Genomic DNA, 57671 nt, shown 5'->3' with positions numbered 1-57671 from the left:
TTTTGCCAGCATCATCAGTTTAGCAACACCCGGTGGGTGAACTTCAATACCGATAAAATCTTTCTCTGGAGCATTTTTTGCCATCTCGACAAGCGAAGCTCCCATACCAAAACCTACTTCAAGCACCACATCTGATTCACGACCAAATACGGTTGCGTAATCAATTCGCCCATCAGCAAGATCTAAACCGTAAACGGCCCAGTTCGCATCGTAGTTCTTTTGTTGACCTTCAGTCATGCGACCACCACGTACAACAAAGCTACGAATGGTGCGTTTCTTGATAGGTTCTTGAGTATTTGTTTCTTGCTCTTGCATGGTTAAATATCACTTAAGTGTGTTCTATTTTGATGAGCCTACACCGACCTAATTCGTTCGATTTAGGTCAATCATGTCTTTTGGGTAAGACTAGCGGGGCGTTATCCTACCGGAAAAAACATTTGATGTCCTGCTTTTGTCGGTTAGTTTATTAAGACCTAAAGTCCCATTGTCTATGACTTTTGGTGACTTGAACGCCAAAAGTTCAGCACCAAAAGCCCCCAAGCAATGAGGTAGCATAAACCGCCGAGAGGAGTCACTGCTCCTAACAATGTGTAACCCGTTAAAGCCATGACATATAGACTACCGGCAAATAAAATATTACCAATACAAAGAAGCAGTAGTATGCTTTTAGCTGAAGATAAATAAGCAGATAAGGCAACCACCACCAATCCAGCTAAAGCATGATACATAAGGTATTGGCTTGCAGTGTGCCACCAGCCTAACGCTTTCAAGTCTAGTATACTGGTCAAAGCATGAGCACCAAATGCACCAGCGGCAACCGATATAAAAGCTTGGGCAGCAAAAAAACCGCCCCATTTCAAAGGCAATCGTGCTGATACTTTTGTTGCATGGTCTTGTTTGGCCGGTTCTTTCTTAGCCAATTCTTGCTTTGAAAGAGATGAAGGCGACTCAACGTCGTTATAAGACATAGATTATTCCAATACGTTTAAATAACCATTACTACCAATGGCGTAATAACGATTACCTGAACCAAAAGCCAGAGCTAAAACACTAGCGCCACTCGGTCGACTCTTTGGAGTAAAAATCTCCCACTCTTTTTGGACAACTCCTGTACTGACTTGAACCAAAGACACTCGACTATTCACTTCACCAATAAGAATGGATCTGTCATCTTTTGAAAAAACCGCCTGACTGATGGTGACATTGCGGTACTTAAGAGCCCCGGTGTCGATTTTGGTAAGCTCTTTGCCTGTTTTAGTAGACCAAATTTTTGCATTTCCTAGTTGAGCAGCACCAAACGCATATTTACCATCGGCCGATAAAGCCACACTAGCAATGTCATTACTTAGAGGCCATTGATATTTCTTTTCACCGGTTTGCATATCCCACAAGGTGACATTAGAAGAATCATCACCTGTAATACCCAGCATTCCATCTGGCGTCACATCGACAGCACGAACTGTTGAACCTGTTCGTAACGTTTGCTTGATACCGCCACGCTTAATATCAAAAAAACGAGCAGTCTGGTCATTTAAGCCAACTAAAGCATAATCACCGTTCTGGGTAAGTTTTAGAGATTGAATGTCACCTGGCGTCGTCCAGAAACCATCAGATTTACCTGTTGCGGTATTCCATAGAACTAACGAACGAGCGCCGCCAGTTGCTGCAAATTGCCCGCTTGGGTCAATATCGACACCAAGCAAGGATGAATACTCACCTTTAGCATGATTCCAGTTAAAACGACGTTCATTGACGGCATTTACCCAAAAACTACCGCCATGCTGAATGGAACCAACTAAAGCAGTGGCGCCGTCATCACTGAGAACGGCAGAAAACAAACCCTGCACAGCATATTGAGCAGTTCGAACTGGCGCTTCTGCTGAGCAAGACAATAAAGCTGCGGAACAGAAAGCAATTAAACCAAGCTCAAACGCTTTTTTCACTGTGCGCTTCATGTAATTCCTTAATCAACTGATCTTCATATTGGAATCGTTCTGCCATTACGACAGCCAAAGCCTGCAATGAAAAAGGCAAGGCCTCAAGCTGAGCATTACAATGTTCTTTAGTGTCATATTTGTCGTTAAATTCAATAGCTACTTCCGTTGTGCTATCAATAAGAGGCAACAATTCGCGCAATAAAACAACAGCGCCATCGTCATGAAACTCTTTCGCTTCTAACGCTAACTGCTCATAGACAGTAAAGTGGCCAGCAGAGACATAATCCACCAGCTGCTCACAAAATGATTGGATTTTAGGAGTATCAGTCGGCGTAAATTCACCGCGCTCACGCAAATAAATCCCCATCTCCAGCAATTGTCGACGCTGCCCTAACCAACGATCAATAATGATGTGCACTCCGCCCCATCGCTCTTGGGCTGTTTTACAACCTTCTAACATATGCAGACTCCATCAGGCGTTAATTATTATTAGTAATCTTTGTCTCAAGCATATTCCGATACGTTACCCCCTGCAAGACGATAACTTAAGGGATTTGTAACCTTTTTAGAGAACTTTATATGATTACTGTGCCTGTCAAAACTTTGTTTAAACAGGCAAAAATGTCTCGTTTATACGGATATTTTTTTGTTAGCTCGCAATGCGATAACGATATTAATGATCGCCATACCAATAAAAGCAACCAATGTCCAACCAGGAATACTAATGCCAAACAAGGTCCAAACCACATCACCACATTCACCAGTTCCCATCACCATAGCTTGCATAATTTCTTGCCATGGAAAGACCTCAAACATATAACTTAATCCCGGCAAACAAGCTGGCAATTCGTCCATTGGTAAGCTTTGCAAATATAAATGACGGATTGCTAAAGCTGCACCGGCAAAAGATAAAACAACCACCAACCAAGAAAATACTTTCCGCGCTTTTTCACTCGCCGTTAAAGCAGATATCAAGGACACTACACCAACACAGAAAAACACAATACGCTGCAGCATGCATAAGGGACAGGGCTCTAACCCCATTTGATATTCCATATAAAAAGCCACAGCTAAAAGCGCAAAAGCTGCGAACGCAACCAAACCATGAAAGCGACGAGCAGATAAAAACGTGAACATAGATAAAGATTCCTAAACTTACTAAACGGACATTTTTAATTGAATAATGTAACTTACGACAACAGTAAAACAGTAAAGTGCGAAATTACTACTGACAGCAAGCTTTAATGACAGTTAGTATACTGTCTATTGGAATGAATACGAGAACCTAACATGTCATTGATGATGCCCTTATGCCATAAATTACGCCTATTTACTCTACTCTTACTATGCAGCCTTACAGGTATTACAGGTTATGCCGCAGACGAAGCAGCACCAGCTGCCGCTTATATAGAGCTGAAACCCACTTTTGTAGTCAATCACCTTGGCGACGATGCCCGACTCAAATATATAAAAACTAGTATTAGTATTCGTACTGACGAGACGAAGAAAGACTTAATTGAAGCTAATATGCCTTTAGTCAGAGATGCATTAGTGATGTTTCTTAGCTCTCGTACCACGGAGCAAGTTACTGGAGCAGTAGCACGTGAGAAAACACGTGAAGAAGCCGCCATTGCAGTAAACGGTGCTTTAAAAGTAGAAACTGGATTAGAACCGGTAAAAGATATTTTATTCGCTAGCTTTGTCACTCAATAAACGAATTTATACTCGTTTGACGATTAAGCTGACACAAAAAAATGCCCCTGGTTAAATAATTTAATCAGGGGCATTTTTTTGTGTCTGCTTGCTTAAAACAATATTTTCACGACTTCATGAAAAAGACTTTCTTAGAGTTCTTTAATATCATCAGGATCAACATATCCCGCCAGCTTATCCGTCGCTTCGTTATTGAAAAACTTATCCATCTGTTCCATCACATATTTGCGTGATTCAGGTTGCATCAAGTTAAGTTGTTTTTCATTGATCATCATTGTCTGAAGCTGCTGCCATTCTTGCCAAGCCTGCTTAGAAACGTTTTGTAGGATCTCTTGGCCTTTCGCTCCGGGCAATGGCGCGCGATCTAACGCTTCCATATCTTTCTTAAACTTTTTACAAAATACAGTATTCGCCATAAGAATCTCTCGCCATCATAAATGTATAGGGTGAATAATGGCGTTAACACTAGAGAATTCAAGGTCAAAACCTTTAATCAGCGTGTAAATTCAGCAACCTTATAAACTTCGAATTAGCCCAACAATGATAAACACAATAATCAATGAAAAAATCGAAGGTCGCCTGTAGATCAACCAAGCCAATCCAAATCCAGTAATGGCAACATCCATCCAACCAAGCAAACTCGATGTGCCAATCGGATAATATAAGGCAGCTAACAAAATCCCGACCACTGCTGCATTTAAGCTCGCCACAGCAGAACGAAACAGAACGTAATGAGACAAGCGTTGCCACGCAGCTTGCGCACTTAACATCAACAATAGACCAGACAGAAATACAGCTAAGGTAGCTACACCAGCCCATAACCAAATATTGTCACTTTTTGGAGTCACCGAAGCACCTAAAAAACTCGCCATGGTAAACATAGGGCCTGGAACCGCTTGAGCGGCAGCGTAACCTAAAAGCAAATTCGATTCACCAATCACTGCTAACGTAGGGTCTACATAAGATTCTGGAGTAAGTACAAACGCCGACAACATTGGCAGTACCACGTGCCCGCCGCCAAATACTAACGCTCCCGCTCGATAAAAGTTTGCGAACAAACCGCTTAATCCGCTATCTAGAAAAAAACTAACAACAAAGCCCACGACAGCAATGATAAAAAAGCACCATGCAAAACGCACTTTAGGCAAAGACTCAGAAGCGGTTGGAACAATAGAAGGCCTTGCTAACATGCCAAAAAACACAGCGATTAGCAGAACTGTCAAACTAGCAAAACCAGAAGGCGACAAGATAATAAACGCCGCACTGAATAACGCCAGCCCAGCCATCATTTTACTCTGACAAAAAGACCGCCACATACTGATACAAGCATCTGCGACCACGACAACCGCTAAAAGCTTTAAGGCATGAACTGAACCATCAAAAAAGACATTGCCCTGCCAGTGATTACCAAATCGAGCCAGTAACACCATGACAACAAAAGACGGCAAGGTGAAAGCAATAAATGCCGCCACCGCTCCAAGCAATCCCGCACGATGATAGCCTAAGGCAAAACCAACTTGACTAGAGCCTGGTCCCGGCACGATCTGACTAAGCGCTACCCATTGAGCATACTGGGTTTCACTCGCCCATTGTTTGCGTTTAATAAAGGTTTGGTTGAAGTAACCAAGGTGAGCAGCAGGCCCACCAAAACTGGTAAAACCTAATAACAAGAAAGAGACAAATACCTCTGCTACGCGTTTAAAATATGAGAGGTTTTTATCTACCATCATATGAATGATCTCAAGCTAGTTATTCAATTGTTCCAAAATACTTCTCACTGGCGCCGGCAACCCTTGCGCCATGGCATTTTGTTGGTTGAACCATTGGTATTTCTCACCTTCCATTACCAACTTCGTGTCGGCAATTTGAATGTGGCTTGGCGAAATATCCAAATGATAATGACTAAAAGTATGTCTAAAAGATGACAGAGGTGTTACAGCTTCGACTTGCGTAGCAAATCGCTGCTCAATATGCAGTACCACAGATTCATCGAAAGCAAGCTCTGGCAAACTCCAAAGCCCACCCCAAATTCCAGTAGAAGGACGCTTCTCTAGTAACCATTGCCCTTGTTGATTCATCAACACCAGCAACTGAATACTCTTCTCTGGCTTAGCGGCTTTTTTCGGTTTACGAATAGGAAATTGCGTTGGATCTTGGCTGAAACGAGCCTGGCAGTCGCCTTGTAGCGGACAAAGCAAACATTGCGGTTTAGAACGAGTACAAAGTGTCGCACCTAAATCCATCATAGCTTGTGTGTAATCGCCACAACGCTCGTTTGGCATATAACACTCAGCCAAGTCCCACATGGCATTTTCGGTTTTCTTATCGCCGGGCCAAGTTGGCACTGCATGGAAGCGCGCCAAAACACGCTTTACATTGCCGTCTAAAATCGCCGCTTGAACACCGCGGGAAATAGATAAAATCGCCGCTGCAGTAGAACGACCAATGCCCGGTAATTCACAAACACCTTCAACAGTCTGTGGGAACTCACTGTCGAATTCATCCACCAGCATTTTTGCTGCTTTATGCATATTGCGCGCCCGAGCGTAATAACCTAGACCACTCCAGTGCGCTAACACTTCGTCTTGCTCAGCCTCAGCTAACGCTTCAACAGTTGGGAAAGATGTCATAAATTTGTGGTAATAAGGAATGACAGTCGTCACTTGCGTTTGCTGCAACATGATTTCAGAAATCCATACACGATAAGGTGTTTTATTCTCTTGCCAAGGCAAGCTTTTACGCCCGTGCTCATCAAACCACGCTAGAACACGAGGCGCAAAATTTTCAACTGGTTGCATTTATTTCTCACGTTACATTTTTAATCAGTGCTTAAGTCCGTCAGTTATTAGAACAAACTCTTTAATTTATCTTTCAGCTTATCCTTAAGCCTTTCTTCTTCTGCTTTGCGTTTTTCTTCCAGCTCAGCTTTCAAGCGTGCTTTTTCAGCTTCAGCTTTAACCTTTAGTCGTGCTTTTTCAGCATCCACTTTAAGTTTCAGTTCATCTTCTGCCAAATCAGCAAATAACTTCCCGAAGCCCTTTATATCAGGACGACATAAACCGGCAGGATCATCACTAAATTGCCCCTTACAGACAATGGGAAATGCTAACTTAGTCACTTTCTCATTGACGTGACAGGCTTTATCTAATTCGCTACCCGCAATCCCCACATTGGCTTGATAATCTAAAGAGGAATTTGGCAGTGACACCACACCATCACCCGTCACTTGAATACCTGCAGAGCTTATTTTTAAACCTGGAGTTGATACTCTGCCATTAATGATATGAGCAGGAAATCGCATGGTTTCAAACGGGGTATCTTGGCCAAACTGCTGATCATTAATTTTATCCTTACGAATTGCCGCTATACCTTCACATACCGTTTTCGTTAGGTTGGTCCCAACTAAAGCGCCGTTTTTAATATCTATTAATAAGTCACCTTGCAGAGATGCCATTAGAGTATCAAGACTATTGCCCTTGGCACTAAGCTCACCATTTAAATAAGTAGCACCCGCAATTTTGTTCATGTCCATAAAATCGACAAGCAAAGGTTGAATTTGTACGCCATCAATAGTCGGTGAAATATTAAACACTGGCGTGATGCCTCGTACATCCAAACTAGCTTTTGATGACACACTACCTTTATATAATAAAGCACGAAGAGGAGAAACTTTTACCAAACCATGCGACTGAGTTGAATCCAGCTCGATTTTGTCGATTTTTAACTTTTTGACAGTAATGTTTTCGAACAGCACGCCAACATGACCATTTAAAGAACGAATCAAATCGATTGGTATCAGGTCACCAGATTCTGCTTTAGCGGCAATATCTACATTGGTTATTGCTTCAACCTTCCCGTCTTTGCCTTTTTCAATAGGCGTTGGCAAATAGCGATCTAGGTCTAAGTTTTTACCAGCAACACTAACATCCCAACGCAAAGGCGATAAATCAACCACGGCATTGGCTTCAATATTTGTGTCGTCCATCGCAATAGATATTGGCTGTGCTGTAATCGAATCTAAATTGCCTTCTAGGGTTATATTGGCACGCGCTTTAGTCAGCGCTTTATCATCAGACATTTCAGGCAAAGGTAAATTTAAACGCGTCATTAAATAGCGCGGATTAAACTCCCCTACCGTTAACACTGTTGAAAACTGAGGTTCGCTCAACACTTGATACGCTTGAATTTTAGCGTCAACATTTACACCTAACACACTTAATGCCAAGCCTTCTACCAAGACATTCTCTTGCGGTAAATCAAGATCGACATTGGTGGCACTAAGTTTGGCGCTGATTGGACTCGTTGGTAGCAAATCACTTTCAACTTCCCCAGATAACACCAAAGAGTCTAGCGACAAAGATTCGCGCTCAGGGAAAACCGCAAGATTAGCATTTAATGTCGCTTTCGCTTTGATTGGTGATTTACCTTGTAAATCACTTTGTGTCACGGCGATATCCATCAACATAGGCCAAGCTTTGTCCCATTGAACATCGTTTAACTGTACGTTTAGCGTCGCGTTAATAAGCTGCTTTGTTTGTTCATCACGGTATTGCACTTGCGCATTTTCAATACGTAGTTCATCTAACTGAATATCAGGAAATTTGATTTTTTCAACTGTGTTATCAGAAGAATTATTGGAAGCTGTGTTCGTTGAAGCAGAAGAACTTGCTGCAGGCGAGTTGTCCGGTAAATCTAGTTGCCAATTACCTTGGCCTTGAGCGTTTTTGTTCAAACTGGCTTTTAGATTAACCAAGTTCACTTTGTTCACCTGAATTTTTTGCTCAAACAAAGGCAGAATCGCCAAGCCAAATTCAGCACGATCAAATTGTAAAATTTCAGGATCAGAGCCTATGGAAACGCCAATATCTTCCAATCCAAGCCCCAGCCAAGGGAAAAACGACCAGCTAATATCACCATCCAGGCGTAAATTAACATTGGCTTTTTCTAACGCTACGCTTTTTAGCTCGTCTTTAAAATCATTTGGATTCACAAACAACATGACATACGCCAACAAAATGGCAACAACGGCTAATAAACCAGCCACCAACAGTGAAAGTCGCTTTATCCAAACCATGACAAACTCCTTAATAAATGTATTCCGACAAATGCGTTCAACCTAACCTGAAACCTAACTAAGAACGCATTCTGCATCGTATAGATGCAATATCATAGCATTCGAATTAGGAGTTTATCGACGCAATAGAGACAACTCATTAAAAAACACACAGACAAAGCATAGAAGCTAAAGAGCCCACGTTCTATAATAGGGAAATTATGTCATGCTCTTAATATACAAAAACGTGGCGACTATTCGTCACCATCACTGTGGAGAAACCAATCAATGTCCGATCGCATTGCCAGTGTCGAGCGTAATACGCTTGAAACTCAGATCAAGGTGTCGATTAACTTAGACGGTACCGGTAAATTCAACTGCGTCACAGGCGTCCCTTTCCTTGACCATATGCTTGAGCAAGTAGCACGTCATGGTCTGATTGACTTAGACATTCATGCAGTTGGCGACCTTCACATTGATGCTCACCACACAGTCGAAGATTTGGGCATCACTTTAGGACAAGCTTTTGACATTGCCGTTGGCGATAAAAAAGGCATCAAACGCTATGGCCACGCTTATGTACCATTAGATGAAGCCTTGTCTCGCGTAGTGATAGATTTCTCAGGCCGTCCAGGTCTAGAAATGCATGTACCTTTTACTCGTGGCTCTGTTGGCGGTTTTGATGTGGATTTGTTCTCAGAATTTTTCCACGGTTTTATCAACCATGCCAAAGTAACGCTTCACCTTGATAATCTTCGCGGTAAAAATACTCACCACCAAGCGGAAACCATCTTCAAAGCATTTGGACGTGCGCTACGCATGGCTCTAGAAGCTGACGAGCGCATGGCAGGGCAAATGCCTTCCACTAAAGGTTCTTTATAGGACTCTCTTAGTTTGAGCGGTAAGAGTATGAGCAATAAGAGTATGAGTGACATGAAAAAATCCACAGTCGCAGTGATCGACTACGGCATGGGCAACCTTCACTCGGTTGCCAAAGCCCTTGAACACGTCGCTGATGAAAATACCACGGTAATTGTAACCAGTGATCCTGCGGTTATTGATGCAGCAGATCGAGTGCTATTACCCGGCGTTGGTGCGATTCGTGATTGTATCGGTGAAATGAACAATGCAGGACTGGTTCCGAGCATTCGTAAAGCCATGGCGGAAAAGCCATTTCTCGCTATTTGTGTCGGCATTCAATCTTTGATGTCTCACAGCGAAGAAAACGGCGGTGTAGATTGTTTGAACCATTTCCAAGGCAACGCTTTGTTCTTTGGTGAAAAGCACACAGATCATGACGGTAGCAAACTTAAAGTGCCGCACATGGGCTGGAATCAGGTTAAACACACAATAAATCACCCTCTTTGGGCAGATATTCCTGACAACGCTCGCTTTTATTTTGTACACAGTTTTTATGTTGTACCTGAAAATAAAAGTGAAGTTGCTGGCACCTGTGATTACGGTTTGGAGTTCTGTGTTGCACTCGCTCGAGACAATGTTTTCGCCGTGCAATTTCACCCAGAAAAAAGCCATAAAGACGGTCTTCAGCTTTATAAAAACTTCCTTCACTGGGATGGCAAGCCATAACTACGAGCCATCGAGTTTGTTTGGATAGAAGCACATTAGATTCTAGGAGCGCCATTTTATGGGCTTAGCAAAACGTATTATTCCTTGCCTTGATGTGGACAATGGCCGCGTTGTAAAAGGCGTTCAGTTTGTCGATATTCGTGACGCTGGCGATCCTGTTGAAGTAGCAAAACGCTACAACGAGCAAGGCGCAGATGAGATTACTTTTCTAGACATCACAGCCAGTTCGGACGATCGTGAAACGACCGTTCATATGGTCGAAGCCATTGCCAGCCAAGTGTTTATTCCTCTGACTGTTGGCGGAGGCATTCGTACCTGCGAAGACATTCGCCGTATGTTAAACGCCGGTGCAGACAAAGTCGGCATTAATACCGCAGCGGTATTTAACCCTGAATTTGTTCGCGAGGCCGCACAACGCTTTGGCTCTCAATGTATTGTTGTTGCCATTGATGCAAAAAAAGTCAGCGCGGAAGGTGAACCTGATAAGTGGGAAATCTTTACTCATGGCGGCCGCAAACCAACAGGTTTAGATGCCGTTGAATGGGCAAAGAAAATGGTTGAATACGGCGCAGGGGAAATCCTGCTAACCAGTATGGACCGTGACGGTACTAAAAATGGTTTCGACCTTGGTGTCACTCGCGCTATAAGTGAAGCGGTTCATGTACCAGTAATCGCCTCTGGCGGTGTTGGCAACTTGGATCATCTTGTAGATGGTGTCATTGAAGGCAAGGCGGATGCCGTATTGGCAGCCAGTATTTTCCATTTTGGCGAATACAGCATCCAAGAAGCAAAACAGCGCATGACCGATGCTGGCATTGAGATGCGCCTTTAATCCATTCATCGAGGAAAAATTGACGGCCTAAAGGCCGACCTACAAGTGATTTGATTTTTGTAGGCCGTGATTCAAGGGTATGTTTTTTTAGGTCGTGCTTTAGTGCGTCAAGTTTTTTGGTTTGGTGTCATTAGACTTTTGACGGCCTGAAGGCCTAAAGGTGATTTGATTTTTGTAGGCTGCGATTCAGGGGGATATTTTTTGTCGTGCCCTTGCGCGACAAATTTCTTATATCTATGTTCTAGAAGTCAGCATTTTTTGTGCATGGGGTATCTGTTGCTTGCTGCGAATCAGCTCTGCCGAGTACAATCCCTGAAATTCAATTTTGCCTTATTCAATAGAAGGAAGACTTCTTGACCACCTTAACCGATGCTTTGCAAGCGCTGGCAACTCATTGCCAGCAAGCCGCGACGACTTCTGCACTCACCTTTCATCGTGGCGTAGAACGAGAAGCGCTACGAGTTGACCGAACTGAAGGCCACATCTCGCATAAGCCTCACCCGAAAGCATTGGGCTCGGCACTGACTCATAGCTCCATCACAACGGATTATTCCGAATCTTTGATGGAATTTATTACTGGCGTTCACCCAAGCGTTGAAGGTGTCATTAAAGAGCTAGAAGACATTCATAACTTGGTTAACCACGAACTATATAAGCAAGACGAATGTTTGTGGCCGGCCAGTATGCCTTGTTATTTAGCGGGTAACGAAGATGTTCCTATAGCGTATTATGGCGAATCAAACACTGGTAAGCTAAAACGCGTTTACCGCGAAGGTCTGTCTAATCGTTATGGTCGTATCATGCAATGTATCGCTGGCATGCATTACAACTTCTCTTTTGATAAGGACTTCTGGTCTTTCTTGGAAAGCTACAAAGGCAAATCCAATCTTTCAAAAGCTGAAAAACAAGCGTTTCAATCAGACAGCTACTTTGCTTTGATCCGTAACTTCCGTCGTAGCTCTTGGATGCTATCGCTGTTGTTCGGTGCATCACCCGCTATTGATGAAAGCTTTTTACCGAAAAAGCCTGACAGCCTAGATGAATTAGAAAAGAACACTTGGTTTGGCCCAAAAGCCACCTCACTTCGCATGAGTGATCTTGGTTATCAAAATAAGGCTCAAGCCGATTTATATGTATGTTACAACGAAGTTGAAACCTACATCAGCACGGTAAAAAAAGCCCTACAGACACCTTATCTGCGCTATCAAGACATTGGTGTGAAAGTCGATGGACAATATCGCCAACTTAATAGCAATTTATTGCAGATCGAAAATGAGTATTACAGCGACATTCGCCCTAAACGCGTCACGCAACCTGGCGAACACCCAAGTGCAGCCCTGCATGCCAGAGGCGTTGAATACATTGAAGTTCGCATTATGGATCTAGATCCAAGCTCTTCTATCGGCATGCAATCTTCGACCTTGTATTTCATTGATGTATTCCTGCTTTACTGCATGTTACGTGGCGATGAGCGACTAGGCAGTGCTGAATGCAGCCAACTTCGTAAAATGCAGCAAGAAATTGCATCCCATGGTCGTGACCTAGACATGGACTTTGATTTTGGCCAAGGTCCAACTAAGCTTCGCACGAAAGCAAAAGACATGCTGAACTCACTCGCAGAAGTTGCTGAATTTTTATCTGAGAAAACAGGTAACCCTGCTTACAAACAAGCGGTAAAAGTACAACGTGAAAAGTTAAGCAACGAAGCGCTATTACCTTCTGCGCAGCTACTTGAACGCAGTAAAGCACAACAAGGTTATCAAAATGCCATGTTGGCGCTATCGAAAGAACAGCAAACAGAATGGATGTCGTGCCCTTTATCCGATGAACTTACTCATGAGTTTATGGAAAAAGCAGAACGCTCGTTACGTGATCAAGAGGCGATTGAAGCTGCCGATGAAGTAGACTTTGATACCTTCCTAGCCGCTTATTTAACACCGCAATGAGTTTAGTGTCGTTATAAATACCCGACCTACAGGTGATTGTTTTTTGTAGGTCGTGATTCAGGGCTTGTGTAGGTCGTGCTTTAGCGCGTCAAGGGGCTTTGGTAAAGGCCAGATGCTTTTTGACAGCCTAAAAGCCGATCTACAGGTGATTGGAAGTCGTTTAACGACAGCTTCCTTCGCAAAAAAGATGGGCTACAAAAATGCCAATCATAAAAACTATTATGCGTTTGGCGAAACTGGTATACCTTCAAGGTTATCAAGCACCAACCATTCAGCCAGTTTAGTGCGTAAATCATCAACACCGTCACCGCTCAAAGAAGAGAAAGTCTGTACTGATCCATCAACGCCAAGTGTTTTGATAACCTTCTGCACAGCCAACATGGTGGATTTTGCTGGTCCACGTTTTAGCTTGTCAGACTTGGTTAACAACACATGAACTTTCATGCGGTTAGATTTCGCCCAATCCAACATCATTTCATCGAATTCTTTTAATGGATGGCGGATATCCATTACCAAGACAACTCCAGCCAAAGAACGACGATTCATCAAATAATCTTGCATGTGTGCTTGCCAGACTTTTTTCATGGCAATAGGCACTTTAGCGAATCCGTAACCTGGAAGGTCAATTAGACGACGATCATCAACATTTAACCCAAAACAGTTAATCAACTGAGTTCGACCTGGCGTTTTTGAGGTACGCGCCAATTTCTTTTGATTCGTAAGGGTATTTAGCGCTGTAGATTTACCAGCATTTGAGCGACCTGCAAATGCGACCTCAACACCTTGGTCTAAAGGACATTGAGAAAGTTTCTCAGCACTCTTAATGAAGTGCGCGGATTGGAACGTGGAGTCAAAAGGGGTCATAAGTTGATATTCGTCAATAGATTCGGATTTGCATTCAGGTTTGTTTCAATTGCTGTATATAATGCCAGCAAACGCGAAAATATGCCATGTTAAACTCGATAAGCTACCTCAATCTGGGTAAATGAACACAATTGAGACAAGGATTTACAAAACACGACAAATAACAGCCGGACAATAGGCGTCATAGATGTAAGTTTTATGTAAACTTACTGGAAAATTAGAACCTTAAGTCTTTGATGGAATCGTATTCTGTTGTAATTCTGTGCATGATGTAAGAATACCTTTGTAAATTAACATGACTATAAATACGACTAGGAGTAATCCATGATAAAGCTGTTTTCAGCGCTGATACTTTCCCTACTTATCCCACTGACTGCTGCTGCCGCTGAATACAGTGACGGTAATGGTTATACAACTATAAAAACGCCAGTTCGCACTAGTGACCCTAGTAAGATCGAAGTTACTGAAATTTTTTGGTACGGATGCCCACATTGCTACAAACTAGAACCTATCACTCAAGCTTGGAAAAAAAATCTACCAAACGATGTTGATTTCAAATTCTTGCCAGCTGTGTTCGGTCGTGGTTGGTTAGCACATGCAAAAGCCTTCTATGTCGCCGATCTACTTGGTATAGAAGATAAAATTCGCGCAGATCTTTTTAATGCTATCCATGTTGAACACCGTAATCTAAACTCTGAAGACGCACTTGCTGCTTTCTTTTCAAACTATGGTGTTAGTGAAGATGAATTTCGTAAGCAATTCAATTCTTTTGCTGTGAATAGCCGCCTTAGCCAAGCCGATGCAAAAATACGTGCCTACGGCGCTCGCGGTGTACCAGGAATAATCGTAAACGGTAAATACTTGGTAAGCGCTGAAACTGCAAATGGCAATGAAAATATCTACAAAGTTGTTGATTTTCTTATCGAAAAAGAACGTCAGAAATAATAAAAATGAGGCGATATGACGGAATCATCGAGTGACAAACTGATAGAAGCGTTACGTAAAGCAGTTTCCAGAACCAGTATGCTAGCTGAAGGGAATGACCCAGAGCTTGATTCCGTTGTTCGCCAAATTCGCCAAGTTATAACCAAAGGAGCGGATGCCCAAGAAATACAAGATGTGCTTAATAATGCAGAACCGCTGCTAATCAAAAGTGATGAAGCCCAAAGCAGCCGAGCTAAACAGGTTAGAAGTACGTTACAAGAACTTATCGATCTGCTTGAAAAACAAGACAGCAAAAGAGTCCCTCAGAACGAGAAAAAAGAACTTGAAGCCCAAATACGCCTACACTGGCAAACTCCATCTAAATGGCCTCATCTTTTAAAAGGCTTTTTGTCGTTGGCTGAGAAAACATTGACCCAAATAGAGTCAAGCCAACCTAAAAGCTCACTTTTTAGACGGTTTTTCAATCGAGATCTAGAAACGAAATCACAGAAAAATGATCAAGAAATCATGATTCAAATTAGCCACACACTTGCTGGGCTCATGAATAACTTATCATTACCGAGTCATTACGACGAAGACATTGTCGACTTAAAAAAAGCACTTTTAGGCAACGACAACCTCCAACAGCTTCCTGGACTACTTGATGAAGCTATTAACTTAATAATGATCGCTATCGGCAAAACACAAGAAAGTCTGACTAACTATCTTAATCAGTTAAATAAGCAACTTGCCAGTATCAACGAATCCATCTCCAGTAGTTATCACTCACAGAAGTCGCTATCTGTGAGTCGCGAAGGCTTTAATAACAAGCTACAAAAACAAGTTACAGACACATCACAAGCAGTTCAGAGCGCCAACGATTTAGAAAGCCTAAAAACACTTATTAACAATAGGCTGTCGACTATTTCAAGCACCATGACCGAATACAAGACGCAAATGGTAGAGCAGGAAAAACACGCTAATCAATCCATCTCCTTACTTAAAAATAAAGTAACGCGAATGGAAAAAGATACGGTGTCACTTCGCTCATTACTGCAAGAAAAGCTCGCTCAAGCAATGACAGATTCATTGACTGACCTACCAAACCGAACCGCTTACCAAGATGCTATTTTGCCCTTATGCAAAATCATGCAAAAAACTCAAAAACCCATTTGCTTAGCAGTCTGCGATATCGACCATTTTAAAAAAGTGAATGATACTTGGGGGCATCTTGCTGGCGACAAAGTATTACGCCTCGTACCAAAACAAATACGTAGCGCTCTATTAAAAGAAGATCTTATGTTTCGTTACGGCGGCGAAGAATTTGTTATCGCTTTTCCAGATACTACTTTAGTACAAGCCATCGAACGTGCTGAAGCCATTCGACTTGCCGTAGCCAAAACACCATTCAATATGCAAGGCGAGCCAGTATCGATTTCCATCTCAATTGGTATCGCAGAACTTCACGCACAAGAAAACCCAGAATCTTTATTCGCTAGAGCTGACAAACAACTCTATATGGCTAAAGAAGCAGGACGAAATAGAGTCATGGCGAATAAATAGTTTAGGTAAAGCAGTACCAGAGCTTTGCTGTCGCGGTTACAATAACCACTTACATTGAACGCAACGCTGTCAAACAACGATAAAGCGATTAAATTAGGCTTTTCAATAGGCTCCCAATAAAGCTTTTCAATAAAGAGAATGGCGAGCGATGCCGCCACTAGGATGAAGTAGTTTATGCAAGACGATCAGAAAAAAACCACCGACTTCGGCTTCAAAGAAATCCCAACAGATGAAAAAGTGAAAGCCGTCGCACAAGTTTTTCATTCCGTAGCTGCCAAATACGACATTATGAATGATTTGATGTCCGGTGGTATTCATCGTCTATGGAAGCGACACACTATTAGCCAATCAGGCGTTCGTGCTGGCAACAGCGTGCTAGATATCGCCGGCGGCACAGGTGATTTGACGGTTAAATTTTCTCGCCTTGTGGGTAGCGAAGGACAAGTCATTCTAGCGGATATTAATGACTCAATGCTGAAAGTTGGTCGTGACAAGCTCGCCAATCAAGGCATTGTTGGTAACGTGAAATTTGTTCAAGCCAATGCCGAAGCACTGCCCTTTCCTGACGATACTTTCGACTGCATTACCATTGCCTTTGGTTTGCGCAATGTGACTGACAAATCTAAAGCTCTTGCATCTATGTATCGTGTATTGAAGCCAGGTGGCCGTTTATTAGTTCTGGAGTTTTCTAAACCAGAATCTGAGCTTTTATCACAAGTCTACGATCAATATTCTTTCCGCTTACTTCCAGCAATGGGCAAATTGATCGCGAATGACGCAGACAGTTACCGTTACCTTGCCGAATCAATTCGTATGCATCCAGATCAAGAAACTCTGAAAAGCATGATGGATGAAGTCGGATTTGAACGTACCAGCTACCAAAATTTAACGGGCGGCATTGTTGCGCTTCATAAAGGATTTAAATTTTAGCCATGTTGATCAGTACTTTTCGTTTACTGCGCATACTCTATACGGTAATGCGCTTTCGTCTTGATGTGTTTATTCCTTTCGCTCTTTTGCCTTGGTATATTCGTTACACTCTTGGCCTTGTTTGCTCCATTGGCCGCAAGCGCGCTAGTCAAAATAAAGGTGAGCGACTTCGTCTGGCTCTGGAAAGCCTTGGCCCTATCTTTGTTAAGTTCGGACAAATATTATCAACACGCCGAGATTTACTAGACGATGATATCGCCGACGAGCTAGCAAAGCTGCAAGACAAAGTGCCTGCTTTTCCCGGCCATATCGCTCAAGCCATTGTCGAAAGAGATTTAAAAGCACCGGTTTCTGAACTGTTCGCTGAGTTTTCGGCAACGCCTTTGGCCTCTGCTTCTATTGCACAAGTTCATACTGCTAAATTGCATTCTGGCGAAGACGTAGTTGTTAAAGTCATTCGTCCGAAGATTGAAAAAACCATCAGTAAAGATATTAGCTTACTCTACACTTTGGCGCACCTTGTTGCTAATTTGAGCGCCGACGGTCGTCGCTTAAGACCTGTCGAAGTAGTAACAGATTACGAATATACCATTCTTGATGAACTGGATCTTGCCAAAGAAGCAGCCAATACGGGCTTATTACAGCGCAATTTTACCAATTCAGAATTACTGTATGTGCCACAAGTCTATTGGGATTACAGTCATCGTAATGTCATGGTCATGGAACGTATCTCTGGCATTCCTGTAGCCGACATTGCAGCACTTAATAAAGCTAATGTCGACATGAAGTGCTTGGCAGAACGCGGTGTTGAAATCTTTTTCACCCAAGTTTTCTCGCACAGTTTTTTCCATGCCGACATGCATCCAGGCAATATCTTTGTAGATGCCACTAATCCACAGAAACCCAAATATATCGCTATTGACTGCGCCATTATGGGCAGCCTAGATGACGCAGACAAAAGTTACTTAGCACGTAACCTATTAGCGTTTTTCCAGCGAGATTATCGTTTAGTTGCAGAACTTCATGTTGAAAGCGGCTGGGTTCCTAAAGGTACGCCGGTACATGCCTTTGAGTCTGCTATTCGCAGTGTTTGTGAACCTATGTTTGCTAAACCACTGAAAGACATTTCTTTTGGACAAGTACTGATTGGTTTATTCCAAACCGCACGTCGCTTTAATATGGAAGTGCAGCCACAGCTAGTTTTATTGGAAAAAACTCTACTCAATATTGAAGGTTTGGGCCGCCAGCTTTATCCGGACTTGGATCTATGGGTGACAGCTAAGCCATTCCTAGAACACTGGATGCGAGAACAAATGGGGCCAAAACGCGTGATGGAAGAAGTACGCAAACAAGCTCCGCAGTGGGCAGGTCAATTACCACAAATTCCTAATTTGATTTTTACTGCGTTATCACAAATGTCGCACCAAGAAGAACGCATGCAGGCGCAGACCGAAGCTATTGATCAATTAGGTAAAGAATTAAAAAAAGGCCGACAAAATATACCCTTCAGATTGCTTGGGCTACTAAGCTTAGGTGCGGCTTGGATTATTACTGATCCTGCATCTTTAACGCATATAAAAGACGCCGATTTAACCAGTTTAGGACTGTTTTTAGTAGGAATTTACCTGCTTGTCTTAAAACCGTAACCTTTGAGAGACTATAATGAAATCCGATGTATTGGCTGAATTAGCAGCCACACTAGAACAACGTAAAGCCGCAGCAGCAGACTCTTCTTATGTTGCTAGTCTACACGCAAAGGGATTAAATAAGATCCTTGAGAAAGTAGGCGAAGAAAGCATTGAAACTATTATTGCGGCGAAAGACGCCGTTATCTCTGGCGATAAATCTGATTTGATTTATGAAACAGCGGATCTATGGTTTCACACACTTGTCATGTTATCTCATTTAGATATTGGCCCAGATGCTATACTTGATGAACTAGCACGCAGATTTAACTTGTCTGGCTTAGACGAAAAAGCCAGTCGTACCAAATAAGCAGTAGGAGTAATTTATGTTAGGTGGAATCAGTATTTGGCAATTATTAATTGTTTTAGCCATTTTAGTACTTATTTTTGGCACCAAAAAGCTTAAGAACCTTGGCTCTGATCTAGGTGGTGCTGTCAAAGGCTTTAAAGAAGCCGTCGACAAAGACACGGAAGCCGAAGACGAAAAAACCGCCCAGCATAAAGTAATTGATGCTGAAGTTAAAAAAGATGATAAGAGCGCCTAATCTGTGTTCGACATTGGCTTTTCTGAACTCCTTGTTGTTTTCGTAGTTGGTCTTTTAATTCTTGGCCCTGAACGTTTGCCCCATGCTGCAAAAACAGCGGGGCTATGGATTCGTAAAATTCGCCGCAGCATTAATTCAGTGCAAAGAGAAATTAATGCACAGCTGGATCATGAAGAGCTGCAACAGAAAATTAACGAGACCAATCAGCGCCTTCTAAAAGAAGGTCAGGCGATTCAAAATACCATAACGCCCTACCCTGAGGGTTACGACACTAAAAAAGATGCGCTTGAGCCCATTACCGCTGTGCAGTCAGCTGAAGAAAAAGCAGATACAGCAGCGGTGGAAAAAGAAGTGCTACTATCTACGGCTGACGAGTCAGAAACAATGGAAAAATCAGACTCAACTGAGACGCAAGCCATGGATGATATTAGAAAAACGACTGAAACAACTGCTTCTCGAACCTAATCATTATTTTAACAAAGCGCGGACATGTGACGCATTATGAGTACAGATTCTTCCAATCAAGCACCACTTGTCGCTCACCTTATCGAGCTAAGAAATCGTTTATTAAAATGCGTTATAGCCATACTTATTCTATTTCTTGGCTTATATTCTTTTGCTAACGATTTATATCTGATTGTTTCTGAACCATTACGACTACTACTCCCTCCGGGCAGTTCGTTGATTGCAACAGAAGTAGCATCACCCTTTCTTGCGCCCCTCAAGCTAACCTTTGCCGTCGCGGTACTAATATCGGTTCCCTATACTCTTTTTCAGGCTTGGTCGTTTATTGCGCCTGCTCTGTATAAAAACGAGAAACAAATTGCGATTCCACTATTGGTTTCCAGTATCTTTCTTTTTTATGCTGGCGTTCTGTTTGCTTACTACGTTGTCTTGCCACTTATCTTCGGCTTTTTCACGACAGTAGGGCCTGGCGAAGTGACCGTTATGACGGATATTAATAACTACCTAAACTTTGTCTTAAAACTATTCTTTGCTTTCGGCGTAACCTTTGAAATCCCTGTTGCCACCTACTTACTTATTAAAGCGGGTGTCACAACAGTTGCGACGCTATCCAAAAAACGCCCTTATATTTTTCTAGGTTGTTTTGTTGTTGGCATGCTCATCACGCCACCCGATATTTTTTCTCAGACCTTGCTTGCCATCCCAATGTGGATGCTATTCGAGCTTGGACTTATTGCTGGCCGCACAGTAAAAGTTGTGGTTGATGGGAGTGAAGAAAAAGAAGAGAGTGAAAGGTCCAAAGCAAGCCAATAACCCCCCTCGTTCACGCACTACACATAAGACGCTTAAGATTAATCTCTTAAGCGTCTTTTTGTTGTTATGCGGAAAATATTTATAAAAATGAAATAATTTTATAAAACGCTGTTTCATTTATATCCACTCAGCTATATTCTTACCTTGAACAAAAATTGAGCTTTATAAAAAGCTATTAAAGCACTACATCACTCCATCAAGACAAGAATAAAAATGTGAGGGAAAACAATGAAACACTCTGTTGCAATAGGCTTAGTTGCCACTGTTGGCGCGCTTCTGTCATTTCAATCTCATGCGACCAGTTTATACCAAGCTGTCGTATCATCCACACCAAAAGCTGGTGAGTACGGCAGCATCAAGGATGCTCTCCAGAAGGCACCAGAAGATAAAAGCACTTACAGCATATATATCAAACCAGGCCTCTATAACGAACAAATCATTATTGACCGCGATAATGTGCACTTTATTGGCGCAGGACGAGATAGAACCATCATTGCCAAAGCTATTGCTGCAGGCATGAAAGGTGATAATGGCAAGAATATTGGCACTTCAGGTAGTCGAGTGGTTGAAATCAACGGCAAAGACTTCACTGCTCAGTCTCTTACCATCCGTAACGACTTTGACTATCTGACTAATGACAGCAAAGCAAAAGACGATCCAAGTAAAATCAAGCAAACTCAAGCCGTCGCTTTACTACTTGGTAAAAAAAGCGACCGGTCAGCCTTCTATGACGTATCTCTAGAAGGCTTCCAAGATACCTTTTACAGCAAAGGGGGCAGAAGCTATTTCAATAACTCCCGTATCAGCGGCACTGTTGATTTTATTTTCGGCAACGGCTTAGTTATTTTTGATAACAGCGACATTGTCGCTCGATATCGTCCAAACCAAGAACTCCCTTTAGGCTATTTAACAGCCCCAAGCACCAATGACAAACAAGCCTTTGGCTTAGTCTTCATAAATAGCCGTTTAATAAAAGAAGACAACCGCGTTCCAGCAGCTAGTTATGCTCTTGGCCGCCCTTGGCACCCAACTACTACTTTTCAAGATGGTCGTTATGCCGATCCCTTTGCCATGGGTTCAACCACCTTTATCAATACGGAGATGGATGGTCACATCTATGGCTGGGATAAAATGCACGGTAAAGATATAAATGGAGAATCTATTTGGTTTACACCAGAAGATGGTGCACGTTTTAGTGAATACAAGAGCTATGGATCTGGCGCCTCAAAAGAGGGTTATCGCCCTCAATTAAGCGATAACGACGCTACTAAATTTACTATCGAGAACATGCTTGATGGCTGGCAACCAATTTTTTTGGCTGCCCAGAACACGACTGTTAAAGGCATTGTAAGCGCCCATCTAATGGATTTTCCAGCCCAAATAACCTTGAGCGACCAATACGGTAGAAAAGCCTCAACCACTACGGATAAACATGGAGCTTATCAACTTAAAATAAAAGACTTCATCCCGCCATTTGTCGTCTCCGCGGCCGAACAGAACACTGACTGTTTAAGTAATAACACATTACGCGGAATATGCATGGCAGCTCTTTATGCTCCGACCAAGCCACAACTCGAGCAAAACATTAATATCAATATTAACCCGTTTAGTGACCTGATTTTATCGGATACCGCAACGGCATCGGGTTACTTAGGCCCTCAACAAGTTGTGTCCTCACCAAAACTACCACTCATTTTTTCTGCAGAAGAATATGCTTCATCTGTAGCACGTTTTCACCAAGGATTTGATAACAGCTTACATGATTTAGGATTGCCAAAACATTTCGATCCCGTGCAATATCAGCCACAATGGCAACCAGCATTTGCTCAGTTAACGCAATGGTTATGGAGCAATAGAAATTATCAGACCAAGGTTGGTGAAGTTGCTGATAGCACTCTAATGGATCGTTTTTTTCAGCCTCTACTCGTCCCTGATTTACAAGGCAAAGTAGCAGCGTTTGACCTTAGTGCTATCCAAAAAAGGCAGCAACAAGTAAATACTGTTCCACATAGAGTATTTATTATTGGCGACTCGACAGCATCAAACTATCCGCAAGTCGTTGCACCTCGAATGGGCTGGGGGCAAACCTTCCAAGAGAATTTTGACACTCAAAAAGTACAAATTATTAATGGTGCACAATCCGGTCGTAGCTCTCGCTCATATTATAATCAAGGCTGGTTTCGCTACCTCAGTAGTATGATGCGCTCTGGAGATTATTTACTTATTCAATTTGGTCACAATGACGAAAAATGTGACGCGAGCAGCGCCGGACGCGGTCCATACGATGTCGCTAACACCTGTACCTACCCAAATAATGCGGATGGTCAAATACAAGCCCCAGCTGGGCAAGAAAGCCTTTCATTCCAGCGCTCACTGGAGTTTTTTATTGACTATGCCAAGTCACATAAAATCACACCGGTTTTATTAACGCCCGTGACTAGAATGAAAACCATGAAAGGAAAAAATGAATTCACCGTCGTCTCTACTCATTTTACTAAGCAAAACAGCACGAAGGGATTTTCTTTTACTGGCAACTATAGCCAGACCATTAAAGACACAGCCCAAGCCAACAATATTGCTTTATTAGATATAGAAACACGCTCCATAGAACTTGCTAATACATTAGGAGAAGAAAACTGGAAAGACTATTGGCTCGCTGTCGATCCAATAAAATACCCTTATTACAAAGACCGTGCAGGTCGATTAGACAAACCTGATATTACCCATTTTCAAGAAAAAGGGGCAAAAGCGGTTGCTAAATTAATCGCCAAAGAAATTCGTCAAACACCAAAATTAAAGACACTATCAGACTCGACAATCGATTAATCCAGCATAAAGATCTAATCTAACATAAAAGTAACAGGGCCATCATTGGTAAAAGAGACTTTCATATCTGCACCAAAACGCCCTGTTTCAACCTTACTGTATTGAGCACGAACTTTATTCACAAAGTCATTAAATAAACGCTCTCCTTCTTCGGGAATGGCTGCAGTGGAAAACCCTGGACGCAGACCTTTCTTGGTTTCAGCAGCCAAGGTAAATTGCGATACCAGTAACACTCCACCGCCAACCTGCTGGACATTCAGGTTCATCTTACCCTCTGCATCACCAAACATACGGTATTTCAACAGTTTATCGGCCAATCGCTGAGTATCTGCTTGCGTATCACCTTTCTCGATACCGACTAATACCAGCTGCCCATGATCAATTGTACCAATGATTTCACCATCAACGACAACACTCGCGTTTAAGGCTCGCTGCACCAAGACTTTCATCCTTCTCTCCCTATACTTGCCAATGCTTACTCAGATCAATAAGACAAATGACTTTAACAAAGTCCAGAAAAAACAAAAGCGCCCGAAGGCGCTTCTGTCGCTCACGAATTCATTTACATGAATTCATTTGCTGCTGCTCTTTTTAAAGAATAGCTATTACTTACGACCAGCGCGTTTACGCTCGTTTTCAGTCAATAATTTTTTACGAATACGGATGCTTTCTGGTGTTACTTCTACCAATTCATCGTCTTCGATAAACTCAAGCGCTTGCTCAAGTGTATGACGAATAGGCGGAGTCAACGTCAAGGCTTCATCTGTACCAGAGGCACGCATGTTAGTTAACTGCTTACCTTTAACTGGGTTAACAGTTAAGTCATTATCACGTGAGTGAAGACCGATAACTTGACCTTCGTATACTTCAACCGCATGACCCAAGAATAAACGACCACGGCTTTGTAGGTTAAACAAAGCGAACGCTGCTGTTTTACCAGTAACCATACTGATCAATACACCATTCTGGCGGCTACCAACATCACCTTCTTTTACTGGACCATAATGGTCAAATACGCTGGTCATAATACCAGAGCCAGAAGTTAGTGTTAGGAACAAGCCACGGAAACCGATCAAACCACGAGAAGGCGTCATGAACTCAAGACGAACACGACCTTTACCATCTGGTTCCATGTTAGTTAACTCAGCTTTACGCAAGCCAAGTTCTTCCATGATAGAACCTTGATGCTGCTCTTCAACGTCGATAACTACTAGTTCAAATGGTTCGTGAATTTTGCCGTCTACTTCTTTTTTAACTACTTCAGGACGAGAAACACCCATCTCAAAGCCTTCACGACGCATAGTTTCGATCAATACAGAAAGGTGAAGCTCACCACGACCAGAAACGATGAATTTATCAGGTGTTTCGCCTTGGCGAACACGCAACGCTACGTTGTGGATAAGCTCACGATCAAGACGATCTGAGATATTACGAGTGGTAATGTATTTACCTTCTTTACCAGCAAACGGAGAGTCGTTAACCATGAAGGTCATGCTTACTGTTGGCTCGTCTACAGACAATGCAGGCAAAGCTTCAACACAAGCAGGATCACACAAAGTATCAGAGATACTTAGGCCATCGATACCAGTAATACAAACGATGTCACCCGCAGAGGCTTTATCAGTATCAACACGCGCTAGACCGTGGTAACCCTTAACGTTCAAGACTTTGCCTTTACGTTCTTTACCGTCTGCAGATTTTACAACTACTTGCTGGTTTGGAGACAAGCTACCACGTGTGATACGGCCTACACCGATAACACCAACATAACTGTCGTAATCCAATGCAGAAACCTGCATTTGGAAAGTCCCTTCAGGATCAACGTTTGGCACAGGAACGCTATCAAGAATCATTTGGTAAAGTGGCGTCATGTCTTCTGCCATATTTTCTGGATCATTACCAGAAATACCATTGATTGCAGAAGCATAGATAACAGGGAAATCTAGCTGCTCTTCGGTTGCACCAAGGCTGTCGAACAAATCAAAAACCTGATCCATAACCCAATCAGGACGAGCGCCTGGACGGTCAATTTTGTTGATAACAACAATAGGACGTAGGCCACGTTCAAATGCTTTTGATGTTACAAAACGAGTTTGTGGCATTGGGCCATCAACTGCGTCAACTAACAACAATACAGAATCAACCATAGATAATACGCGCTCAACCTCACCACCGAAGTCAGCGTGTCCAGGTGTATCTACGATATTAATACGGTAATCGTGCCACATAATTGACGTATTTTTCGCCAAAATGGTGATGCCACGTTCTTTCTCTTGATCGTTAGAGTCCATGATTCGTTCAGAACCTTGATCTTTACGATCTAGTGTGCCAGATTGGCTTAATAGCTGATCAACCAAGGTCGTTTTACCATGGTCAACGTGGGCAATAATAGCTACGTTACGTAACTTATTGATATCATTAGACATTTATAGTTCTCTGCATTTAGCGTGAGCAAAAAGATATACCGCCGCTTGATACGGGCAGGTATGCTCTTCAAGCGTCTCGGATCTTGGTGCGGGGTAAAATTGGCGCAATTGTACTCTTATATTGATAAATATCCCATAAAAGTGACAAAAAAAGTCCACAAAAATACTTCAATAAAGTAACAATGCGCTTTCATATAAAACGATAACATTCATATACTACAAAAATGCTACGGTTCATTAGTACTTAATTAAGGTAAATAAATACCTACGTTTTCATGCCCTTTACCAAGTAGGTAAGAGGCATGCATACGACTCATGACACCTTTGCCACAATAGAGCAAATGAGTCACATTTTTCTCTAATTCAGCCCAATTAGATTCCAGTGCAAAAAATGGAATCACTTTGACAGGACGACCACTTACTTTTAAAGGTCGATTGCTTGCTTCATCGGGATGACGAATATCAATAATCACTTCATCACCCACTGGCATACGTACAACAGGTACTTCACCCTGATACTGCTTAGCCACATCGTCCATCACATTTTGAATAGACATAACCTGAGCGTTTTCAATCGCGTGCTCTAATACCGCGAAATCAAAATTGGACTCTTGCTTCTCTACACGGTGCATTTTAGCGCGGGTAGTTGGCTTAACGGAAATAACACCACAAAACTCAGGCATACTGGCCGCAAAAGGTGCAGTACCGATTTCTATGGCCTTGTCTATGATGACCTGCTTATTCGTAGTGATCAAAGGACGAAGCACTAACTCTTCCGTCACTTGATCGATGACTTTTAAATTCATCAAGGTTTGGCTGGATACTTGAGCAACACTTTCGCCCGTCACCAAAGCTTTCGCTCCGACTTCTGTCATTAGCTGAGAAGCAGCACGCAACATCATACGTTTTAGAATCACCCCCATCTCTGCGTTATCGACTTTGGTTAAGATCTCGCCAACAACCGCCTCGAAAGGCACGGTGATGAATTTAACATTTAACGCCGAACCGTATTTTTCCCAAATGAAGTTGGAAACTTGTTTTACGCCGATTTCATGCGCATCACCGCCAAGATTAAAAAAGCAAAAGTGCGTTTTCAATCCTCGGCTCATCGTTAAAAAAGAGCTAACAGTAGAATCGTATCCACCAGACATTAATGACAACACAGAATCTTGCGACCCAAGCGGATAACCACCCAGGCCTTCTTCACGTTGTTCGATCATCCATACTCGGTTATCACGAATATCGATGGGCACTAATACTTCGGGATTTTTTAAGCGAACAGCCAAAGCACCGCAACGTGCTTTTAAGCAGCCACCAATATGTCTTTCTGCATCAACCGAAGTAAAGTCATGATGTCCGACACGTTTAACTCTAACCGCAAACACAGCATCTTTAATAACATCACCATAAGAAACGATAGCCTGTTCTACAATGTCATCAAGATCAACTAATGGAAATTCACGGACGAATTGAAAATGAGCAATGCCTGCTATATTAGAAAGTGACTGTATAAAATCTTCTCGTAATTCATCCCTATCGGAAAACACTTCAATAAAATCCCAATTGCCAGAAACAACTACATCGGCATCGTGCTTTTTAAGAACCAACTTAACATTATGTCGAAGCTGTTTAATAAAAGCCTTTCTAACTGGACGACTTTTAATGGTGATTTCTGCAAAAAACTTAACAATAAATTTCATAGGGGTTGCGATTTATACCGGATATTTGAAAGGCGCATAGTATAAAGAAAAGCCCGTAGATACGAAAACGCTAAATTCGCACCAATACGGAACAAAATGCCGTACAAGCGATCTAAAGTGGTGCATATTAACTTTTTTAAAGGCTAGATTTAGCCACCATTGAGTGCGCCATTTAATTAATAATGCTTATCCTATTGTAATATAAGGAATTATTAGGCCGCACAAAATTCTGGCACAAGTTATGCTTTATATTCGTCAAATGGCGCTTTATATTGAAGCACCCTATAAACGAAAATTAATTTCGCTTTAACTACGACTGGAGAACAACTATGTCAAACAAGACCCTTGCCTTGATTGCTGAGCATGACGCGAAGTGGGTTGACCTTCGCTTTACCGACTTTAAAGGTAAAGAACAACACGTAACTATTCCAGCTATTACGGTAGATGAAGAGTTTTTTGAAAACGGTCAGATGTTTGATGGTTCATCCATTACTGGCTGGAAAGGCATCAACGAGTCTGACATGATCATGTCACCTCAAGATGATACCGCTGTTATGGATCCTTTCACTGAAGAGTCTACTGTAATTGTTCGCTGTAACGTTATTGAACCTTCTACTATGCAAGGCTACGATCGTGACCCACGCTCTGTTGCTCTTCGCGCAGAAGAGTTCCTTAAGTCAACAGGTCTTGGTGATACAGCTTTCTTTGGTCCAGAGCCAGAATTCTTCATCTTTGATGATGTAAAATGGAAAACTGACATGTCAGGTTGTTCTGTAGAGATCAACTCTGAAGAAGCAGCTTGGTCTTCTAATAAGAAGTTTGAAGGCGGCAACATGGGCCACCGTCCTTTCGTAAAAGGCGGCTATTTCCCAGTACCACCAGTTGATTCTCATCACGATCTTCGTGGCGCTATGTGTAACGCTATGGAAAGTATGGGTCTTGTAATTGAAGTTCACCACCACGAAGTGGCAACTGCTGGACAAAACGAAATCGGTGTTAAATTCAACACTCTAGTTAAAAAAGCAGACGAAGTTCAAATTCTTAAGTACTGCGTACACAACGTAGCTCACGCTTACGGTAAAACAGCGACTTTCATGCCTAAACCAATCGTTGGTGACAACGGTTCTGGTATGCACGTTCACCAGTCTTTCTGGAAGAACGGCGAAAACCAATTCGCTGGCGACCAGTACGCTGGCCTATCTGAAATGGCGCTTTACTACATCGGTGGTATCATCAAGCACGCTAAAGCACTGAATGCGTTCACTAACGCTTCAACTAACTCTTACAAGCGTCTTGTACCTCACTTCGAAGCTCCAGTAATGCTTGCATACTCTGCTCGTAACCGTTCTGCTTCTATCCGTATCCCATACGTTTCAAGCCCTAAAGGCAAACGTATTGAAGCTCGTTTCCCTGATCCAACCGCTAACCCATACCTAGCATTCGCAGCTATGTTGATGGCTGGTATCGACGGTATCAAAAACAAGATTCACCCTGGTGATGCAGCAGATAAAGATTTGTACGACCTTCCAGCTGAAGAAGCTCATGCAATTCCACAGGTTGCTGCTAGCCTAGAAGAAGCGCTTAAGTGCCTAGACGAAGATCGCGCATTCTTGACTCAAGGTGGCGTTTTCTCTGATGACATGATCAACGCTTACATCGAACTTAAAACAGCTGAAGCTCGTCGTGTATCTATGACGACTCACCCACTTGAGTTCGAACTTTACTACAGCGCTTAATATTTAAACTGCTAAGTAAACACTAAAGCCTCGACCTAGTTCGGGGCTTTTTTTTCACTAACGCTTTCTTAGTTTTTTATTGCCCAGCTTTTATAGATCTTTTTTGTACGACTTTATTTACACGGCTTTTCATTGCACAACTTTTTTTTGCACGGCTTTTTACTGCACAAAAGTAAACACCATTATCAACATGCACTATAATTGTGCATTGAACTTTTTTAGTTAATACAAAGACCTTAATAAATAAGCCATTTCGAACTGCCCAATGTTGGTTCGCTTTTTGCAACTATTATTAAAGGAAACCATAAAAGCAGGAGTCAATAGAGAGGCACTGTCTGTGTATAGCTTATTAATCGACCATTTATCCACTGCGGTTGTTCAATTGAACGACAACCTTGAGATCGAGTATCTAAACCCTGCTGCTGAAATGTTGTTGGCTGTGAGCCGACGCCGAATTTATGGCAATGACATTGGCGCCGCATTCCGTGAAGACGAAGAAAGTATTCAGGCCTTGCATGCAGCAATAGAGTCTGGCCATCCGTTTACTAAACGCGAGGCGGAAATAGAGTGCAGCAATAATAAAAAACTTTTTTGTGACTATACCGTCACACCCATCATGGGCACGTCGAATGATACAGAAAGCCTCATTATAGAGCTGTACCCACGTGACAGAATGAAGCGCATCTCACAAGAGGATGAAATCATAGCGAACCATGAAAGTAGTAAAGAGTTGGTTCGCGGTTTAGCCCATGAAATTAAAAACCCATTAGGTGGTATTCGTGGTGCCGCACAATTGATTAGTCGCGCCTTTACTGACGAAGCACTAAACGATTACACACAAGTCATCATTGAAGAATCCGATCGGTTACGTGATCTTGTTGACCGCTTATTAGGCCCAAGACAACTACCTAAAAACAAACCGCTCAATATTCACAAAGTAATTGAACGTGTTAGACAACTTATTTCTGTCGAAACAGACAACCAAATTGAACTAATCCGAGATTACGACCCTAGCATTCCAGATTTAATAGGCGACGAATCTCAGTTAATACAAGCATTACTGAATGTCACAAGAAATGCCATGCAAGCGCTGATGGATGATGAAGATAATCGTCATAAAACTATTCATATGGTGACCCGTGCGTTACGTCAATTCACCATCGGCTCTAAACGTCATCGCTTAGTGTGCAAAATCAGCATCATAGATAATGGTCCAGGCATACCTGAAGGTATTCTCAAAACGCTATTTTACCCCATGGTCAGCGGGCGAGCCGATGGTACAGGCTTAGGACTGTCTATCGCACAATCCGTTATTCATCAGCACCACGGCATTATTGAATGTAACAGTTACCCAAAAAAAACCGAATTTAATATATTAATTCCCATTGAGACGACAGTCCAAGACCAGGAGAAACACTCATGACACCAGAAGAAACCGTATGGATTGTTGACGACGATCGTTCTATTCGCTGGGTACTAGAGAAGACATTAGAACAAGAAGGGATCCAATGTCGCTTGTTTGATTCCGCTGAAAACCTTGTCAACATGATTGATAAAGAGCAACCAAGTGCCATTATCAGTGATATCCGTATGCCAGGCATGGACGGCTTAAAACTGCTCGAAAAACTACAAAAAGATCACCCTTATTTACCTGTTATTATTATGACTGCGCACTCTGATCTTGAAAGCGCTGTCGCGTCTTACCAAGGTGGTGCTTTCGAATATTTACCTAAACCTTTCGATGTAGAAGAAGCAGTAAGCCTTGTTAAGCGTGCCATGCTGCATCACCGCAACGCAAGACCAAGTACTGACAACATGGAAGTGGCAGAAGAAGAGCCACAAGTCGATAAAGAAATAATTGGCGAAGCGCCGGCTATGCAGGAAGTTTTCCGCGCTATTGGTCGCCTCGCAAATTCAAACATTACTGTCTTAATAAACGGTGAATCTGGTACAGGTAAAGAATTGGTTGCTCAAGCATTACATACTCATAGCCCAAGAGCCGCTAACCCATTTATCGCTTTAAACATGGCAGCCATTCCACACGACTTAATCGAGTCGGAATTATTTGGCCATGAGAAAGGCGCGTTCACAGGTGCAAACACTCAACGTCGCGGCCGCTTCGAACAAGCCAACGGCGGTACGCTTTTCCTAGACGAAATTGGTGATATGCCAGCTGAAACACAAACTCGTTTATTACGCGTTTTAGCAGATGGTGAGTTTTATCGCGTTGGTGGTCATACTCCAGTCAAAGTTGACGTTCGTATCATTGCCGCTACACATCAAAACTTGGAAAATTTGGTCAAAAAAGGCTCGTTCCGTGAAGACTTATTCCATCGCCTAAACGTCATCCGTATACATTTGCCTAAGTTAGCAGAGCGTCGCGAAGACATTCCAAAACTCGCTCGTCACTTTTTAAGCCGTGCCGCGGATGAGCTTTCTGTTGAACCAAAACAACTTACCAAAGAAACAGAAAACTACCTTACTCAGCTTGAATGGCCGGGTAACGTTCGCCAGCTGGAAAATACCTGTCGTTGGTTGATTGTTATGGCATCAGGCCGTGAGGTCTTGGTGGAAGATTTACCACCAGAATTACTTGCTGCGGTTCCTCACGAACAACCTTTTGCCTCATGGGAAGAAGCGCTTAAGAATTGGGTGGACAGCACATTGGCATCAGGTCAGAAAGGCATTCTTGATCAAGCTGTTCCAAAGTTTGAACGCATTATGATAGAAACAGCCCTTGCGCATACTGGCGGACGCCGCCGTGATGCTTCATTACTACTAGGCTGGGGACGTAACACTTTAACTCGTAAAATTAAAGAGTTGAATATTGATCACGCCGAGCAAGATGAAGATTAAAATTAACCAAGTGTAAGAAAATGAGTGCAGGCAAAACTATATGTAATTTGCCTGCATTATCTCAGCTTTCTACCATTTTTGACTTGCTTTTACGGACACAATCCCCTACTAATTAAAGACAACTAATTGGTCATTAATAAACGGGAAACTAGTTATGTATCCAACACTCCAGTCCATGGGTATCACCAGCATACAGGACATTGAAAAATTCACTTTGCGTTACGAAGGTGGACACGACGTACTAAAAATTTATTACCGCCGCGAAAAAGGCTCATTGCTTCCTAAAAGTAAAAAATTCAAGTTTGGTCGCTCAACCAAAACCGTATTAGCGGATGGTGGCCAACAAACATACCGTCAAGTTCAAGAACCTTCCCTGATCGTTTTACGAGCAATGGAAGAGCTAGAACAAATCGTCGGCAAACAACACGAAAGTAAAGCGACAAAAGCTGATTTGATCAAAGAGCTAGAGCACTTAGAAAAAGTAGTGAATAGCAAGATCAATGAGATCAAAGAAAAAATTGATTCTATGCAATAACAGAGTAATAACAGTCTATTTGCAGACTCACTAGCAGGAACGCCTTTCTTGCGATCAAGACAAAACGTTTAGATCATTAATTGAAAGGTATACCTGCTAGCTCCATTTAAAAAATCCCGCTACAATCCGATCCTCTGCGTTTTTCCATACATTTTTATAAGCTTATTTATATGCATCTTGTAACATCCGTTGAAGAACTTGCCGATATCATCCGACAAGGTGGCATTGTCGCCTATCCAACTGAAGCGGTTTGGGGTTTAGGCTGCGACCCCTTTAATGAATCTGCAGTAAGACGTATTTTAACGCTTAAATCCCGTCCAGAATCAAAAGGACTTATTCTAGTGGCGGGTGCACAAGAGGAATTATCCCCTTGGCTCGCTACATTAGATCCTAAAGCAGCACAGCGCCTGATAAGCCTAAACGAGACACCAACCTCTTGGGTTGTTCCTGATACAACTATCGCTCCAAGCTGGGTGAGAGGCGAACACCAAAGCGTGGCTATACGTCTCTCACAACATCAACCCGTACAACGACTATGTGCAGCCTTTCAAGGGGTAATTGTTTCTACATCCGCAAACCCTGCGGGACTAGAACCCGCCATGAGTGCAGAAGAAGTGAATGGATATTTTGGTGATAAAATTGATGCTATTTTTAACGCATCATTAGGTGACGCCTCGCAACCCTCAAAGGTTCGAGACATTTTGACTGACACGCTTTTTAGAGCTTAAACCTTTTTTATTCAATAAGAACTTTCTATTCATCAGAGCTTACAAAAAATAGCTCAAAGACCGTTTAAACTATGACGTTAAGCGAACTTCCTGTGCAAAAGCGTCTTTTTTATCCACAGCAATAAAAAAGCGGCGATTCATTTTTGTATAAATGAAACGCCGCTTTGATTTATCAGCACTTATAATCAAGCGCCTTTAGTTAAATATTGCTTCTAGTGACCGCCTAGATAGGCTTCACGCACTTCTGGGTTAACCAATAACTCAGCACCGGTTCCCGTCATACGTATCTCACCATTCACCATTACATAGCCACGGTTAGCCAGTTTCAGCGCATGATTGGCATTCTGCTCTACCAAGAAGATTGTCATACCCGTACTAGCCACATCTTTCAAGATCTGAAAGATTTGCTTAACGATAATTGGCGCCAAACCTAGACTAGGCTCATCCAACAAAAGCAATTTTGGGCGACTCATCAAGGCACGCGCAATAGCCAACATTTGCTGCTCACCACCAGACATAGTTGAAGCACGCTGATTACGACGCTCCAACAGCCGAGGGAATAACTCAAACATATGCTGCATGTCTTCTTCAGCATGATCCATACCGATTGGAATCGTCCCCATTAGCAAATTCTCTTCTACTGACATACTAGGAAAGATACGGCGACCTTCTGGCGATTGAGCCAAGCCATGCGATGCAACATAGTGAGCCGATTTTTGCGAAATATCTTCGCCTCGATAAATAATCTCACCAGAAGAAATACGCGGCTGCCCAAAAATAGACATCAACAAGGTAGATTTACCTGCGCCATTTGCTCCGATTAAGGTAACAATTTCACCTTCCGTTACTGTCAAAGAGACTTTTTTCAAAGCTTGAATGGGGCCGTAATGAACGTCTACGTCTTTAAATTCCATCAATGTAGTCATAGCGTTACCTCCTCACCTTCTTCTGCACCAAGGTAAGCCGCAATAACCTTAGGATTACTCTTAATGTCATCTGGACCACCTTTTGCTATAACTTCACCGTGATCCAACACAACGATGTAATCAGAGATATCCATAACCATCCCCATATCGTGCTCGATCAATAACACTGTCGTATTGTGCTCATCACGCAATACACGAATCATCTTGGTCAAAGCTTCTGTTTCAGAGGGGTTTAAACCTGCTGCAGGTTCATCCAGGCAAACGATCTCAGGATTGGTACACATAGCACGGGCAATTTCTAAACGACGCTGCTGACCATAAGAAAGCTCCCCAGCCAAGCGGTTAGCTGAATCCACAAGATCCACAACACCCAACCAATAAAATACGCGTTCTAAAGCTTCTTCTTCGGCCTTTCTATAGGCTTTTGTATTCAAAATACCAGCAATCAAGCTACGGTTAACGCGCATATGCTGAGCAACCAGTAAGTTCTCAACCACCGACATTTCTTTGAATAAACGAATATTCTGAAATGTTCGAGATAAACCAGCACGGTTTACAAGGTGGGATCCGCCAAACATTTTGTACTTAAGACGAGCAAAAAAAGCGAATGGAGAAATAAAGTCTGTCGCTTGGAAAGGTTCGCCAAGTACTTTAATAATGCTGGTCTCTTTGCCGCCAGCCGACAAAAGAATCTTGCCTCCAGTCGCTTTATAGAAACCCGTTAGGCAGTTAAACACAGTGGTTTTACCTGCCCCGTTTGGCCCAATCAGAGCCGAAACAGAACCGCGTTTAATATCAAAGGTCACATCATTCAGCGCTTTAATACCACCAAAGTGCATCACCAAGTTTTCAACAGCTAAAATATTTTCTTGGTTCATTTAACCACCCCTTTTCTCGCAGCAAAACCTGTTCGAGTAACACGAACAATACCTCGAGGTTTCCAAATCATCATCACTACCATCAAAATACCAAACATCAATACACGATATTCTGCGAACTCCCTTAACACTTCAGGCAATACAGTCAAACAGAAAGCGGCAATTACGACACCTAATGTAGAACCCATACCACCCAGCACCACGATAGCCAAAATCAAAGCCGATTCGAAGAAAGTAAACGAAGATGGATTTACGAAGCCTTGGTAGGTTGCAAAAAACACACCTGCTAAGCCACCAGTTGATGCACCTAACATAAAGGCAGAAAGTTTCACCAACACATGGTTTAAACCTAATGAGCGACAAGCTATTTCATCTTCACGAAGCGCTTCCCATGCACGACCAATTGGCATTTTTACTAAACGATGTTTGATAAAAAGCACAGCCCAAACAACCGCGAACAACACGATATAAATAAACATGTATTTGTAAGCGGAATCATAAGGAATATTGAAAAACTCGTGGAAGGTTTGCCCATCACTGGATCGACGCTTAAACTCCAATCCAAAGAATGTTGGCAATGGGGCTGAAACACCGTTTGGTCCGTGAGTAAAAGACGCCCAGTTAGTCAGAATAAGACGAATTATTTCCCCAAAACCTAGCGTAACAATCGCCAAATAGTCACCGTGCATTCGCAACACAGGGAAGCCTAAAATGGCACCAGCGACCGCAGCCATTAGTGCTGCAATAGGCAACATTGACCAGAAGCCAAGTCCAAGGTTTTCATAACCCAATGCTAGACCATAAGCCCCGATGGCATAGAAACCAACAAAACCCAAATCTAATAAGCCAGCCAAGCCGACAACAATATTAAGACCAAGACCTAGTAATACGTATATCAAACCAAGAATAACAACAGTAAGGACATATTTTGATGCGATAAAAGGCACCAATAGGCCAATTGCTATCACCAAAGGAATAATCCATACCATTTTAGACTTATGTCCAGGTTTAAGAACTTCTACGCCTTCATCGTTATTAGCATAACGAAAAGCCATTGCAATGCCTTTTTCTGTCTGAAAAAAGCTAGACATAATAAAACGACCAACAGCAACAGCAGCGACCATCCAAGCCACTCGTACAAATTCTGTATTAAAACCATAACCATCTAGTACAACACCGACAATTGGTCCGAATAGAACAAGAGCCATAAAACCGGCAATAAGGGCATCAATACTACTTTTCTTAAAATTTATTCCTACAGCTTGGCTCATTTATACTTTCTCCACTTCAGGTTTGCCGAGAAGGCCACTTGGGCGAATAATCAAAATGAGAACTAATAAAGAGAATGAAAATACATCTTTATAATCAGAACTAATCAACCCAGCAAACAAAGCCTCGGACAATCCAAGAATCAGCCCACCTAACATGGCTCCAGGTAAAGACCCAATACCACCCAACACTGCCGCGGTAAAGGCTTTAATACCAATAATAAAACCAACATAAAAATCAAATGCGCCGTAATCTAGGGTAACCAATACACCAGCTAATGCCGCCATCACGGCACCAATAACGAAAACGGTTGAGATAACTTTGTCTGTATCTATGCCCAAAATAGAGGCCATTTTTCGGTCTTGCTGAGTCGCTCGACACATACGACCAAGTTTTGTTTTTTGGATAACATAGGTAAGTACACCCATGCCTAAAATGGAAATGAACAAAATTAACAATTTCATATAAGTGATCTGCACAAAGCCATCACCTACGTGAAAACGCAATGCACCGGTTAAAAGAGTCGGCACACCTTGTTGGTTAGCACCCTGACTAAGCTGCACATAGTTTTGCAAAATCAGTGACATACCAATTGCAGAAATCAATACAGACAAACGACTAGAGCTTCGCAATGGACGGTATGCGATACGTTCAATAACCCACCCATATGCGCCAGTGACAGCAACAGTAAGAAACAGCGTGCCGACAAGAATAATAGGAAAAGATTCGATACCGAAAAAAGTTAAAAGAGCTAGAGCAATAGCGGTGATATAAGCTGACACCATGTAAACATCGCCATGAGCGAAGTTAATCATGCCGATAATGCCATACACCATGGTGTAACCGATCGCAATGAGTCCATAAACAGAACCAAGGGTAAGACCGTTTACCAGCTGCTGGAGAACGATATCCATCGTAAGACCTCGTGGGAATTTTTTAGTAGAGAGAACATATTTACCAGCGCAATCCTTGGCTGGTAAATATGTGTCGGTTATTACAGAAATGTTAGAAGTAAAAGAAAATTATTCTACTACGTGATATTTACCTTGAGCATCCCACTCATACATAACGTAGTCAGAAACAGTCAAGTCACCCTTATCATCGAAATCTTTCTTACCCATTACCGTATCAACAGAATGAGTCTTCAACCATTTAGCGCCTTTTATAGGATCTAAATTGTTATTAGCCAACGCTGCAACAGCAACTTGCATCGCAGTGTAAGAATACAGAGTGTAACCTTCTGGCTCATAACCGCCGTCGCGGAACTCTTGGATGACTTTTTTACCAGATGGGTAAGACGTTGGTGGCGCACCAAATGTCATCAGTACACCATCTACATATTTAGGAGAACCGGCAACAGAAACAAACTCATCAGATACGATACCGTCACCTGAGATGAAGATTGCTTTAGAACCTTGTTCACGCAACTGACGAACAAGTGGACCAGCTTCAGAGTGAAGACCACCGAAATACACAACATCAGCATCTACAGAACGAATTTTTGTAATCAAGGCGTTAAAATCTTTCTCGCCACGAGTCAAACCTTCGTACATTACTTCTTTAACTCCATAAGAGTTAAGAGTTGACTTCATGGCATCAGCAAGACCTTTACCATAAGTGTCTTTATCATGAATAACAGCAACACGTTTTGCTTTTAATTTATCCACAATATAGCTTGCTGCCACATCACCTTGCTGATCATCACGACCACATACGCGGAAAACGTTTGGCAAACCTTGATCTGTAAGGGTTGGGTTAGTTGATGCAGGCGTTACCATAATAACACCAGCTTCTTCGTAGATTTTTGAAGCAGGAATAGAAGAAGATGAACAGAAGTGACCAACGACAGCAAGAGCACCATCAGAATCCACTAAACGGTTAGCTACAGATACAGCTTGTTTTGGTTCACAAGCATCATCCGCTTTTACTAGTTTAATCATTTCGCCATTAACACCACCTGCAGCATTAATGTCTGCAGCTGCTTTTTCAGCCCCTTTCCATAATTGCTCACCGAAAGCCGCATAAGCCCCAGTGTGGGGACCTGCAACACCGATGACCACATCTGCTTGAGCAAGTGTCGCAGCACTAGCAATAGCAAGAGAAATTAATGTTTTTCTAACAACCGCATTTGACATAAGAAAAGCCTCTACTCGTTTTGTGTTTTATCGTTATTATTCAAAAGCAAGAAGCGTTCCAACAATTAAACCCTAAAGAAAAGGCATTAATAATGGAACTTTCACAGCAATTATTCAAAAATTGTGCACCTTTATAATGCTACACATTAATATCAGACTAAACTTTGGTCAATAGTAGTGCGCATAAATAATGTAATTAGCTTAGTTTAAATTCTATATTCCCAAAAAATAGCAAAATTAATCACTATAAATTTTTATTTATGTAGTTTTTTGTACTGATATAGAAAGATCTCTGCACTAAGCAGGAGCAAAATATTGGAAGATGGGTATCAGTGAGCATAATGGACATGTTAAAGCCATTACGAATGGTGGTAAGCACTTTATAATTTAGTACAAAAAACCAAAAAATGAATTATTAAAAAATCGGTTTTTTTATCAAAAAGCTCCGGTTTTATTAAAAAACAGAGCTTTCTACTTTATTGCTCGCTAGGAGTAAGCACTGAAGGGGAAGTAGTTAACAGGTCAGAAAGACGAACTAAGCGAACGCCATCCTGCTCCAAATGATTAAGACGCTTTTTAAGATAAGCCATAGTTTCTGGATAAGGATGCCCAATAGCCAAAGCACTTCCATGCTGTCTTGCCAGCTTTAACAAACGAGAAAACTGCTTATCTATCGCTTGTTCGGTGCGAATGTTATCCAAAAAAACATCTCGGCTGACAGTTTCTAATCCGTATTCTTGAGCTGTTTTTTTGGCCACACTTTTGGGACTAGTAAGACTGTCTATAAAAAAGAGTGAACGACCTTTAAGCGTTTCCATTACCCATTTCATCGAGTCAGCTTTAGTCGTTAGCAAACTCCCCATATGATTGTTTACACCTTGTATGCCTGGCAAACCATCTAAGTCTTTGCTCAATGTCGCTTTTAATTCATGTTCAGTCATCTTGGCATACAATCCACCTGGACCAAGCTTCAACTCACGTTGATTTTCCATCGGCGCATGTAATAGGGTAATACGTTTTTGTTTCTGGGCAGTTAGTGCTGTCTGAGTAGCAAAAGGCGTACTAGGTAAAATCGCCAATGCAACTTCGGTAGGTAACATTAAAGAGGAATCCATGCCCTGACGGTTATAACCTAGATCATCGATCAAAATAGCGATTCTTGGCATTTTAGGGTGTGAATCAACCGCTAATTTTTTAGCTGGAACCACCTCTTTTTTAGAAGATTCATGAGCCTGTTCTGCTTTAGTCAGGGGGTTGACAGACTTAGACTCGTGATCAATAGGAGCATCTAGAAAAGGCACAATCGCAGGAGACCATGGTTCAGCTGTTTCCAACAGGGATTGGGATTGTGAGGAACTGGCTGATACAGCGCTATCAGAAGCTACAGCATCATCAGACAAAACAGGAAAATAGGACCCTATTGAATAGCTGGATGCATTTGTAGCTTCTTTTTTTTGCGGTGCTAAAAGAGGCCCCAAATGCACTGGGAGGACTACGGGCTCTTCAAAAAAAGTCTCGTTATCTTTCTCTGTAATTTGATCATCCTCAAGAACAGCTATCTCAACATTACTTGTGACAACATCTTCTGAACGATCAAGAGTACGACTTAATTCATCTGCACACCCTAGAAGGGCGTGCAGACAAAATACAAACACTACGAATTTCTTAAAATCAAACAAGCGAGCTTTTACCAAAATATATGTTCATCAAAAATTTTTACTATTTCTGTGCTAGCTTAGGCAGCGTTTTCAGAATAGTAACCGCTTGAAATAGCTGAAAATCCGTTTTTGCTAACTCGCCAATATCAGATTTCACATCGGCACTGGTACGCTCTTCACCACCCGTTCCATTGCCTAAATGCCCTTTTAACTCTGCCTCTTTGACAAAAAATTGACCCTTTTCAAAAGTCAGAGTCGCCTGCGGCACCACCAAATCAGGTGTGATACCTTGAGCTTGGATAGAACGACCATTGGGCGTGTAATATAAGGCGGTTGTTAACTTGACGGCATCACCATTAGACAGAGGAACTACCGTTTGAACAGAGCCTTTACCAAAGGTTTCTGCACCTAAAATCACTGCACGTTGATGATCTTGCAAAGCACCAGCAACAATCTCTGAGGCCGATGCCGAACCTTCATTGACCAACACTACGACAGGTACATTACCAAATTTGGTGTTTTTCTCTGTCGCGGTAAACTGGGTTTTAGACAATTCATGACGACCATTTGTATAAACAATCATGCCTTTATCTATAAAGGCATCCACCACCCCAACAGCACTTTGTAAAACGCCACCGGGATTATTACGAAGGTCTAAAACGACCCCTTGAATTTTACCTTCTTTATTTAGCTTATCAATGGCTTGGTAAAATTCTGACGCACTATCGCCTTGGAACTGACTAATGCGAAAATACGCAATGCCATCACCTAACCATTTATCAGTAACACTTGCGTCTTCTACTAAACGGCGCGTTAACTCATAATGCTTCAGCTCACCACCCCGCTCGATATCGAGTGTCACAGTAGAGCCAATTTCACCACGCATCAATGTCACAATATCTTTCATACCTAAATCTGTAATCAAGGTATTATCAATTTTAACAATCACATCACCAGGTAAAATCCCTGCTTCAGCCGCAGCAGACCTATCAACAGGCGTTACAATCGTAAGACGTTTATCTTTCATCTCAACTTCAACGCCAATACCGGCATAATTTCCAGAGGTAAGCTCGTTAAAATCGACTAATTCTTCTTTGGTAAAATATTCAGAATGCGGATCAAGACCCGATACCATGCCTTTTAATGCTTTATGAAGAATGTCTTGATCAGACATCACCTCAACATAACCTTCCCGAATGGTCTCAAAGGTTTCAACAAAAGACTGAATTTCAGCGGTAGGTAACTTAGACTGTTCTTTAGTATCGGCAGGAAGCTGTGCAGAAAAAGCAGGCTGAACCAATAACACCATAAATAAAAAGGGGATTCGTTGACGCAAAATATTGATCATGTTTCTTCCTATGACTTTTTTACTGGCTGCAGACTAAGTTTGTAATATAAATTACCCAGCGTTCACCCAAGAAAGTGGTTTTAATGGCGTACCATTATGCCTAATTGCAAAAAACAACGCTGGATCAGGACGACCACCTGTGCTGCCAACCATGGCAACTGTATCGTTTGCCCCCACCCATTCACCAACTTCTTTAAGTAGACTTTGGTTGTAACCGTATAATGACATGTAACCATCACCATGGTCTAAAATAAGTAAAAAACCGAAACCACGCATCCAGTCAGAAAACACCACTCGACCAGAGAATATAGCATGCACAGGTTCGCCTTCTTTGGCACGTAATGTAACACCACCTAAATTTATGCTGCCATTAGACGATAATTCGGAGAGCGTTTTTAACGGACGAACCAACTTACCGCGCTGCGATGAAAAAGGTACATCTTGATCTGGAATCTGTATGTCAGCAAGCGCCTCTTCAAGACGTTTTAACATATCCTGTAGATTTTTTTGATCCTGAGCTAATTGTTTAGAGCGTTTATCACCCTTGGCCAAATCACTGTCTAATTTAGCTAATAAATTACGTCGATCAGCTTGTTGTCCAGTCAAACGACTGCGTTCTGCTTTTAATTCGATTTCTTCTTTGGCTTGCTGCGCTCGGTGACTGCGAATGCTCTTTTCGACCAAGTTCAAATCACTTACTTCCGTCACAAAACCATTAATAAGCGACTGCCTAGCATTGGAAAAATAACGATTATACTGTACCAAACGTTGGGCTTCTTCGGAGCTGTCACCATTTAATAATAACTTGATGCTTTCTTCATTGCCGGAACGATAAACCGCCCTTAGTTGGGCGGCTATTTGTTCATTTTGTTGTTGAATGCTTAATTGAAGTGTCCGCTGCTGTACTCTCAATTCTCCCAGCTGCTTTTCACCTTTTTTTAAGCTTTCCTGAATATTCTGAATTTTTTTAAGCAACTCCTGAATGTCTTTCTCTTTGACTTCAAGCTGCTTTTCCACATCAGATCGCTCAGACTTAATATCTTTCAACCAGCTATTAAGCTTTTGCAGGTCTTTCTGTAAAGCCTGAATCTGCTGTTTGGCCTCCTCCGGAGTTTGTGGTTCACCTGCCGCCCAGCCAAAGCTGGACAGCAAAAACAAACTTAAGAGAAGACGGCGGGATAATAAGATCATTCTTGCCTCATGCTCGCGTAAGCAAGCTCACACCTGTCATCTCAGCAGGTTTATCCATTCCCATCATGTCTAGCAAGGTAGGAGCAAGGTCACACAGTGCACCTTCTTTAATGCCTAAACCTTGAGTCGGAGAGAACAAAACCAAAGGCACAGGCCCAATAGTATGAGACGTTAAAGGCTGAGCACCATCATCACTTAACATTTGTTCGACGTTACCATGGTCAGCTGTAATCAAACATTGGCCGCCATTCACTTTCAAGGCTTCAATGATTCGACCTAGACAAGCATCAACCGCTTCAACTGCTTTAACTGCTGCTTCAAAAATGCCACTGTGACCAACCATGTCACCATTAGCAAAGTTACAGATAATAGTGTCGTATTTACCCGCTTCGATCACTTCCACTAGCTTATCAGTCACTTCTGGCGCGCTCATTTCTGGTTTCAAGTCGTAAGTTGCCACATTTGGTGATGGAATTAGCTCACGCTCTTCGCCATCAAACAGAGCTTCTTCGCCACCATTAAAGAAAAAGGTTACGTGAGCGTATTTTTCGGTTTCAGCAATACGTAATTGTTTTTTACCATGCTTCGCTAGCACTTCACCTAAAGTATTCGTTAAAGCAATTGGCGGAAACGCCACATCAGCTTTAATGTCAGAAGCAAACTCAGTGAAGGTAACAAAAGATGCCAGTTTCGGATAAACAGCGCGAGTGAAACCATCAAAGTCAGCATCGGTGAAAGCACGAGTTAACTGACGCGCACGATCAGGACGGAAGTTAGCGAAAATAATCGCATCGCCATCTTGTACTGGAGCAGACTCACCAACGATAGTAGCTTTTACAAATTCGTCATTTTCGTCACGATCATAGGCAGCTTGAATAGCGCCTTCAGCGGTGTCAGCATGGAACTCGCCTTTACCTAGAACAATAGCATCGTAAGCGGTTTGCACTCGGTCCCAACGATTATCACGGTCCATTGCAAAATAGCGGCCCGTTAAGGTAGCGATTTTACCTACGCCTAGTTCAGCAAGCTTAGCTTCCAACTCAGCCGTTGGTGTTTTAGCAGAACGAGGCGGCGTATCACGGCCATCTGTAAAGCCATGAACATAAACTGCTTTCGCACCACGTTTTGCCGCTAATTCGCACATCGCCATGATTTGCTCATGATGACTATGAACACCACCATCAGACAACAAACCTAAAATGTGAACGGCTTTGCCCGCGCTAACAGCTTTATCAACCGCATGAACAAGGGCTTCGTTTTCAAAAAAAGACCCGTCTTCAATAGCTTTACCGATACGAGTAAAGTTTTGATAAACAACACGACCGGCACCTAAATTCATGTGGCCTACTTCAGAATTACCCATTTGACCTTCGGGTAACCCCACCGCAAGACCAGACGTTTTAATTAAAGTATGAGGCTGATTATTCCAAAGTGCGTCCCAGTTAGGCGTGTTTGCTGCAGCAATCGCATTGGATTTAGACGTTTCGCTGTATCCCCATCCATCAAGGATAAAGAGGGCTGTGGTTTTTTTGTTCATGTTAATCTATCCCGTAAATTGATCATGATAATGCCTCGATACTATCACAGGCTTGTAATTTAGTTACAGACTAGCGTTCCTATTCAGACTATTAATTTCACTAATAGAGGGCTTTTTACGACTATTTTACTTGTTGGTACTTTCCTAAAAAGGGTTTAACAAGAAGCTAATGACTCATTACGTTTTGCCAATAACCAATCTCGAAAAATCACCACTTGTTCAAGATCCGCCTTGTCGACAGGATAAGACAAAAGATACTCATGAGGTGTCGAAACAGCTTTACCGAAAGGCGCCACCAGCTCGCCATTTTGTAAACTGCGCCCCGCCAGTATGGTTGGCATAATAGCAATGCCCATGCTGTTTTTAGCCGCCTCAAGCAACATATGAAAATGCGCAAAGGAAGCGCCAGCAAAAGAACCACTTTCCAACCCTTGCGCTACCATCCAATCCGGCCATGCGTTAATTCGGGATGACAAATGCAAAAATGGAAATGCGGTCACATCTTCGACCGTCCACGCGTCCGCTGCTTTGTCTCCGATACGAGCCAATAATGTTGGAGAACAAACCGCAACCACACTTTCTTTCATTAGTTGATGAGAAATGGCACGAGGCCAATGATCACCGCCATAGTGCAAGATTATATCAATGCTTTCAGGATCGATCTTCGCGGCATCATCTAATGAGCGTACTTTAATTTGAAATTGTGGGTGAGCGGTTTGAAATTCAGCAAGTAGCGGCATCAACCAGTAAGAGGCCAAGGTGGGCAAAGCGGATATGGTAAGCGTGGTTTTTTCATCTTCTCGATGCAGCATGCGTAAACAGGCGTTTTCCATGCCATCAAGTAACGGTACCACTTCTTTGTAATAAGCCGCCCCCGTTCCGGTTAATACCAAGCGTTTATTGAGACGAATAAATAAATCTCGCGACAAGAATTCTTCTAGATTACGAATCTGCCGACTAACGGCACTTTGGGTAAGATGTAGCTCTTCCGCCGCCTTGGTAAAACTTAGATGCCTTACCGAGGCCTCGAAACATTTTAACGCGGTTGACGATGGGATATAACGGCGCATGTAGACGTTACTCATTAGCAAAAAACTGGAAGGCGATAACTGTATCCTATATCACTCTCATTCCCAACCAGTAAAATAAAAAACGCACCATAACGATGCGTTTTGGCGTGGTCATTAATCGCAGTAAACTTACTCTAATGTCAAACTAACGAGACCTGTGCTTGATGTCACGAGCGAAGCCAAGACCATTTTTAACAAAGTATTGGCAAAGCGCAATTGTCATTCTAATCCAAAGCGTGCGACTGCTGCCCAAGATGATAGGTATGAGCACCCACCTCATAAAACAAACGTCTCAATTCACGAAATGATATATCTCTAAGCACAGTGGTTGGAATGGACAAGTTTTCTCTTCGACCCGAAAGCCATTCTGCCAGCTCCGCACCGACCACAGTTCCTGGCCCAATACCTCGACCGCTGTAGCCTGCGACACTAAACAAGCCTTTTTGTAACTGTTGGCAATGGGGCAAATGATCTTCACTGTAAGCAATTTTTCCGGTCCAGCAATAACCCCACTCAACCTTACTTAAAATCGGGAACAATTCCGTGACGCGCTGGGTTGCCCAGTTCGACAACACGCTGCCCTCGCCGCCCATACCACCAAAAACTAAGCGGCCTTGTTTATCCAAGCGAAAAGAACTCATCACAGTACAAGTATCCCAAACGCCTTCTTTATTTGGTAACACACTAGCCAATTGCGCGTCACTTAACGGCTTTGTCGCCAATTGAGAATAAAAGATTGGTACAAACTTACGTGCTTGCTCTTTAACACCAAACTCACTGTAGGCATTGGTCGCGAGAATCACTTTTTCAGCATGTACTTGACCTTTTTCTGTGTGCAAAACCCAACCATCTTCGGCAGGTTCGATTTTACTCACTGGCGATTGATCAAAAAGTTTAGCGCCTTCTTTTAGCGCTGCGTGAGCCAATCCACGCGCATAAGCCAAAGGCTGAATGGTACCCGCCCTTGGATCAAACAATGCAGAGTTAAATTTACTAGAACCAATACGAGCTTGCGCCTCTGCGGCATCAAGCAGCTGAACTGGCGCACCGCGTTTCTTCATTTGCTCATAACGACGCTGTAATTGAGCCAAACCGGTTTTGCCAACGCCTGCGTGCAAGGTCCCATTACGAACTGGCTCGCACTGAATATCGTATTCTTTAATTAAGCCATAAACAAAATCTGGAGCGGCCGCCAAAGCCTTATACATAATACTACCAGCTTCAGCTCCGATGGTTTTATCCAGCTGATCCGGTTCTAGCCAGACACCAGCATTTGCTAGGCCAACATTACGCCCTGATCCACCAAAGCCAACTTCTTGCGCTTCAATTACGGCAACAGAAATACCAAATTTGGCTAGATGCAAAGCGGCAGAAAGACCAGTAAAACCAGCACCAACAATAACGACGTCAACATCGACACGCCCTTCTAAAGGCGCTAACACTGGCGCATCTGGAGAGCTTGCACGCCATAAAGAATTGCAGATTTTATCAGACATAAGATGACCTCATAGGGACATTGGTCAAAACGTAAAAACGTAAATAGGCGAGAAAATCTCGCCTATTTATTCTCAATTAAACGCATTCGCTGTATAAAGCGAACGCTATAAGCCAAAATTATTCAAAAACAATACCTTGAGCCAACGGCAAATCACCACCGTAGTTCACTGTATTTGTGGTGCGACGCATGTAGTTTCTCCACGCATCAGAACCAGACTCACGACCGCCGCCCGTTTCTTTTTCGCCACCAAACGCGCCGCCAATCTCAGCACCAGACGTACCAATGTTAACGTTGGCAATGCCACAGTCAGAACCTGCTGGAGACATAAACAATTCTGCTTCACGCATGCTTTCAGTGAAAACGGCAGAAGACAAACCTTGTGGCACTTCGTTTTGAATTTCAATCGCTTCTTCAAATGTTTTGTAAGTCAAAACATACATGATAGGCGCAAAGGTTTCTTCATGAACGATTGGCGCATCATGAGCAATACGAACAATCGCAGGACGAACATAGAAACCACCAGCAGGAACGCCTTCAGTGACACGTTCGCCACCGCAAACAATTTCGCCGCCTTGTTTTTTCGCGGTGTCTAGAGCCGCTTGCATACGGTTGAAGCTGCCTTCGTCAATTAGTGGACCAACCAAATTACCTTCAACGATTGGGCTACCAACGCGAAGCGAGCCGTAAGATTTCGCCAAACGCTCAACCAAACCATCAACAATAGATTCATGAGTAATCAAACGACGCAATGTTGTACAACGCTGACCAGCCGTACCAGCCGCAGAGAAAACAATCGCACGAAGCGCAAGATCCAGATCTGCTGTATCAGATACGATCATCGCGTTGTTACCGCCAAGCTCTAACAAAGAACGACCTAAACGACCTGCTACTGTTTTCGCCACAGCACGACCCATTACAGTAGAACCTGTTGCAGAAACAAGTGGGAAAGTCTCGCTTGCCGCAATCGCTTCACCAAGATCTCGATCACCAATCATCACAGACACAGCCGCTTTAGGGATATCAGGCATATCAGCAATGACGTTTTGCGCGATTTGGTACATAGCCAAGGCACACAACGGCGCTTTTTCAGAAGGTTTTAGTAGAATTGGATCACCACAAACAAGACCCAGCATGGCATTCCAAGCCCAAACCGCCATAGGAAAGTTAAATGCTGTGATGACAGCAACAGGACCTAGTGGATGCCATTGCTCCATCATACGATGGCCAGGACGCTCAGATACGATAGACAAACCGTGTAGCATACGAGATTGGCCGACAGCGAAATCACATACGTCAATCCATTCTTGTACTTCACCCAAGGCTTCAGGAAGAATTTTTCCTGCTTCCAAAGAGATCACTTGCGCCAACTCATTTTTGTACTTGCGCGCTTCATCACCAATACGACGAACCAATTCACCGCGACGTGGCGCAGGAATAGTACGTAATACTTTAAATGCGTCTTTTAGTTCAGCATTTACTTTGTCTAGCTGTGCAGGTGTTGCGTTGTTAAAGGTAGACAACGTCGCACCATCGATTGGGCTATGAGCGGAAAAAGTACTGCCTTCACCCAAAGCAACCGTATTACCTGTTAATACGCTATAAAAAGTATCACCCTGTTTTAGGGTATTGACACCAAGTGTTTCTAAGCAAGTAAGTGACATATGAACCTCTAAGATTTATTTATGTATGTATAAATTTAACTTCCACCACCATAACCAGCTCAGGCTAGAATGAGAAATACCGTTTTCCTGCTAGTGGTCTAGTTTTTACCTATAGCAAGATATCAACCCTATAGGTATATTAGAAAGGAGCCCAGAGACAATTTTCACAAGAGCCGCCTTTTAAAAGAGCATACAGATGGATATTCGATCATTACGTTACTTTATTGCCGTTTACGAAGAACGCAGCCTAAGCGCAGCCGCTAAACGCTGCTTCGTGGCACAACCGTCAATATCAACGACTGTCGCGCAATTAGAAGATGACCTAGGCACAAAACTCTTTGTGCGCCACTCAAAAGGCGTGTCACCAACCGACAGCGGCTCGCAACTTTATCCACATGCCTGCAAAATGGTCAGCGACCTAAGCGCCATGCGCAGCTTATTTACCGACACACCGGCACCGCTCGCTCTATCTATATCTTTGACCCCTTTTTTATCTGGCTCGCTAATCAGCCAAGTAATCAAAACTATGCTAGACGAAGTTCACGGGCTCACCTTAAAGCTAGTCGATGAATCAGAAAGTGCCGATCTGCGTTTTACTTGCCATCGTTACACCACAGAAGAAGATGTATTTTATCCACTTTGGGAAGACGACTATGTGATCGCTATGCCATTGGATCACTGGCTGGCAGATTTCCCTTCGCTATCAATTAAACAAATAGACAAGCAACCTTTCATTTCTCGTACACCATGCGACATTTTGGAATCTTGGAACTACTTGATGCAAAAACAAGAACTCACTACAGATGTTCGCGCTCAAGTGAAAACGGAAGAGTACGCGTTAGATTTGGTTGCCGCTGGATTGGGGATTTCGCTCATTCCAGAACACTCTTCGCGAGGCCGCAGCGACTTGTGTTTACGCCCTTTAAACGATGTGAAATTGAAACGCGTGGTTGGTTTGGCTCACAAGAAAGAGCGCAGTTTTCCAGCTCATCTGATTAATACGATCCTGACGGCTAAGCAGCAACTATTCTTTAACAAAAATCCGACCGAAATACGGCTCGCATAACTTTTACGCATCACAACGTGCGTTTTTACCTTTTGCTTTAAGACCGATCACTGCACTAAAGTACCTTACATCGACCTAACACTATTGCAGGAAACCTTATGACACCAAATGATTTTTTCGCGTCTTTGTGGGATCACTATACAGACATAACACCACAAGCTCAGCGCATCCAAGAACTGTTTAAAAGCCATGGTGAAAACGTTCTTAATGATCACGTAGCTTTCCGTACCTTTAACAATTCGCCAATTTCATTAGAAAAATTGGAACCGCAATTAGAAGCCATTGGCTACAAAGCCTACGGCGCGTTTCGTTTCGAGAGCAAACACCTTAAAGCCCGTTGTTACAAACACCAAACGGATGCAGATTCTCCAAAGGTGTTTTTATCTGAACTTATAGTGGAAGAGCTGCCAGCAAACTGCCAAGACATAATTGGCAAGTTCATCGCACAAATTCCAGCTGATGCCGTGCAAACACCAGCTATTTTTTGGGCTGGGAGATTATGGGAAACACCAACGGAAGTCGAATATCTTGCTTTAGCAGTGCACAGTGAATACGCGGCTTGGTTATCGACTATGGGCTTGCAAGCCAACCACTTCACTGTAAGTATCAATCACTTGAAGAAATTCCCGACAATTGAAAAAGTAAACGAACTACTTCAAAAAGAAGGTTATGCGTTAAACCAAGTTGGCGGTTTGGTCAAAGGCTCACCAGAGTCTTTCTTGGAACAGTCTTCCACCATGGCTGACAAAGTCGACTACAGCTTTGCTGATGGCAAACAAAAAACCATCCCTAGCTGCTTTTATGAATTTGCTCGTCGCCACACCATGCCAGACGGTGTGTTATTCGATAGTTTCATCGAAGGTAACGCTGACAAGATCTTTGATTCGACCAGCGCTAAATAACGAATCGGTAAATTAGTATGATATAACGAGCCCCAGTGGCTCGTTTTTTATTTTCCCATACCATTTAATGATCAGCGCATCACATCCTTGTCATGTTTTTATGATAGAAACCTTTGTGTGATGTGACGAGCAAAAGTAGTCGCCTGAGAGTCTGTACCGATCCATCAGGCCGTGTATAATGCTCGCAGTTTAAATATGGGCCTTACGATTATGATAAATCAACTTATTGAGTTTTCTATCAACCACTGGGAAATGGTCGCTGTCTTTTTAGCGATTCTTGCCACACTACTTTTCGTTGAAAGCAAAGGCGGCGCGCAAGGGCTTACACCTTCTGCTGCAACTAACCTGATGAACAGCGAAGACGCAGTCGTTGTCGATATCCGTCCAGAGAAAGAATTCAGCACTGGCCACATCACAGGTGCGCTAAATATTCCTGCGACTAAGATGAAAGACAACATGAATCGCCTTGAGAAACATAAAGACGCCCCAATAATCATAGTTTGCAAATCTGGTGTAACGTCTGGTGCAAGCGCTAAGGACCTTAAAAAGGCCGGCTTTGGCAAAGTTTACAAACTTCAAGGTGGCATTGCAGAATGGCAATCATCTAACCTGCCACTGGTTAAAGGATAAGAGATAAAATTATGGCTACCGTCACTATCTATTCGAGCGATTACTGTCCTTTTTGCGTTAGAGCAAAACAATTGTTAACGGCAAAGGGTGTTGCCTTTAACGAAATTCGCGTGGACGGAGAGCGAGAGTTACGACAAGAAATGATGGAAAAAAGTGGCCGCCACACCGTTCCGCAAATTTGGATTGGTGAACAACACGTTGGTGGATGCGACGATCTTTATGCCCTTGAACGCGAACAAAAATTGGATGCCTTACTTGCATAGAAGTAGGCATTCCAATAAAGCACACGGTATAAATGAGCAACGAATTCATCGCTTTATATAGAAATTATTAAAAAAAGGAACCAAGATGTCCGATACAGCTGAAACACCAGAAGCACAAACACAAGAAGCGCAGACACCACAACTTTCTATGCAACGTGTGTTTTTGAAAGATATTTCTTTTGAATCTCCTCGTTCACCAATGATATTCCAAGAAGAATGGAAACCTGAAGTTGGCTTAGAGCTAAACACTAAGAGCCGTCAAGTAGGTGAAAATGTCTACGAAGTTGTTTTGGAAATTACGGTAACGGTTAAAAACAATGGCAACACTGGCTATTTAGTCCAAGTTCAACAAGGCGGTCTGTTTGTTATTTCTGGTCTTGATGATCAGCAATTACATCACGCTTTGGGTGCTTTCTGCCCTGCTACCTTGTTTCCATACGCTCGTGAAAACATTGATGCAGTTGTAGTAAAAGGCAGCTTCCCAGCTATCATGCTTGCTCCAATCAATTTTGATGCGCTTTATATCGAAAGCCTACAAAAGCAACAAGCGGAAACAACTCAGTAAAAATATTGAGTGACAAAAACGACTAAAAGTTACGAAAAAGGAGGCTACGCGCTTCCTTTTTTTATTGCATAATAGATATCGTTCGCATTTTAGTATCCCCAGTACTTTTAGTATCGCAAGAATATATGGAAACTGTGATGAAAAAGAAAAAGAAGCCTTGTCCGAATTGCCTCAAAGCTCGCTGGTTAATACTTTATCTCGGCTGCTTCATCCTGCTCTCGATACTTGTTGCCAATCAGTTTTTAGAAAAAGGAATCTGATGTGAAGTGGGCTGTTATTTGGGTAAGTATCTGCTTTTTAGCGGGATGTGCGACTTACAAACAAGATATTGATGCAGGCTTAGGCTTGGCAAAAGAAGGCGAATGGAAAGAGGCTGAAGGCAAACTAGAAGGCGCTTTAGACAGTTCCCAAGACAAGCTGCTTTATTATATGGAAATCGGTGCTCTTGCCCAGAATCAAGGTGACTTCGAACGCAGCAACGACTTACTGGAGCAAGCAGAAAGATTAAGCGATACCTTCTTGCCTGAGAACTTTTCTAATCGCTCTTGGGCATTATTAAGCAATCCAAGGCAAAGCGACTACCGCGGTAACGGTATTGAACGGGTTTACATCAGCTATCTTAAATCGATGAACTACATCGCCCTAGCGGAAAAAGAAGACAATACAGCTAAAAAACGCGAACTTAACGATGCTGCTTTAGTCGAAATGCGACGCATTGATATTAAGCTCAATGAAATTCGAGCACAAACTCCCAGCTACCAAGATCTTAATGCCAAAGAAAACCAAGCCTTTTATATGAAGGCGCTGAGTTGGTTAGGCGATTTTTATACGGGTGGACGAGATACCAACAAGTTTATCTATAGAGACGATGCTTGGGCACGCTACATGGAAGGGCTGCAATACGAGATGAATGGCGAAATCGACGATGCTCGTATCAGCTATGAAAAAGCAGCTAACTTGTATGAAGACGGCTATGCAAAACAATATGCTTTGTCTAGTACTACGGCGGATCGTGCTTGGTTAGATACAATTCGCATGATGCAAAAAGGCGGTTTTAGCCAGAGCGAGATAGATCAAAGAATCACAACCAAACTGTCTCCAGCTATGCAAGAAAAACTCAAGCAATATCATAAAGGCGATGCGGAATTAGTCGTTTTGGAACACCAAGGCTTCATTCCTGATAAAAAGGAAATGACGGTATTATTGTACGCCGACCCTCGCGCTTACTCTTTAGTATTAGAACCGCTTCATGGTGGGGGAACGATAGAAGCAAACGATGCATTCCGTTGGTTTACCATGGTCTATGCTGATATTAATCCTCTCAACCTAATCGCCAATTATAAAGCGGGTGGCGCATGGGGAACTTTCTCAGGCATTTTTACGAAACGTGTAATTCTGGGGCGGCCCGTTTGGCAACAACTCACTTCAGCTAAGGTAGATAAACTACTAACCGAACAAACCATACGCGTTACTGTGCCGTATTATGGTCGCTTCACATTAGATCAGCATCAGCCAACACTGCAAATGAATAGCTCAACAGCCACGATCAATAACAGCCTACGAATGACATCCCTTGCTGACATTGCCTTTCAGGAACAACTGGCGCAAGCGCAACGAGATATTTACGAAGGCTTAGTAAGAGAATTATTACGCAGCTGGTTAGCGTATCAAGTGTCATCAAACGTACAGGATCAAAATGCAGCTTTGATCTTAAACCTAATTGGACAAGTTGCAGTATTTGCCTCATCGGCTGCAGATACGCGTAATTGGCTGACACTACCAGCACAAGTCAGACTAACGCGTGAACCATTAGCACCGGGTGAATACACCCCTAACTACACGGTTAATAACAAAACTTTCTCTCTCGGCAAGGTCAACTTAGAAGCCAATAAAATTAAGCTTTGGAATCTACGCAACCCTTATTAAATTGATTACACTAATACAGCTTGGCACCAAGCTAAAACGGACGTAAGGAAAATAGTATGCACATTAATAAACTAACACAGTCTAAATGGGCTTCCCTATCTTGGAAGAGCATGTTCACTCTATTTATGGCCGTGTTATTAACGGCTTGTTCAGGCAGCGTAAAGCGCATAGACACAAACGAAGACGTTATGCTGTCTGACCGTTGGAATGACACCGACTCACGTCTAGTGGCAGAAGAAATGATGAGCGATATGCTGACCTTCCCATGGTTCCGTGATTACAACTTCAACAAGAAAGGTAATCCAACCGTCATTGTACAGAGCATCCGCAACAAGACATCTGAACATATTCCCGTAGATACCTTCATTAATGACATCAAACGCAGCTTATTACGTGCCGGCAAAGTCGATTTTGTTGTCTCAGGTGCTGAACGGGATGACGTCCGTAGTGAACGAGAAGAACAAGAACTTAATGCAGCACCAGATACCGTTGCTAAATTTGGCCTAGAGCAAGGCGCTGGTTTCGCTCTATCTGGCTCCATCAACTCCATTGTTGATTCCAATGGCGACCAACGTGTGAGCTTCTACCAAGTTGACCTTAAATTGATTGATATGACCACCAACCGCGAAGTTTGGAACGGTCAGAAGAAAATCAAAAAATTGGCTGACAAAGGCTTTTTCTAACCATGAAACTCTCTGTTTTGCCCATACCATTCAGCTTGATGATGGTGACGGGTCTATTACTCAGTTTAACTGGGTGTTTGGGCTCTAATACCCAATCGGGTCAAACAACGGAGAGTATGCCTAATTGGGTATCATCTCCGCCACAGGACAGCACGCACTTGTATGGTGTCGGTAGCGCAGCGCGCATAGAAAACATTGCCTTAGCGTTTACTCAAGCCGAACAAAACGGCAATGTTCAAATTGCTCAGCAGCTTCGTACTCAAGTAAGTCAGATTAATACACAAGACACTCAAGTGCGATCTGGGCAAGGTGGAGAGCAAGTTTCAAAAACACAAACAGCCTATACGCAAGTAACAACCTCACCTATCGAACTAGAACAAGCCATCAATGAGCAACGCTTTGCCGGTAAAAACTACGTCTATGCGCTGCAATCTATTGATCGTAGTCGAATTGTCGCCAAGCTAAAAATCGCTATTAATGATACGGATGACATAATCCGCAAGCTGGCAGCATCGTTGACTAAAACAGAAGATAAATATCCGGCACCGCAAGACTGGCAAACCTATATGCAGCTTATCCCGTATTTTGCCCAGCGTAAGTCCTACGAAGATGAGCTCAGCCTGTATTCAACCGCACGTACAGTAGCTGGTAAAGCCAACGCAGACATTCAAGACGTAGAACAGCGGCTAAATCTAGCACTGAGTAGCTATGGCTTTGATGTCTCCTCAACCAAACAAGCAGATAGCCTAGCAAGTGCTCTATCGCATTTTGGCCTGACACCAAAAGCAGGATCTTTATTCAAGCTCAACAGTCGAACAGCGCAACACCATGAAATCCAAGATGGACGTTTTTATGTATTTGAAGACGGCACATTGGAACTCATCGACCCGACAGGTTCACGTCTTGCTTCTTGGACAGTTAGCGCGAGAGGCATTGCTAAAAGCCTTAATAAGGCTCAAGAACAGGCAACTAATAACTGGTCAAACCAAGCGATTGAAGCCATGTTTACTTGGTTAACACGTTTAGACTAGTATATTTATTCATTGAATAAGACAACTAAAGCGACATAAAAAACGGCTCAATTTTGAGCCGTTTTTTATTCAAACACCGTCTATAGCAAGCCAACAGCCAATACTGGGAAGGCCACAATAAGCGCTAGACGCAGTAAGTCAGAGATAACAAATGGCATCACCCCTTTGTACATATCTCCAATAGAAATATGCGGGGCAACGGATTTAATAACGAAGACATTCATACCAACGGGCGGCGTAATTAAGCCAAGTTCCACGGTAATAACAGCGACGATACCAAACCAAATAGGATCAAAACCTGCAGCCTCAATCAGTGGATACACTACTGGAACAGTCAACAACAGCATCGCAATACTGTCCATAACGCAACCTAGCAGCATAAACAAAATCAAGACACAGAATAGAACCATATAAGGTCCTAAATGAAGGCTATCAACATACTCAACCAAAGCAAAAGAAATGCGTGACACTGAAAGGAAGTAGCCAAAAATCTCCGCACCAATGATCATAAAGAAAATCATTGCAGACATAATCAGGGTTTCGCCAACTGCTTCTTTAAATTGTGCGAAGCGCATACCTCGTACCAGAGCGATAGACAACGTTGCCCCAGCCCCCACTGCAGATGCTTCAGTCGGCGTAAACCATCCAGTATAAATACCGCCGATAATGAATACAAAAACACCGGTAAAAGGAACTAAGCCTTTAAGCCCCAAGAACTTTTCTTTTAACGTTGTCGCCTTACCTGGTTGAGCTATATTTGGAAAGACAGTAACTAAAACAGCGACAGTAAGTCCATACATCACCAATCCAAGTAACCCAGGAATCACACCTGCAATAAACATAGCTCCGACAGATTGCTCGGTAATCAAAGCATATAATAACAGAGCGATAGAAGGCGGTATCATGATACCTAATGTTCCACCCGCCGCTAACACTCCTGTTGCTAATGTTGGTGCATAACCGTTCTTTTCCATTTCAGGTAAAGCCACTCGCGACATACTCGCTGCAGTTGCCATAGAGGAACCAGAAATAGCTGAAAAAATACCGCACGAAGTTACCGCAGCCAATCCCATCCCGCCACGCCAGCTACCAAACATAGCTCGCGCGCCTTGGAACAGTTCTTGCGACATCCCCGACTTTGAAGCGAACACCCCCATAAGAATAAACATGGGAATAGGACTAAAACTGTAATTTGACAAAGTTTCAAATGGACCACTAGCAAGAATAGAAACCGCTGGATCAAAAGCTACAATCCAACCAAAACCAACAAAACCAGCTAATGCCATCGTTAAAGCAACAGGCGCTCGTAGCGCAATTAACAACAACATGGCCGCAATGCAAACCATACCAATCATTGAAGTACTCATGACTCAGCCTTCTCACAAAATAATAGTCGAGACGTGTACGCCACTGCGGAAACAGCTAGCATAGCAGTCGCAAAACAAGCCACCGCATAAAAATACGTCAATGGAATCAATAGATCTTGGGTCGTTTCATAGCTCATCGCCGCTTCTTCTACCAAATGATAAAAGCCATAGCTCATGCCGACTCCCATTAAACCAAAACAAAGAATATAAACAGCTTCTAATCTATTTTTTGCTTTGCTTGATAGTCGCTCCGTAAACAGGTCAACAATGACCTGCGAACGGCTGACCGAATGCGGCAGAATGAAGAGTACTGTAAACAACAGACTGTATTTCACCATCTCAATGCCACCAAGAATGGTCCAGTCCACGGCACCGTCCGTTATAGTAAACAAACCTCGAGTGA

54 protein-coding genes (2 of these 54 cut by a window edge) are annotated in these 57671 nt (G+C 42.7%); 27 read left to right on the top strand and 27 right to left on the bottom strand.

Features of this window, described 5'->3' with window-relative positions; all coding sequences use genetic code 11:
- From trmB to BUA59_RS06855, 5 genes are all read right to left on the bottom strand, one after another.
- Window positions 1–315: the beginning of a tRNA (guanosine(46)-N7)-methyltransferase TrmB gene (gene trmB / locus BUA59_RS06875; protein ID WP_072838971.1), read on the bottom strand. 399 nt of this gene lie to the left of the window's left edge; the window shows 315 of its 714 coding nt (coding positions 1–315); the start codon lies at window positions 313–315; the stop codon falls past the left edge of the window.
- A gap of 173 nt (window positions 316–488) precedes the next feature.
- The gene (locus tag BUA59_RS06870; protein ID WP_084122245.1) at window positions 489–968 is read right to left on the bottom strand and encodes a DUF423 domain-containing protein; all 480 of its coding nucleotides are present in this window, start codon (window positions 966–968) and stop codon (window positions 489–491) included.
- Window positions 969–971: 3 nt separating this feature from the next.
- Window positions 972–1955 (bottom strand): WD40 repeat domain-containing protein, encoded by a 984-nt coding sequence (locus BUA59_RS06865; protein WP_072838970.1) that lies wholly within the window; start codon window positions 1953–1955, stop codon window positions 972–974.
- Window positions 1927–2397: an Rsd/AlgQ family anti-sigma factor gene (locus BUA59_RS06860; protein WP_072838969.1), complete on the bottom strand. Its 471-nt coding sequence runs from the start codon at window positions 2395–2397 to the stop codon at window positions 1927–1929. The genes BUA59_RS06865 and BUA59_RS06860 overlap by 29 nt, the downstream gene beginning before the upstream one ends.
- 170 nt (window positions 2398–2567) lie before the next feature.
- Window positions 2568–3074, bottom strand: coding sequence for a disulfide bond formation protein B (locus BUA59_RS06855; RefSeq protein ID WP_072838968.1), 507 nt, complete (start codon window positions 3072–3074; stop codon window positions 2568–2570).
- A gap of 153 nt (window positions 3075–3227) precedes the next feature.
- Between BUA59_RS06855 and BUA59_RS06850 the strand changes: the two genes are divergently transcribed.
- A complete protein-coding gene (locus BUA59_RS06850; protein ID WP_072838967.1) occupies window positions 3228–3650 on the top strand; it encodes a flagellar basal body-associated FliL family protein in 423 nt (140 codons plus the stop codon).
- A gap of 131 nt (window positions 3651–3781) precedes the next feature.
- On the opposite strand, the gene BUA59_RS06845 is transcribed toward BUA59_RS06850, so the two are convergent.
- The 4 genes from BUA59_RS06845 to BUA59_RS06830 form a co-directional block, all read right to left on the bottom strand.
- Window positions 3782–4066 (bottom strand): oxidative damage protection protein, encoded by a 285-nt coding sequence (locus BUA59_RS06845; RefSeq protein WP_072838966.1) that lies wholly within the window; start codon window positions 4064–4066, stop codon window positions 3782–3784.
- Between the two features lie 99 nt (window positions 4067–4165).
- Window positions 4166–5380: a chromate efflux transporter gene (gene chrA / locus BUA59_RS06840; RefSeq protein WP_072838965.1), complete on the bottom strand. Its 1215-nt coding sequence runs from the start codon at window positions 5378–5380 to the stop codon at window positions 4166–4168.
- 15 nt (window positions 5381–5395) lie between these two features.
- Complete coding sequence (mutY, locus tag BUA59_RS06835) at window positions 5396–6448, bottom strand: A/G-specific adenine glycosylase (protein ID WP_072838964.1); 1053 nt, start codon at window positions 6446–6448, stop codon at window positions 5396–5398.
- A 47-nt stretch (window positions 6449–6495) separates the two neighbouring features.
- Window positions 6496–8724, bottom strand: coding sequence for an AsmA family protein (locus tag BUA59_RS06830; protein ID WP_072838963.1), 2229 nt, complete (start codon window positions 8722–8724; stop codon window positions 6496–6498).
- Between the two features lie 267 nt (window positions 8725–8991).
- Here BUA59_RS06830 and hisB point away from each other — a divergent pair, with 267 nt between their 5' ends.
- The 4 genes from hisB (at window position 8992) to gshA (ending at window position 13068) form a co-directional block, all read left to right on the top strand.
- Window positions 8992–9585 carry an imidazoleglycerol-phosphate dehydratase HisB gene (hisB, locus tag BUA59_RS06825; RefSeq protein ID WP_072838962.1) on the top strand — a complete coding sequence of 198 codons (594 nt, stop codon included), beginning with the start codon at window positions 8992–8994 and terminating at the stop codon, window positions 9583–9585.
- Window positions 9586–9627: 42 nt separating this feature from the next.
- On the top strand, window positions 9628–10290 hold the full coding sequence (hisH, locus tag BUA59_RS06820; protein ID WP_072838961.1) for an imidazole glycerol phosphate synthase subunit HisH: 663 nt from the start codon (window positions 9628–9630) through the stop codon (window positions 10288–10290).
- 58 nt (window positions 10291–10348) lie between these two features.
- Window positions 10349–11122, top strand: coding sequence for an imidazole glycerol phosphate synthase subunit HisF (gene hisF, locus BUA59_RS06815; RefSeq protein ID WP_011978580.1), 774 nt, complete (start codon window positions 10349–10351; stop codon window positions 11120–11122).
- Between the two features lie 353 nt (window positions 11123–11475).
- Window positions 11476–13068, top strand: coding sequence for a glutamate--cysteine ligase (gene gshA, locus BUA59_RS06810; RefSeq protein WP_084122243.1), 1593 nt, complete (start codon window positions 11476–11478; stop codon window positions 13066–13068).
- A 219-nt stretch (window positions 13069–13287) separates the two neighbouring features.
- Here gshA and yihA read toward each other — a convergent pair whose 3' ends face one another.
- Window positions 13288–13932: a ribosome biogenesis GTP-binding protein YihA/YsxC gene (gene yihA / locus BUA59_RS06805; RefSeq protein ID WP_072838960.1), complete on the bottom strand. Its 645-nt coding sequence runs from the start codon at window positions 13930–13932 to the stop codon at window positions 13288–13290.
- Window positions 13933–14256: 324 nt separating this feature from the next.
- Between yihA and BUA59_RS06800 the strand changes: the two genes are divergently transcribed.
- The 9 genes from BUA59_RS06800 to BUA59_RS06760 all read left to right on the top strand — a co-directional run bounded on the left by BUA59_RS06800 (window position 14257) and on the right by BUA59_RS06760 (window position 23683).
- Entirely contained in the window at window positions 14257–14877 is a 621-nt protein-coding gene (locus BUA59_RS06800; protein ID WP_072838959.1) for a thiol:disulfide interchange protein DsbA/DsbL, read from the top strand.
- Window positions 14878–14892: 15 nt separating this feature from the next.
- Complete coding sequence (locus BUA59_RS06795; protein WP_072838958.1) at window positions 14893–16419, top strand: GGDEF domain-containing protein; 1527 nt, start codon at window positions 14893–14895, stop codon at window positions 16417–16419.
- Between the two features lie 174 nt (window positions 16420–16593).
- Window positions 16594–17349, top strand: coding sequence for a bifunctional demethylmenaquinone methyltransferase/2-methoxy-6-polyprenyl-1,4-benzoquinol methylase UbiE (gene ubiE / locus BUA59_RS06790; protein ID WP_072838957.1), 756 nt, complete (start codon window positions 16594–16596; stop codon window positions 17347–17349).
- Window positions 17350–17351: 2 nt separating this feature from the next.
- Window positions 17352–18995, top strand: coding sequence for a ubiquinone biosynthesis regulatory protein kinase UbiB (ubiB, locus tag BUA59_RS06785; protein ID WP_072838956.1), 1644 nt, complete (start codon window positions 17352–17354; stop codon window positions 18993–18995).
- 16 nt (window positions 18996–19011) lie between these two features.
- Window positions 19012–19344 (top strand): phosphoribosyl-ATP diphosphatase, encoded by a 333-nt coding sequence (locus BUA59_RS06780; protein WP_072838955.1) that lies wholly within the window; start codon window positions 19012–19014, stop codon window positions 19342–19344.
- Between the two features lie 16 nt (window positions 19345–19360).
- Window positions 19361–19579, top strand: a complete 219-nt coding sequence (gene tatA / locus BUA59_RS06775) for a Sec-independent protein translocase subunit TatA (RefSeq protein WP_072838954.1) — start codon at window positions 19361–19363, stop codon at window positions 19577–19579.
- 3 nt (window positions 19580–19582) lie between these two features.
- Window positions 19583–20044 (top strand): Sec-independent protein translocase protein TatB, encoded by a 462-nt coding sequence (gene tatB / locus BUA59_RS06770; RefSeq protein WP_084122239.1) that lies wholly within the window; start codon window positions 19583–19585, stop codon window positions 20042–20044.
- A gap of 36 nt (window positions 20045–20080) precedes the next feature.
- Window positions 20081–20857 (top strand): twin-arginine translocase subunit TatC, encoded by a 777-nt coding sequence (gene tatC / locus BUA59_RS06765; protein WP_072838953.1) that lies wholly within the window; start codon window positions 20081–20083, stop codon window positions 20855–20857.
- 228 nt (window positions 20858–21085) lie between these two features.
- Window positions 21086–23683 carry a pectinesterase family protein gene (locus tag BUA59_RS06760; protein WP_072838952.1) on the top strand — a complete coding sequence of 866 codons (2598 nt, stop codon included), beginning with the start codon at window positions 21086–21088 and terminating at the stop codon, window positions 23681–23683.
- A 14-nt stretch (window positions 23684–23697) separates the two neighbouring features.
- Here the strand turns inward: BUA59_RS06760 and dtd are convergent, their stop codons facing one another.
- The 3 genes from dtd to thiI form a co-directional block, all read right to left on the bottom strand.
- Entirely contained in the window at window positions 23698–24132 is a 435-nt protein-coding gene (gene dtd, locus BUA59_RS06755; protein ID WP_072838951.1) for a D-aminoacyl-tRNA deacylase, read from the bottom strand.
- Between the two features lie 156 nt (window positions 24133–24288).
- Complete coding sequence (gene typA / locus BUA59_RS06750) at window positions 24289–26109, bottom strand: translational GTPase TypA (RefSeq protein WP_072838950.1); 1821 nt, start codon at window positions 26107–26109, stop codon at window positions 24289–24291.
- Window positions 26110–26357: 248 nt separating this feature from the next.
- A complete protein-coding gene (thiI, locus tag BUA59_RS06745) occupies window positions 26358–27809 on the bottom strand; it encodes a tRNA uracil 4-sulfurtransferase ThiI (protein ID WP_072838949.1) in 1452 nt (483 codons plus the stop codon).
- 329 nt (window positions 27810–28138) lie between these two features.
- Here thiI and glnA point away from each other — a divergent pair, with 329 nt between their 5' ends.
- The 5 genes from glnA to tsaC all read left to right on the top strand — a co-directional run bounded on the left by glnA (window position 28139) and on the right by tsaC (window position 33664).
- Entirely contained in the window at window positions 28139–29545 is a 1407-nt protein-coding gene (glnA, locus tag BUA59_RS06740) for a glutamate--ammonia ligase (RefSeq protein WP_072838948.1), read from the top strand.
- Window positions 29546–29882: 337 nt separating this feature from the next.
- Window positions 29883–30968: a nitrogen regulation protein NR(II) gene (gene glnL, locus BUA59_RS06735; RefSeq protein ID WP_084122251.1), complete on the top strand. Its 1086-nt coding sequence runs from the start codon at window positions 29883–29885 to the stop codon at window positions 30966–30968.
- Window positions 30965–32401, top strand: a complete 1437-nt coding sequence (gene ntrC, locus BUA59_RS06730) for a nitrogen regulation protein NR(I) (protein ID WP_072838947.1) — start codon at window positions 30965–30967, stop codon at window positions 32399–32401. The genes glnL and ntrC overlap by 4 nt, the downstream gene beginning before the upstream one ends.
- A gap of 154 nt (window positions 32402–32555) precedes the next feature.
- Window positions 32556–32936, top strand: coding sequence for a DUF3461 family protein (locus tag BUA59_RS06725; RefSeq protein ID WP_072838946.1), 381 nt, complete (start codon window positions 32556–32558; stop codon window positions 32934–32936).
- A gap of 170 nt (window positions 32937–33106) precedes the next feature.
- Window positions 33107–33664, top strand: coding sequence for an L-threonylcarbamoyladenylate synthase type 1 TsaC (gene tsaC, locus BUA59_RS06720; protein WP_072838945.1), 558 nt, complete (start codon window positions 33107–33109; stop codon window positions 33662–33664).
- A 212-nt stretch (window positions 33665–33876) separates the two neighbouring features.
- Here tsaC and BUA59_RS06715 read toward each other — a convergent pair whose 3' ends face one another.
- From BUA59_RS06715 to amaB, 12 genes are all read right to left on the bottom strand, one after another.
- Window positions 33877–34590: an ABC transporter ATP-binding protein gene (locus BUA59_RS06715; protein ID WP_072838944.1), complete on the bottom strand. Its 714-nt coding sequence runs from the start codon at window positions 34588–34590 to the stop codon at window positions 33877–33879.
- On the bottom strand, window positions 34587–35468 hold the full coding sequence (locus BUA59_RS06710; RefSeq protein WP_072838943.1) for an ABC transporter ATP-binding protein: 882 nt from the start codon (window positions 35466–35468) through the stop codon (window positions 34587–34589). The genes BUA59_RS06715 and BUA59_RS06710 overlap by 4 nt, the downstream gene beginning before the upstream one ends.
- Window positions 35465–36739 (bottom strand): high-affinity branched-chain amino acid ABC transporter permease LivM, encoded by a 1275-nt coding sequence (gene livM, locus BUA59_RS06705; protein WP_072838942.1) that lies wholly within the window; start codon window positions 36737–36739, stop codon window positions 35465–35467. Before livM ends, BUA59_RS06710 begins: the two co-directional genes overlap by 4 nt.
- The gene (locus BUA59_RS06700) at window positions 36740–37651 is read right to left on the bottom strand and encodes an ABC transporter permease subunit (RefSeq protein WP_072838941.1); all 912 of its coding nucleotides are present in this window, start codon (window positions 37649–37651) and stop codon (window positions 36740–36742) included.
- A gap of 108 nt (window positions 37652–37759) precedes the next feature.
- On the bottom strand, window positions 37760–38872 hold the full coding sequence (locus tag BUA59_RS06695) for a branched-chain amino acid ABC transporter substrate-binding protein (RefSeq protein WP_072838940.1): 1113 nt from the start codon (window positions 38870–38872) through the stop codon (window positions 37760–37762).
- Window positions 38873–39348: 476 nt separating this feature from the next.
- Window positions 39349–40527: a divergent polysaccharide deacetylase family protein gene (locus tag BUA59_RS24115; RefSeq protein WP_245813105.1), complete on the bottom strand. Its 1179-nt coding sequence runs from the start codon at window positions 40525–40527 to the stop codon at window positions 39349–39351.
- 64 nt (window positions 40528–40591) lie between these two features.
- Window positions 40592–41878 carry a S41 family peptidase gene (locus BUA59_RS06685; protein ID WP_072838939.1) on the bottom strand — a complete coding sequence of 429 codons (1287 nt, stop codon included), beginning with the start codon at window positions 41876–41878 and terminating at the stop codon, window positions 40592–40594.
- Between the two features lie 51 nt (window positions 41879–41929).
- Complete coding sequence (locus tag BUA59_RS06680) at window positions 41930–43069, bottom strand: murein hydrolase activator EnvC family protein (protein ID WP_072838938.1); 1140 nt, start codon at window positions 43067–43069, stop codon at window positions 41930–41932.
- Between the two features lie 7 nt (window positions 43070–43076).
- Window positions 43077–44606: a 2,3-bisphosphoglycerate-independent phosphoglycerate mutase gene (gpmI, locus tag BUA59_RS06675; protein WP_072838937.1), complete on the bottom strand. Its 1530-nt coding sequence runs from the start codon at window positions 44604–44606 to the stop codon at window positions 43077–43079.
- Between the two features lie 155 nt (window positions 44607–44761).
- The gene (locus tag BUA59_RS06670; RefSeq protein ID WP_072838936.1) at window positions 44762–45676 is read right to left on the bottom strand and encodes a LysR substrate-binding domain-containing protein; all 915 of its coding nucleotides are present in this window, start codon (window positions 45674–45676) and stop codon (window positions 44762–44764) included.
- A gap of 224 nt (window positions 45677–45900) precedes the next feature.
- Entirely contained in the window at window positions 45901–47172 is a 1272-nt protein-coding gene (locus tag BUA59_RS06665; protein WP_072838935.1) for an NAD(P)/FAD-dependent oxidoreductase, read from the bottom strand.
- A gap of 118 nt (window positions 47173–47290) precedes the next feature.
- Window positions 47291–48835, bottom strand: coding sequence for an L-piperidine-6-carboxylate dehydrogenase (gene amaB / locus BUA59_RS06660; RefSeq protein WP_072838934.1), 1545 nt, complete (start codon window positions 48833–48835; stop codon window positions 47291–47293).
- A 196-nt stretch (window positions 48836–49031) separates the two neighbouring features.
- Between amaB and BUA59_RS06655 the strand changes: the two genes are divergently transcribed.
- From BUA59_RS06655 to BUA59_RS06620, 8 genes are all read left to right on the top strand, one after another.
- Window positions 49032–49901, top strand: coding sequence for a LysR family transcriptional regulator (locus BUA59_RS06655; RefSeq protein ID WP_072838933.1), 870 nt, complete (start codon window positions 49032–49034; stop codon window positions 49899–49901).
- A gap of 98 nt (window positions 49902–49999) precedes the next feature.
- Window positions 50000–50803 (top strand): DUF1338 domain-containing protein, encoded by an 804-nt coding sequence (locus BUA59_RS06650; protein WP_072838932.1) that lies wholly within the window; start codon window positions 50000–50002, stop codon window positions 50801–50803.
- A gap of 210 nt (window positions 50804–51013) precedes the next feature.
- Window positions 51014–51433 (top strand): rhodanese-like domain-containing protein, encoded by a 420-nt coding sequence (locus BUA59_RS06645; protein WP_072838931.1) that lies wholly within the window; start codon window positions 51014–51016, stop codon window positions 51431–51433.
- An 11-nt stretch (window positions 51434–51444) separates the two neighbouring features.
- Window positions 51445–51696, top strand: a complete 252-nt coding sequence (gene grxC / locus BUA59_RS06640; protein WP_011978545.1) for a glutaredoxin 3 — start codon at window positions 51445–51447, stop codon at window positions 51694–51696.
- Between the two features lie 85 nt (window positions 51697–51781).
- A complete protein-coding gene (secB, locus tag BUA59_RS06635; protein WP_072838930.1) occupies window positions 51782–52261 on the top strand; it encodes a protein-export chaperone SecB in 480 nt (159 codons plus the stop codon).
- Between the two features lie 261 nt (window positions 52262–52522).
- Window positions 52523–54187: a COG3014 family protein gene (locus BUA59_RS06630; RefSeq protein ID WP_072838929.1), complete on the top strand. Its 1665-nt coding sequence runs from the start codon at window positions 52523–52525 to the stop codon at window positions 54185–54187.
- 56 nt (window positions 54188–54243) lie between these two features.
- Window positions 54244–54870: a penicillin-binding protein activator LpoB gene (locus BUA59_RS06625; protein ID WP_175550753.1), complete on the top strand. Its 627-nt coding sequence runs from the start codon at window positions 54244–54246 to the stop codon at window positions 54868–54870.
- Between the two features lie 2 nt (window positions 54871–54872).
- Window positions 54873–55901, top strand: coding sequence for an LPP20 family lipoprotein (locus BUA59_RS06620; RefSeq protein WP_072838928.1), 1029 nt, complete (start codon window positions 54873–54875; stop codon window positions 55899–55901).
- Window positions 55902–55981: 80 nt separating this feature from the next.
- On the opposite strand, the gene BUA59_RS06615 is transcribed toward BUA59_RS06620, so the two are convergent.
- Together BUA59_RS06615 and BUA59_RS06610 are read right to left on the bottom strand one after the other, a co-directional pair.
- Window positions 55982–57268 (bottom strand): TRAP transporter large permease, encoded by a 1287-nt coding sequence (locus tag BUA59_RS06615; protein ID WP_072838927.1) that lies wholly within the window; start codon window positions 57266–57268, stop codon window positions 55982–55984.
- Window positions 57265–57671: the 3' portion of a TRAP transporter small permease gene (locus tag BUA59_RS06610; RefSeq protein WP_072838926.1), read on the bottom strand. Its footprint extends 103 nt past the window's final position; 407 of the gene's 510 nt are visible here — the last part of the coding sequence; its start codon lies beyond the right edge, outside the window; its stop codon occupies window positions 57265–57267. The genes BUA59_RS06615 and BUA59_RS06610 overlap by 4 nt, the downstream gene beginning before the upstream one ends.

Origin of the sequence: Marinomonas polaris DSM 16579 (assembly GCF_900129155.1) — a bacterium.
In the GTDB taxonomy this organism is placed as follows: Bacteria; Pseudomonadota; Gammaproteobacteria; order Pseudomonadales; family Marinomonadaceae; genus Marinomonas; species Marinomonas polaris.
The sequence above is the reverse complement of the archived record's forward strand: the minus strand, read 5'-3'. Positions and strand labels throughout refer to the sequence as shown.

Bases quoted from the DNA above. Each gene is read 5' to 3' on its own strand.
- BUA59_RS06870 (WP_084122245.1), bottom strand. From the start codon at position 968: ATGTCTTATAACGACGTTGAGTCGCCTTCATCTCTTTCAAAGCAAGAA.
- BUA59_RS06865 (WP_072838970.1), bottom strand. From the start codon at position 1,955: ATGAAGCGCACAGTGAAAAAAGCGTTTGAGCTTGGTTTAATTGCTTTC.
- BUA59_RS06860 (WP_072838969.1), bottom strand. From the start codon at position 2,397: ATGTTAGAAGGTTGTAAAACAGCCCAAGAGCGATGGGGCGGAGTGCAC.
- BUA59_RS06855 (WP_072838968.1), bottom strand. From the start codon at position 3,074: ATGTTCACGTTTTTATCTGCTCGTCGCTTTCATGGTTTGGTTGCGTTC.
- BUA59_RS06850 (WP_072838967.1), top strand. From the start codon at position 3,228: ATGTCATTGATGATGCCCTTATGCCATAAATTACGCCTATTTACTCTA.
- BUA59_RS06845 (WP_072838966.1), bottom strand. From the start codon at position 4,066: ATGGCGAATACTGTATTTTGTAAAAAGTTTAAGAAAGATATGGAAGCG.
- chrA (WP_072838965.1), bottom strand. From the start codon at position 5,380: ATGATGGTAGATAAAAACCTCTCATATTTTAAACGCGTAGCAGAGGTA.
- mutY (WP_072838964.1), bottom strand. From the start codon at position 6,448: ATGCAACCAGTTGAAAATTTTGCGCCTCGTGTTCTAGCGTGGTTTGAT.
- BUA59_RS06830 (WP_072838963.1), bottom strand. From the start codon at position 8,724: ATGGTTTGGATAAAGCGACTTTCACTGTTGGTGGCTGGTTTATTAGCC.
- hisB (WP_072838962.1), top strand. From the start codon at position 8,992: ATGTCCGATCGCATTGCCAGTGTCGAGCGTAATACGCTTGAAACTCAG.
- hisH (WP_072838961.1), top strand. From the start codon at position 9,628: ATGAGTGACATGAAAAAATCCACAGTCGCAGTGATCGACTACGGCATG.
- hisF (WP_011978580.1), top strand. From the start codon at position 10,349: ATGGGCTTAGCAAAACGTATTATTCCTTGCCTTGATGTGGACAATGGC.
- yihA (WP_072838960.1), bottom strand. From the start codon at position 13,932: ATGACCCCTTTTGACTCCACGTTCCAATCCGCGCACTTCATTAAGAGT.
- BUA59_RS06800 (WP_072838959.1), top strand. From the start codon at position 14,257: ATGATAAAGCTGTTTTCAGCGCTGATACTTTCCCTACTTATCCCACTG.
- BUA59_RS06795 (WP_072838958.1), top strand. From the start codon at position 14,893: ATGACGGAATCATCGAGTGACAAACTGATAGAAGCGTTACGTAAAGCA.
- ubiE (WP_072838957.1), top strand. From the start codon at position 16,594: ATGCAAGACGATCAGAAAAAAACCACCGACTTCGGCTTCAAAGAAATC.
- ubiB (WP_072838956.1), top strand. From the start codon at position 17,352: ATGTTGATCAGTACTTTTCGTTTACTGCGCATACTCTATACGGTAATG.
- BUA59_RS06780 (WP_072838955.1), top strand. From the start codon at position 19,012: ATGAAATCCGATGTATTGGCTGAATTAGCAGCCACACTAGAACAACGT.
- tatA (WP_072838954.1), top strand. From the start codon at position 19,361: ATGTTAGGTGGAATCAGTATTTGGCAATTATTAATTGTTTTAGCCATT.
- tatC (WP_072838953.1), top strand. From the start codon at position 20,081: ATGAGTACAGATTCTTCCAATCAAGCACCACTTGTCGCTCACCTTATC.
- BUA59_RS06760 (WP_072838952.1), top strand. From the start codon at position 21,086: ATGAAACACTCTGTTGCAATAGGCTTAGTTGCCACTGTTGGCGCGCTT.
- dtd (WP_072838951.1), bottom strand. From the start codon at position 24,132: ATGAAAGTCTTGGTGCAGCGAGCCTTAAACGCGAGTGTTGTCGTTGAT.
- typA (WP_072838950.1), bottom strand. From the start codon at position 26,109: ATGTCTAATGATATCAATAAGTTACGTAACGTAGCTATTATTGCCCAC.
- thiI (WP_072838949.1), bottom strand. From the start codon at position 27,809: ATGAAATTTATTGTTAAGTTTTTTGCAGAAATCACCATTAAAAGTCGT.
- glnA (WP_072838948.1), top strand. From the start codon at position 28,139: ATGTCAAACAAGACCCTTGCCTTGATTGCTGAGCATGACGCGAAGTGG.
- ntrC (WP_072838947.1), top strand. From the start codon at position 30,965: ATGACACCAGAAGAAACCGTATGGATTGTTGACGACGATCGTTCTATT.
- BUA59_RS06725 (WP_072838946.1), top strand. From the start codon at position 32,556: ATGTATCCAACACTCCAGTCCATGGGTATCACCAGCATACAGGACATT.
- tsaC (WP_072838945.1), top strand. From the start codon at position 33,107: ATGCATCTTGTAACATCCGTTGAAGAACTTGCCGATATCATCCGACAA.
- BUA59_RS06715 (WP_072838944.1), bottom strand. From the start codon at position 34,590: ATGACTACATTGATGGAATTTAAAGACGTAGACGTTCATTACGGCCCC.
- BUA59_RS06710 (WP_072838943.1), bottom strand. From the start codon at position 35,468: ATGAACCAAGAAAATATTTTAGCTGTTGAAAACTTGGTGATGCACTTT.
- livM (WP_072838942.1), bottom strand. From the start codon at position 36,739: ATGAGCCAAGCTGTAGGAATAAATTTTAAGAAAAGTAGTATTGATGCC.
- BUA59_RS06700 (WP_072838941.1), bottom strand. From the start codon at position 37,651: ATGGATATCGTTCTCCAGCAGCTGGTAAACGGTCTTACCCTTGGTTCT.
- BUA59_RS06695 (WP_072838940.1), bottom strand. From the start codon at position 38,872: ATGTCAAATGCGGTTGTTAGAAAAACATTAATTTCTCTTGCTATTGCT.
- BUA59_RS06685 (WP_072838939.1), bottom strand. From the start codon at position 41,878: ATGATCAATATTTTGCGTCAACGAATCCCCTTTTTATTTATGGTGTTA.
- BUA59_RS06680 (WP_072838938.1), bottom strand. From the start codon at position 43,069: ATGATCTTATTATCCCGCCGTCTTCTCTTAAGTTTGTTTTTGCTGTCC.
- gpmI (WP_072838937.1), bottom strand. From the start codon at position 44,606: ATGAACAAAAAAACCACAGCCCTCTTTATCCTTGATGGATGGGGATAC.
- BUA59_RS06670 (WP_072838936.1), bottom strand. From the start codon at position 45,676: ATGCGCCGTTATATCCCATCGTCAACCGCGTTAAAATGTTTCGAGGCC.
- BUA59_RS06665 (WP_072838935.1), bottom strand. From the start codon at position 47,172: ATGTCTGATAAAATCTGCAATTCTTTATGGCGTGCAAGCTCTCCAGAT.
- amaB (WP_072838934.1), bottom strand. From the start codon at position 48,835: ATGTCACTTACTTGCTTAGAAACACTTGGTGTCAATACCCTAAAACAG.
- BUA59_RS06655 (WP_072838933.1), top strand. From the start codon at position 49,032: ATGGATATTCGATCATTACGTTACTTTATTGCCGTTTACGAAGAACGC.
- BUA59_RS06650 (WP_072838932.1), top strand. From the start codon at position 50,000: ATGACACCAAATGATTTTTTCGCGTCTTTGTGGGATCACTATACAGAC.
- BUA59_RS06645 (WP_072838931.1), top strand. From the start codon at position 51,014: ATGATAAATCAACTTATTGAGTTTTCTATCAACCACTGGGAAATGGTC.
- grxC (WP_011978545.1), top strand. From the start codon at position 51,445: ATGGCTACCGTCACTATCTATTCGAGCGATTACTGTCCTTTTTGCGTT.
- secB (WP_072838930.1), top strand. From the start codon at position 51,782: ATGTCCGATACAGCTGAAACACCAGAAGCACAAACACAAGAAGCGCAG.
- BUA59_RS06625 (WP_175550753.1), top strand. From the start codon at position 54,244: ATGCACATTAATAAACTAACACAGTCTAAATGGGCTTCCCTATCTTGG.
- BUA59_RS06620 (WP_072838928.1), top strand. From the start codon at position 54,873: ATGAAACTCTCTGTTTTGCCCATACCATTCAGCTTGATGATGGTGACG.
- BUA59_RS06615 (WP_072838927.1), bottom strand. From the start codon at position 57,268: ATGAGTACTTCAATGATTGGTATGGTTTGCATTGCGGCCATGTTGTTG.